This window comes from Microvirga sp. CF3062 (assembly GCF_036314045.1).
Classification (GTDB): Bacteria; Pseudomonadota; Alphaproteobacteria; order Rhizobiales; family Beijerinckiaceae; genus Microvirga.
The window spans coordinates 173,014-227,956 of the sequence record NZ_JAYGGN010000006.1 but is presented as its reverse complement, the minus strand read 5'-3'; the positions used below and the strand labels follow the sequence as shown (position 1 = coordinate 227,956).

The window sequence follows — 54,943 nt, the reverse complement described above, 5'->3', positions numbered from 1 at the left end:
GACGTTGATCGCAACGCGGGCGTTGTAGTACCCCGCTCCCCAGAGCGCATCGATCAGGCGCGGCAGATCGGCCTCCGCACGGGCGACCAAGGCTGCGGCATCCGGCGGGGGATCCGACTGGAGGCTCTGCAGCGTCGATGCATCCTTCAGCGTCTGCTCAAGATTTTTTGTGTCCCCTCCGATGGCATAATCGAGGGAATAAGGCAGGGCATCCGCGCTGGGAGCTGGCGGCTCATCGCTTCCGCCAAACCATCCGAAGAGATCGAATGCGACGGTATGAGTGGACGGCAGTCCACTGAACAGTACGCCTACCAAGAAGAGAAACGCTGTCCTTCGTATGGTGCTCAGCCGCAGCACTTGAGGCACTCTCTCCCTGATGCGGAACTAGTTCTTGATCTCACAACACAAGCCCAGTGACTTCAGGAGCCGTGCTCTGATCTGTCGAGGTTCATCAGGTACGTACCTAACCATAGTTTCCTTAGCGGCAAAACCCCAGCCAGACGATTTCAGGCTAATTGTTGATGAATGACATCGGCAAAGGGGAAGACTGAGGAAAACATCCATATTATTCATTGCGCTTTATGTCTGCACAATGAAGATGTTGTGCAATCGTTACTCTTAAATCTGGCGGAATGTTGCCACTATTCCGTCACTTTGTGTGGTTGCTTCTGCGCGAGCGATCATCGATGCTGTTCATGCGCCACTGTTTCACATGAAACAATAACACCCCCACTTCGCGTGCTCCATACCTCCGACGGCCAAGCCTGATTGACCGCCAACTCCAACGGGTGTAGTTTTCAAAGCAGCTGCAGGCAATTTTCAAGTTGCTGCGATGTATAAAGCAACTGCCTCACAGCCGATGCTGATTGTTGTATGCGTTTTGGTTGCGACTTCTTTGGTAGCGTCTCAATCAAAACATAGCTTCGACGCAAAATAGAGTTGCGCCTTCTGCTTCAGATCCACAGCCGACTTAAGGCAAGGATGGTGAGGAATGGCTGTAGCGCTCATACTCGTTCTTGTAGCTGTCGGCTCAGTGGTCTTCCACCTTGTCAGCCCCTGGTGGTGGACGCCTATTGCATCGAACTGGCACTATATCGACAACACGATCATCATCACGTTCTGGATCACCGGTGCAGTCTTCGTCGCGGTCATCCTCTTCATGGCCTACTGTGTCTATCGCTTTCGCCATCAGGAGGGCCGGCAGGCCCATTATGAACCCGAGAACAAACGTCTGGAATGGTGGCTGACCATCGTGACCGGGGTGGGTGTCGCCGCCATGCTGGCGCCGGGTCTTTTTGTCTGGCAGCAGTTCATCACCGTTCCCGATGACGCAACCGACATCGAAATCTTCGGCCAGCAATGGCAGTGGGGCTTCAGATTGCCTGGACCGGACGGCCAGCTCGCTACATCCGACACACGCCTGATCAGCCCTGACAACCCGCTCGGCCTGAACCGCGACGATCCGAAATCCCAGGACGATGTCGTCGTTGAGGGCGGAGAACTGCATCTGCCGGTCAACAAACCGGTCAAGGCACTGCTGCGCTCCCCCGATGTGCTGCATAACTTCTACGTGCCGGAGTTCCGGGCGAAAATGGATCTGGTACCCGGACAAATCTCGTACATCTGGTTCACGCCAACGAGAACCGGCACCTTCGAGATCCTCTGCGCGGAGCTTTGTGGCGTCGGACACCCGCAGATGCGCGGGAAGGTCATCGTCCAGGAAGAGAGCGAATACCAGGCATGGCTGCAGGATCAGGCGTCGACGAGCTTCGCGCGCCTGACGCCGGGCACCAAGAACGGGGCCGTCATGCCTGACTAATCGGAGAGAAGTGCGAAGAGCCGGGGAGAACGTCCTGATGGTTGATGTCCCACTTGGGTCGACAGGAGCGGTCGCAGCGCCTGATGTCGAGGACGTCGAGCTCTACCATCCGCACAGCTGGGTGACGAAATACGTCTTCAGCCAGGACGCGAAAATCATCGCCATCCAATACGCCTTCGTGGCCCTTTCCGTCGGCCTCGTCGCCCTCGTCCTGTCATGGCTGATGCGCCTGCAATTGGGGTTTCCCGGCGTCTTCTCCTTCATCGACGCCAATGCCTATTACCAGTTCATCACCATGCACGGCATGATGATGGTTGTTTATGTGCTCACCGCTCTCTTTCTCGGCGGCTTCGGCAACTACCTCATCCCGCTGATGATCGGCGCGCGCGACATGGTCTTTCCCTATGTCAACATGCTGAGCTTCTGGATCTATTTCCTGGCGGTGCTCATTCTCGTGGCAAGCTTCTTCGTGCCGGGCGGCCCCACGGGAGCCGGCTGGACTCTCTATCCGCCGCAAGCCATTACGACCGGCACGCCGGGAGGTCAGGAATGGGGCATCATCCTGATGCTCGTGTCGCTGATGGTCTTCATCATCGGCTTCACCATGGGTGGCCTGAACTACGTGGTGACAGTGCTGCAGTCACGCGCGCGTGGCATGACGCTGATGCGCATGCCGCTCACCGTCTGGGGCATTTTCACGGCCAGCTTCATGGCGCTGCTCGCCTTCCCGGCTCTGTTCGTCGGCGCCGTGATGATGCTGTTCGACCGGGTGCTCGGCACCAGTTTCTTCATGCCGGCCATGGTCGAGATGGGGCAGCCGCTGGACCGCAACGGCGGCAGTCCCCTCCTCTTCCAGCACCTCTTCTGGTTTTTCGGACACCCAGAGGTCTACATCGTCGCCCTGCCGGCCTTCGGCATCGTCTCGGACCTCATCAGCACCCATGCACGGCGCAACATCTTCGGCTACCGCATGATGGTCTGGGCGCTGCTGGCCATCGGCGCCCTCAGCTTTATCGTCTGGGCGCACCACATGTATGTGAGCGGCATGAATCCCTATTTCGGGTTCTTCTTCGCCACCACTACATTGATCATCGCCATCCCGACAGCGATCAAGGTCTATAACTGGATCCTCACGCTCTGGCGGGGAGATATCCACCTCACCGCCCCCATGCTGTTCGCGCTCGCCTTCATCGTCACCTTCGTGAACGGCGGTCTCACGGGGCTCTTCCTCGGCAACGTTGTCGTGGACGTTCCGCTCTCAGACACGATGTTCGTTGTCGCGCATTTCCACATGGTCATGGGCGTGGCGCCGATCCTGGTGATCTTCGGTGCTATCTATCACTGGTACCCGAAAGTGACCGGGCGGATGCTGAACGATGCGCTCGGCAAGCTCCATTTCTGGGTCACCTTCCTCGGCGCCTACGCGATCTTCTTCCCCATGCATTATCTGGGCCTGATGGGAATCCCGCGCCGGTACCACGACATCGCCGACATGGCCTTCGTGCCGCCATCGGCCCATACGTTGAATGCTTTCATCACCATCGTGGCGCTGATCGTCGGCGCAGCCCAGCTGGCCTTCGTGTTCAATCTCTTCTGGAGCCTGCGCTACGGCAAAGAGTCAGGCGGCAATCCCTGGCGCGCCACCACGCTGGAATGGCAGACGCCCGAGACCCCGCCGCCCCATGGCAACTGGGGCAAGCACGTGCCGGTCGTCTACCGATGGGCCTATGATTACAGCGTGCCGGGAGCCGACGAGGATTTCCTACCGCAGAACCAGTCCGGGCCTACACGCGCTGCACCGGGAGCAGGTCATGGGTAGCATCCTGTTTTTCCTGAGCGTGCTCGCGATCATCGCAACATGGTGGCTCTCGCGGCAGGGCTTGGCATCGAAGCCTTGGCTGGAGCAGGGAGACGCGGGCGTTCTGCCGGAACTGTCCCCTCAACCGGTTGACCCAGCCACCATTGGGCTGCGTGTCTTCCTGGCAGTCGTCGGGTCCTTCTTCGCACTGTTCATCAGCGCCTATACGATGCGCATGCAGCTTCCGGATTGGCGCACTCTGCCCCTCCCGCCGATCCTCTGGCTCAACACGACCATGCTCGTCTTGAGCAGCATCGCACTCCATGGCGCGAAGGTCGCTGTGCAGCGCGGCGAGAGAACCGAGCTCAAGGTGAGCCTGATTGCTGCGGGCATCTCGGCCCTGGCCTTCCTGTCGGGGCAGCTCGTTGCCTGGCAGCAGCTGACGAGCGAAGGTTATGGCCTCACGGCCAATCCGGCCAATGATTTCTTCTACGTCCTGACCGGAGCGCACGGCCTTCATCTCCTGGGTGGACTGGTGGCATTAGCCCGCACTACCGAGAAGGCATGGCGTGTGCCCACAACCGAGAGACTGCGCCTGCCGGTGGAGCTTTGCGCCACATACTGGCACTTCCTGCTCCTCCTCTGGCTCCTTCTTCTGAGCATCTGGGTGGGCTGGGCAGGCGAACTCATAGACCTCTGTCGGCAGTTGCTGGCTTGAGAGGAGCTCTGCTTATGGCGGAACAGGCTGTGACGGATACGACCCACACCTACCCAGAGGCTTCAGGCCTGCGCAGTATCGCGGCCGATTTCTCCTCGGATCGGCAGGCCTTCAGGGATGTCTCGTGGGGAAAGGCCATGATGTGGATCTTTCTCCTCAGCGACACCTTCGTGTTCAGCTGCTTCCTGATCTCCTACATGACGGCCCGCATGTCCACGACGGTGCCATGGCCGAACGCGAGCGAGGTCTTCGCGCTGACCATCGGAGGCGTCACCCTGCCCCTCATCCTGATCGCGATCATGACCTTCGTACTGATCAGCAGCAGCGGCACCATGGCCATGGCGGTGAATTTCGCCTATCGCCGGGATCGCAGGAAGACCGCGATCCTGATGCTGGTGACCGCCCTGCTCGGAGCTGCTTTCGTCGGCATGCAGGCCTTCGAATGGTCCAAGCTGATCCATGAGGGCGTGCGGCCTTGGTCAAACCCGTGGGGAGCGGCCCAGTTCGGCTCAAGCTTCTTCATGATAACGGGTTTTCACGGCACCCATGTGAGCTTCGGTGTGCTATTCCTCCTGATCGTCGCCAGAAAGGTCTGGCGAGGCGATTATGACCAGGAGAGAAAAGGCTTCTTCACCAGCCGCAGGGGGAAATACGAGGCAGTCGAGATCATGGGTCTCTACTGGCACTTCGTCGATCTGGTCTGGGTCTTCATCTTCGCCTTCTTCTATCTCTGGTGAGCACGATCATGGCACAGGCATCAGCCCACAATCAGGGACAGCAGCATCCGATCAGGCTCTACCTCGTGGTCTGGATCTGGCTGTTCGTCCTGAGCGCCTGCTCGTATTTCGTCGATTACTTTCAATTCGAGGGCCTCCCGCGATACTCGCTCATCCTGGTGTTCATGATGCTGAAGGCCGGCCTCATCATAGCCGTCTTCATGCACATGGCCTGGGAGCGCCTCTCGCTGGTCTATGCTATCCTGGTACCGATCAGCGCCGTGCTGGTCTTCGTTGCGATCATGGTGCTGGAATCGGATTACACGCTCCTCTCCCGGGTCTCGTTTTTCGGGCCGGGTACTTGATCAACAGAAAGGCGGCCCTTGGATCGGGCCGCCTTCAGCCTTCATGCACCCATGATCTATGCCGCAGGATGAGCCTCGTCAGGATGGGGAGGCTCCACTACACGCCGATACAGATGCCAAGTTGCGTGTCCGAGGACCGGCATGGCGATGGCGAGCCCCACGAAGAGCGGGATCGATCCGACGAGGAGCCCTGCCGCCACGATCAGGCCCCACAGGGCCATCGTGATCGGGTTCATCACCACGGCCTTGATCGACGTATAGATCGCCACAACCACCCCCACGTCCCGGTCAAGGAGAAGCGGGAACGAGATCACGCTGATGCTCAATACCGCGACGGCGAAGCAGAAGCCGAGGATGTTGCCGATGACGATCAGCCTCATGCCCTCGGAGGTTGCGAGCACCTGATTGACGAACTGGGAGTACGACGCGGGCACCTCGTAGCCGAAGATGGATTGGTACAGCATGCGCGCCGAAGTCAGCCACACCAGAAAGATCACGAGCAGCACCACACCGAGAGCAGCGATCGAAGGGATCGACGGCGATTTGAGGACATCGAACGCATCCTGCCAGGAGGTGGTCAGGCGGAGCTCCCGCCGTCTACTGATCTCGTAAAGGCCAATGGCCGCAAAGGGACCCACCAGCGCAAAGCCGGAAGCCAGCGGATAGAGCAGCGGCAGAGCGTTGTTGCTGAATGTCAGTGCTGCGAGGCATACGCCGAGGATAGGGTAGATCAGCCCAAGAAACACGAGGTGGGACGGCATTGCCCAGAAATCATCAAATCCCTTCGCCAGGGCCTCTTTCAGATCGGCCGGTGTGATCTTCCTGACAACTGGATGCGCCGGGGTCTCAGTTGCACCAGCAACAACATGAAAATGGGCCATAACCGCTCCTCCAGGGTTGAACCTTGGCAGCTGAGATCTGGGCCATGCGTGGCGATGCGGCGGTCACGCGTAGCCGTAACCTATGCAATGAGTATACGCGCGAACAAGGAGGATGTCGCCCTTGAATGGATTCTTAGGCGGCAGGGCTGGCGGCAACGTCCTCTTGGATGAATTTGCGCAGTGCTACATTTGCTGCAGGCAGCGGCTTTCAAATCTTCCTCTTGCAGTGTCAAATGACCTCATGCTTGGCTTTGCGGATCGAAAACCCTTTGAACGATGAGGCCTCTCTTGGCAGACTGGGATGCTGGACAATACCTGAAATTCGAGGACGAGCGGACACGGCCTGCAGCCGACCTGATCAGACGTATTCCTCTGGCGGAGATCCGCAGCGCCGTCGATATCGGATGCGGTCCCGGAAACAGCACGGAGTTGATCACCAATCGCTATCCGGGTGCACGCATGCTCGGGCTAGACAGTTCACCCGACATGCTCGCCAAGGCGCGGGTGCGTTTGCCGGGGGTGAGCTTCCAGGAAGCGGACATTGCGGCGTGGAATCCGGACGAGCGTTACGATCTGATCTTCGCCAATGCCGTTCTGCAATGGCTGCCAGACCATCCGCGCCTGTTCGCACGGCTCGCCTCTTGTCTGGAAACAGGAGGATGTCTCGCGGTCCAGATGCCCAACAACCTGCATGAGCCCTCTCACAGGCTCATGCGGAAGGTCGCGCAGGAGGGACCCTGGGCGGAAAAACTGGCGGCAGTCTCCCAGTCTCGTGAGAGGATCGGATCGTTCGAGGACTACTATTCCTGGCTGCTTCAGGCCGGATGCTCGGCGGATCTCTGGCAGACAACCTATGTTCATCCCCTTGCAGATGCGGAGGCCATCATCGAGTGGCTCAAGGGCACAGGATTGAGGCCCTATCTCGATCCTCTTTCTCCGGAGGAGCAATCCGAGTTTCTGGATCGCTATCGCATAGAGATCGAGAAAGCCTATCCGGCCCAGCAGGACGGCAAGGTTCTTTTGCGCTTTCCGCGCCTGTTCTTCGTCGCTCAACGACAGTGAGGGCCAGCACGAACTCCAAAGAGTGATATCCGGCACATCGCTGGCTCTCTTACTTCCTCCATATTACAACTCATAGGCATCTTTAAGCCGTCTGGGACAACAGCCATCCCATTGGCAGCGGAGAAACATCATGACATGGAGATGGACAAGTCACCGGGCAGTTTCCCCTGCTGCGATGCGGCTCGTCCTTCTTTGCACTCTGGCGCATCTGTCCTTGAGCGAGATTGCTCTGGCTCAGGGGATCGGCTGCGTGCTTCAGACAGCAGCAGATTCACAACGGCAGATCCTGCGCTGCCGGGACGGCCTCACCATCGAGGCTGAAGCGGGATCGGCCTACAACCTCGTAGACCGTAACCGCGACAACCAACCCGATGCAGTAAACCTGCAGGGCCGCGCCATCTTCATCGATGCCCCGGCGCAATCCGCGCGGCAGGGTTTCCAGATCATGACACCGCAGGCCATCGCTGCCGTGCGCGGCACGCAATGGGCCGTCGACGTGAGCGGCACTAGGACGTCCGTTTTCGTGGTGACCGGACGGGTCGCGGTACGGCGGGTCGCAGGCAATACCCGGGGCGTCAGCCTTGGGCCTGGAGAGGGTGTCGATGTGGAGGCCGGCACGTCGCCCCTCGTGGTTCGGCGTTGGCCCGCCGCCCGCGCAGCCGCCCTCCTCGACCGTCTCGGGCGCTAGAAGCCGCATGGGCACGCGATTTGCCATTCCGCTGATCGCCGCTGCCCTGGCAGGTCTCTGGGGCGCGGGGCTGGCCTTGCTGCACTGGCAGGGCAGTTCCTCCCTCCTCGATCGGCTGGAGGCTCCCCTCGCGGACCTGCGGTTTCTGATCGAAGGTCCGCGCCTGGCACCGGACGGCGTCACGATCCTGGCCATCGATGATAAGACCGTGCAACAGGTCGGTGCCTACCCCCTGCCCCGCGCGACGATGGCACAGCTCGTCTCGAAGGTAGGACGCATGCAGCCGAAGGCGGTCGCGCTCGACATCCTTTTCATCGATCCAGGCCCGGCGGAGGGTGATCTTGCGCTGACGAAAGCACTCGGCGAGACGCGGAGCGTCCTGGCGGTCGCAGGCCTATTCGAGCGCAATCCACAGCACGATCCTGCCTCTACCAAATCCGCGCCCAATGATCTCCCGACAGTCCAGAAACTTCTCCTGCCCATCGAGACTCTTGCGAGTGCCTCGGCGCTCGGTGTCGTGAACATCGCCACGGATCCGTCCGGTGTACCGCGACACATTCCCCTTCTGGTCCGCTCAGGCTCTCAGATTATTCCGTCGTTCCCGTTGCGCACCGTCTCAGTCGCGATAGGACGCGATCCGGTTCTCCAGGATAACGAGGTCACCATCGGCGATGTGGTGACGAGCACGGACGGCGGATATACGCTTCCTCTGCGCTTCTATGGCCCAGCCGGCACCATTCGTACGATCAGCGCGAGCGATGTCTTGAACGGTCAGGCCAATGAAGATGCGTTTCGAGAGCGGATCGTGGTGATCGGCGCAACCGTGACAGGCGGCGGCGACGCCTTTCCGACGCCCTTCGATCCGGTGTTGCCGGGCGTCGAGGTTCTGGCAACCGCCATGGCCCATCTCATTGAGGGCGACGGATTGGTGCGTGATGGGCGCGTGCGGCTCATCGACGGCTCCGCCGCGATTTTGCTACCGATCCTGTTTGTTTTGCTCCTCGCCTGGCATCGCGGCATCTGGGGCTTTGCGATCATCACCATCGTCACTGTCACATGGATCGGGCTGACCTTCGCGGCCTTCACGCGAGGCGTCTGGCTCAGCGCCACCCTTCCGCTTCTGGCGTCCCTGCCTCCAGCCATGATCTTTGGAGCGGCGGAGCTCTGGCTCGATCGGCTTCGCGCCGACAGGCTCAGTCTGCAGAGCAGGACCTTGCGCCGCTTCCAGCCTCCGAGCCTCGCCAAGCGGCTCGCCGAGGATCCATCTTTCCTTATGAAGCCGGTGCGCCAGAAGGCGGCCGTGATCTTCATCGATCTGTCGGGCTTCACGGGCCTGAGCGAGCTTCTGCCTCTCGATGAAACTCGAGAGATGCTGCGCGGATTTCATGCTCTCGTGGATCAGGAAGCGGTGCGCCATCAAGGTATCGCTGCGAGCTTCATGGGCGATGGCGCAATGATCCTGTTCGGATTGCCGGATTCCTCGCCTGATGACGCCTGTCACGCGGTAGAAGCCTGTGTCGGCCTCTGCCTGCGGACGGAAGAGTGGATGGCGGAGTTGCCCGATGCGATTGCGTCTCAGATCGGATTCAAGATCGGCGCCCACTTCGGCGAGATCATTGCATCCCGGCTCGGCGGCGACAGCCACCAGCACATCACGGCAATCGGCGACACGGTCAATGTGGCGAGCCGGTTGATGGAGGTCGCCGCCTCGCACGATGCCGATGTGGCCTTGAGCGACGATCTTCACCGCGCGGCAGGAGATGCTTGTTCGATTTTCGAGTCAGGTCTCCTGGAAGGAACATTTCCGACTGCAATTCGCGGGCGGTCCGGTTCCATCCCGATCTGGCTCTGGCGAAGGGAGAGCGGCCTCAGCCACATGCGGTCGGGCTCCGGTGAACGACACCGGAGCCCATTCTGATCACCTTTACGCAGCTGGTTCAGAGCTGCTCGGGCGCAGGCATGCTCACGCCAAACCAATTCTTCTGCATCAGAGACTTGGCTTCCTCGACCGCTGCCTGATCGCCCTGCGCCTCGGCAGCACGGAGCAGTCCCGCGGCGGCCCAGCCGTTGTTCGGCGAGCGCTGCAGCGCCTCACGGAATGCCATTGCCGCTTCAGCGGGCTTACCCTGTGCCATCAAGGCCGCTCCGAGGGATTGATGCACCGGGTAGTACCAGTAAGGCGGCTCCATGTAGGGCAGTCCATCCTGAATCGTCGCTGCCTCCGCGAACAGCGCGGCAGCCTGGGCCTGATCGCCGGCATGCTGAGCAATCCTCGCCTCGATCTCATGCACTGCGATAGACAGCACATCAGGCCCCGGCACACCGGCATCGGGCAGAGCCATGATCTCAGGCCGCTTTGCCAGCGCATCGATAGCACCGGCCTCCGAGCGAGCTTCATCAACTCGCCCGAGACGTGCCAGGGCAACACCGCGTGCGTAGTGCCATGCAGCTTTCACATAAGGAAAATCACCATCCGGTGCAGGTAGGGCGAGAACGTCCTCAGGCTTAGAGAACACTGCATGGACATTGTAGGGCGCAGCCGTGATCGGTTGAGTCCAAGGCACCTCACGCTGTGCGCGCTCAGACACAATGCCCGAAAGCTTTTTCGCCCCTTCCACGGCTGTTGCACCATCGCCGCCGGTCAGGGCCGAGACCATCAGGAAATGAACATTGTGCGCATAGTAAGCCTCCGAATAGAGAAGACTTGCGCCTCCCTCGTTGACGAGTGCCTCATCGGCCGCTGCCGCACGCACATTGGCATCGAGGCTCTCGCGCCAGCGTCCGAGCCGGTACCAGATATGGCTCGGCATATGCACCAGATGCCCTGCGCCCGGCATCAGGCTTTCCAGGCGCATCGCATGAGGGGCGGCTCGCTCCGGACGGTCCGATGCCTCGACGGTGTGGATGTAGAGATGGACGGCGCCGGGATGATCCGGCTTGGCTTCGATCGGGCTGGATTGCGCCGTTCCGAGCACGCCCTCCAGCAGAGTGACGATCTTTTCCGTTTTGCTCTTGGGCGTCTTGCCGCCATCAGCCCAATAATCCCACGGGGTGAGATTCATGAGGGCATCCGCCGTAAGAACCGCCACATGCGGATCGCTCGGGAAGCGGGACTGCACCGCCTCCATGGCATCGGCGTAAGCCTGGTCCAACGCCTTGCGATCGGCATTGGAAGCAGGCGAATGACGCTTCGAGAGCGCCTCCACCAGGGCGGTCTGCAGATCTCCACTGGCAGGGGCAAGGCTCCGCGCCTTCTCGAGCACGATCAGAGCGCGCGCGTTCGCATCCGCATCCATCGGGTAGTTGATATGCGGGCCGAGCACCCAGGCCTCACCCCACAGGCACATGGCGCAATTCGGATCGATCTCTTGCGCCGCGCGGAAGGCGCGTGCCGCTTCTGCATGATTGAATCCCAAGCCCAACCGATAGCCCTGATTGAAGTAGGCCTGAGCCTCCCCTTTCGGGTCCTTCATTATCGGCCAGGAGAGAGTGCCGAGATTGTCGCGGAGCGGGGGCTTGGCGTCGGATGTAGGGGCTGCAGCACCACGCGGCAGGTCGCGGCTGTAGGTGCCGAGCTCCGTGCGCTTCGGTTGAACATTGTTGGCTTGTGGCTGCAACTGCGCAACCGACATGTGATGCCCGGAGCCGTGATGGTTCGGCTTCTGCAGGGCATGCAGCATACGGACCCGTGGAGTGTCATGTCCACCGAGAGGACATGCATAGGCCGCACCTCCTGCCAGAAGAGCCAGAGAAGCCGTTGCTGCAAGCAGGGCGGAACGCAAGGAGCGGACACGATGGTGAGCGTTGAAGGTTGTCATGAACAGATCCTCCTCCCTTGGAGCGGGCAGGAGAATAGCGACGAACGCTTGTGGCGTCGGTGCTCAGCGGCACATGAGGGTCATTCACATTCCACGTTGGATTTTGTTCTTTCCGGAAGATCGACTGTTACAACGTGTACAAACAGAAGCGTCAGAGAGAAAGACAGTATCTCTATCTCCGCGCGATCGGATCGCTTGGCATGGGTGAATTGTCGGTCCGGGCAGGGGGCACATGCCCCCTGCCCGCAGGACAGTAATAGAATGGCTTTGCTCAGGCGCTGTGCTGATCAGCCGAATGCACCATGCGATCAGAACGCCTTCTCTTACGCCTCAGGCGCTTCATCAACGCAATGGACGCAACCATCGTGCGTTCGAGTTCAGCCAAAATGATGTTCATATCCGGCATGAGTGAGTGGTTCTTTCGTTCCATTTTCATCAGCAGCTTGTTCCGCATTTCCCTTGCTCTGCAGGCACGCGGCGACGGCGCCTGTGGGAGAAGCAAAGCGTTGCAGTGCGGCTGCAATATGGCAGACACTCAAGAGCAAAATCAGCGCAACGATATACCTGCCTTGCGAAGCGAAACGATGGCCATGCTGCTGTTCGCATAATGTAGCCGCCAGGATCCAAGACCCTGGTATCTATCGCAGAATACCGCTTGTCTCAGCGCTGGTTCGGATTGAAGTGCTTCTTCATCTTGTGACCGTAGGAACCATAATCCTTCTGCAGAGACTCCGTGTTGGCAGCGAAGGCCGTCACCTTCTGCGGGAAGCGCGTCTCGAACATGAACGCCATCGTGCCCTCTAACTTATGCGGCTTGAGTTCGACATTGCTTGCTTTCTCGAACGCATCCATATCAGGCCCGTGCGGCAGCATGGTGTTGTGCAGAGAGATGCCGCCCGGCACGAATCCTCCGCCCGTCTTGGCATCGTAGACGCCATAGATCAGGCCCATGAACTCGCTCATCACGTTCATGTGGTACCAGGGCGGCCGGAACGTGTTCTCCGCCACCAGCCAGCGCTCGGGGAAGATCACGAAGTCGATGTTGGCCGTGCCAGGCGTCTCGGAAGGCGAGGTCAGCACCGTGAAGATCGACGGATCGGCGTGATCGTAGAGGGTCGGCCCTACCGGCGAGTAGCGGCGCAGATCGTACTTGTAGGGCGCATAATTGCCGTGCCAGGCCACCACATCAAGCGGCGAGTGATCCATGTCGGCCACCCAGAGCGTGCCGCCCCACTTCACGTACATCTTCGAGGGTACATCCTTGTCCTCGTAGGCCGCCACAGGCGTGATAAAGTCGCGCGGATTGGCCAGGCAGTTGGCGCCGATCGGCCCGCGCTCCGGCAGGGTAAATGCGCCGCCGTAGTTCTCGCACAAATAACCGCGCGCCGGACCGCCGGTGAGCTCCACGCGGATCTTCACCCCGCGCGGGATCACTGCGATTTCGCCCGGTTCGATGTCGATGATGCCGAACTCGGTCCAGAGGCGAAGGGAGCCTTGCTGCGGCACGAACAGCAGCTCGCCATCCGCATTGTAGAAATACTCATCCGCCATCGAGCGGGTGATGAGATAGACATGCGCGCCCATGCCGGCCTGGGAGCCGGCATCGCCCGCCGTGGTAATCGTGCGAATGCCCTCCAGGAACGAGACGGACTCATCCGGAATCGGGATCGGATCCCAGCGCATGGGCGCGATCGGCACCTCCACCTCGGCAGCAGGAGCCGTGCGCCACAGGGCAATATCGGCCTTCCGGAACTGGCCCCAGTGCGACACTGTCGGGCGGATGCGATAGAGCCAAGAGCGCTCGTTGGTGGTGCGCGGCGCCGTGAAGGGCGAACCGGAGAGCTGCTCGGCATAAAGCCCGTAGGCGCATTTCTGGGGCGAGTTGCGCCCGATGGGCAGGGCACCCGGCAGCGCTTCGGTCTCGAAGCCATTGCCAAAACCGGACATGTAGCCGGGCTGGATGGCGCTCTCGATCCGCTCGGAAGCCTGAGGCAGGGGCGGGTTCTGGACATTCATGGGCATGACCTCCACATTTGGTCACAAATGTAACTATCCATTTTGTAACCAACAACCCGATGGCCAAACTCCAGCTCGAAGCTTTCCTGCCCTATCGGCTGAATCGGGTCGCGGCCGCGGTCTCGCAGGAGTTCCGCTCCGTCTATGGCCCGCACCATGACCTGACGATCCCGGAATGGCGGGTTCTGGCAACTTTGGGGCAGTTCGAGGCCATGAGCGCCAAGGCGATCGGCCGGCACTCGGCCATGCACAAGACCAAGGTCAGCCGGGCAGTGCGGGCGCTGGAGGAGCGGCGCTGGCTCCGGCGCCGCCCGAGCGAGGAGGACCGGCGCGAGGAGGTCCTGACCCTCACGGTCCTGGGCGTGAGCGCCTACCGGCAGATCATCCCCAAGGCGCTCGCCTTCGAGCGCCGCCTGCTGGACCTACTCGGGCCAGAGGCCGAGTTCCTCCTGGAGGCGCTAACACGCCTCGAGATGATGGTTAAGGTGGCGGCAAAAGCCAGCGACGATAAGTCTTGATGTCGCGCCGTGCTGTCAGACCGCACGGCTATGGGTGCGCCCGGAGGCGCCGAGATATGCATCAAAGGCCGGGGCCACGCTCCTGACCAGGAAGCGGGCGTGCCTTTAGCCGATCGAGGAAAGTGACCCGGGCGCTCCCAGGGCTTGCCAGCTTGAAAGCCTACCCTTCTCTACCTCAATGGCGAGCACCTAGCCCCTCGCGCAAGGATCGGTCGCGGCGCAGCTCCACCACTTTAGCGGTACAGAAAGCCCATTCGGGCTGTGCCTGGTTGATTTGACCGCTTTGAACCACATGACCCCAATGAGGATGGAGGCGTGTGTCATGGCCGAAGTGCGGGTTGGCGTGAAGGTCTCCGACGATCGGCAGACGGTAGCGATCGAGATCGGTTCGACGGCAGGCCCGTCTCACCCGGTCGGGCTTGACCTCAACCAGCTGACGAAGCTGATCCAGTTGCTGGGCCAGGCGAGGTCCCGCATGGTCGAGGGCTCACAGAAACTTCCGCTCGATGGAAAGGCCGTGGAAACCGTAATCGAGCCACCCTGGTATGTGCAGGTCGCAAGCATTGACGGCTCGCTGCTCGCATTCGACCACCCATCTTACGGCCCCCTCGCTTTCGCGATTCCCAGGGAGGATGTTGTCGGGATCGTGCGGATCCTGAACGAACATCTTACGCTTCCAGCTGGGCATCCGGATAAGCCAAGCTAGGTTTTTCGAAGACTTCTATCGGCAAGTGCATTCCATTCTGCTTTCGGCGGACTCCAGTCTCAGAGTCCCGATGGTGCTGCTTCCGAAGCTAAATGCGTCTGGGATGCGAGCCGTATGGGAGCATTTACAGCACCATAACCTCTATAGTTGCGCCTCTCCACGATCTCGAAGAAGAAACCGCCAGCCAGTGTTTTGGTGTAGGCCTGGAAGTACTCGTCCTGCCCTTCACGGTCATAAAGGATGTTGGCTTCACGCAGTCGCCCCACATCGTCTGCGGAGAGATCGGTCCGCACCTCGAGATCGTCGTAATAGTTCTCCGGAATCGGCAGGAGATCGACGCCGTTTGCCTTGAGGTGTTCGACGGTCGCAAAGATGTTGCTGGTTGAAAGCGCGATGTGTTGAACTCCCGACCCGAAGAGCTCATTCAGAAACCGTGACGACAGGGTACGCTGGCTTTGGGAGGCATTGAGAATCAGGCGCAGCGAGCCATCGCGGGTCTCGATAGCCTGGCTTTGCACGACGCCACCTGGGTCAATCACCGCTTGAACCGGCGTTTTCCTGACATCAAGGAGCGATGTGTAGAACAGAAGCCAGGTCAGCATCTCCTCATAGTGCATCGATTGCGAGATATGATCGACGAAGTTCAAACCGCTTCCGGTAAAGTCGTCAGTATCGACTGGTTCGAAGTCTATGTCCCAGTGTCGGTGAAGCCCAGCCTTCTCATCCACGAAGTAGAGAAGGCTCCCGCCAAGCCCTCGAACGGCAGGAATATTCATCTCGCCGGGCCCGACCGGCTGCTGGAAGGGCTGATCCAGGAGCGTCACGGCACGGTCCACAGTTCCCAGAGCGTCATCGACGCGCAGAGCAAGAGCGCAGACGGCGGTGCCATGTGTGATGTTGAAGGAATGGGCGAAGCCCTCCTTGTCCGCATTCACGACGATGTTGATGTCCCCCTGACGCCAGCGGGTTACAGCTTTCGAGCGGTGAAGGCCGGCTCTTCGGAAGCCAAGTCCACTCAAGGTCCGCTCCAGTCCATCGATGCTCCGCTCGTCCGCGGCGAACTCGACGAAATCCACACCGGAGCACATGGCCTTGGGTGGGAGAGCCTGACTTCCAGGAAAAGCCACCCCTGTTCGCGTATAAAGCTCATCAAGCATGACAATGAGCGAACGCTGCCCATCGATAGCGACGCTGCGCGCAGATCCTGCGCGAAAGCGGTCGTTGAAGATCTCCAGGGACAGCAGTCCGTCGAATCCTGTTGCCTGCAGCGCGTCCATGAAGTCGTCGATCGCCAGATCGCCCTGTCCTGGGAAGCAACGGTAGTGTCGGCTCCAGGACAGGTAATCCATATCGAGCCTCGGTGCGTCGGCCATTTGCACGAGGAAGATCTTGTCTGGTGGGATGGCGCGGATCGCCGATAGATCTGTTCCCCGCGCCAGCACATGGAAGGAGTCGAGCACGAGCCCGACCGCAGGGTGGTTCGCGCGCCGCACGACTTCCCAAGAATCGCGATAATCGTGAATGTGGCGCCCCCAGGAGAGGGCCTCGAAGGCGACGCTTATGCCGCGTTTGGCGGCACGTTCGCCGAGCTCATGAAAATCCGCAGCGGCCCGTTCGATCCCGCCAAGCGAGTCCGGTGAGACGTTGCTGCACACCATCAGGAGATCGCAGCCCAGTTCTTCCATCACGTCGAACTTGCGCTCGGCTCGGGCGAACACCTTGGATCGCTGCGGCTCGGGCATGCCCTCGAAATCACGGAAGGGCTGAAAGGTAACGGTTTCGAGCCCGAGGCCTTCGATCATGCGTCGCGCTTCGGCAGGCGCGCCGTTGAATGAGAGGAGATCGTTCTCGAAGATCTCCACGCCCTTAAATTGCGCAGCCGCTATGGCTTCGACCTTCTCAGTCAGGGTTCCACTCAGGCAGACGGTGGCGATGGCTTTTCGCATGCTCGTCGATCCATTTCCTCTTGCATGTAAGGGAGCGTGTTTCCGATCCGGCCCGCTCCTTCTGTCGTCAGCTGATAGTTCCCGTAGCAAGCGCGTGCTCGACCCCACCGGCAACGTGGCGCGTCAGCACTTCGCAGGCGCGCGTTGCGTTCCGCTCCAGGGCACATTCCAGAAGTTCGGCATGTTCGTTGGCGGCGATGTCGCCGCGATAGCTTAGGGCGATCATCTGATAGCGCAGATACTTGTCGAAGACCGCGGCGTGGTTGTCGATCAGCATCTTCGACCCGCAGGCGGAGATGAGCGCCTGGTGGAACTGCCAGTCGTAACGCTTCCATTCTTCGGTATGGGATCTATCCCCTTGAGCCATCCGCTCTTCCATCCGGGCGAGACGATGGTGGGCGGCCACGATGCGGCCCTCCCATTCCATATCACCGACCCGGAACGACTGCTCCAGCGCCCGACCCTCGAGAAGCTGCCGAAGCGCGGCGATCTCCCGCAAATTCGCGATCGAGACAGGCGCCACCTCAAACCCCTTCTGACCCTCGGCAACCACGAGTCGCTCGGAATGGAGACGGTTGAGGATCTCTCGGAGCGTGCTGACACTAGCGCCGTAATCCTCCTTCAGGCGCTCGAGCTTCAACTTCTTGCCAGGGAGAAGCCGGCCGAACACGATGTCGGACCGAATCTTCTGATAGGCATTTTCCCCAACCGTCGAAGGCTGAGGCAACACGTGCACGTCGTCGCTCATTTCAGCACTCCCCTTTTCAGCGTATAAGCCACGCATCCGTTCACATGCTGGGTGAGCACCGCGCACGCCTTGTCAGCATTGCGCGTCATGGCGCAATCCAGGAGAATTCTATGCTCTTCGGCGGCGATCTCTCCGCGAAACACTACTGCCACCATTTGATATCGCAGATACTGATCGAACACGCCGGCGTAGAGATCGAGCAAGGTTTGGGAGCCGCAGGCCTCGATTAAGGACTGGTGGAACTCGCGGTCATAGCGTTTCCAGAGTTCGGGTCCCTCCTGATCTCCGGTCATCATCCGCCGCTCCATGAACGCCAGCTTGTGATGGGCGGCCACGACGCGGCTCTCCCACTCAAGGTCGCCAGTTGCAAAGGAGAGAGGAAGCGCATGGGTCTCAAGGAGCAGCCGCATCGCCGCCACATCCTCAAATCCCGCAGGCGATACGGAAGCGACCCGGAAGCCTCGCTGGCCCTCGGCGATGACGAGACCCTCTGACGAGAGCCGGCTGAGGATCTCCCTCAGGGTGCTGACGCTCGCACCATAATCGCTCGCCAACCGATCCAACCGGAGGCGCGCTCCAGGGGCCAGACGACCGAATACAATATCGGCCCGAATTCGGTCGTGGGCGCGATCTGCAATGGACGTTGCCAGAAGCTCGATGCTCATCGGGCTACCCTTGGTTCATGGCTTGACATCAATGGACTCTCACAGAGCTGCTCCAACTTAAAGGATGGCCCTAATTCGTATGTTGAAAGATAAAATATCAGATGATTTTGATAATGCCTATTGATTTAATAATTATCCGAGCTGATAGTGCCACCAAGACGCAGACCAATGCGCAGTAACTTGAAGGAGAGGAAACAATGGGATTTGATATCAATCGGCGCGTCCTGATGGCTGCAGGTGCTGCCCTTCTGGCATGGGGCGCGGCTGGGCCAGCCGCCGCACAAGCACCAACGAACCTGAGATTCTCGGCTGTCTTCTCGGAGCAGGACATCCGAGCGAACATGATGAAGCAGCTCGGCGAGGCGGTGAAGGCGCAGGGCTTCAACCTCCAGCCTTATTACGGCGGCACTCTGTTCAAGCAGGGCACCGAGCTCGTCGCCATGCAGCGCGGCAACCTCGAGATGGGCAACATCGCCCCGCAGGACATCTCGAACCAGATTCCGGAATGGTCCATCGTCACCTCGGCCTATTTGTTCCGCGATGCCGACCACCTGAAGAAGGTGTTTGCCAGCGATGTGGGCCAGCAGCTTAAGAAGATGGCCTCGGAAAAGCTCGGCATCCACATCCTCGGCCCTACCTATTTCGGTGCCCGGCATGTGGGCCTCAAGCCCAACAAGAAGATTACCAAGCCTGAGGATCTTGCCGGCATCAAGCTGCGCATGCCCGGCGGCGACGCCTGGCAGTTCCTCGGTCAGTCCCTAGGCGCGAACCCGACACCGATGGCCTATGCTGAGGTCTATACGGGGCTGCAGACGGGCGCCATCGACGGCCAGGACAACCCGCTGCCGAACGTGCAGAACATGAAGTTCTACGAGGTGATGTCGCAGATCGCGCTGACCTCCCACCTCGTCGGCTTTGACGTTCTGGCCGTGTCCAACAAGGTCTGGGACTCCCTGTCGCCAGAGAAGAAGGCTGCCTTCCAGGCGGCCGCCGACAAGGCGATCGAGTGGAGCACGCAGGAGCACTTGAAGCAGGAGACGCAGCTCGCGACCTTCTTTAAGGAGAAAGGCCTCGAGGTCTATACGCCCGACCTGAAGGCCTTCCGCGAATTCGCGCAGAAGAAGTACCTGGCATCCGATCTGGCGAAGAGCTGGCCGGCCGGCATGGTCGACAAGATCAACGCAATGTAAAGCCTGAACTCGGCCGCTAGGATATCCCATTCTGGCGGCCGAGCTTTGACGATTGTTCAGCGCCTTCTCGCGAAGGGAACGCCTCTCATGACCTCATCATCGCGAGCGACCGGCTCGTGGCTCGCCCGGCGCGCGGAGAACATCGCAGCCGCCATGCTGGCCGCAATGTTCGCTGCCTTCCTCCTGCAGATCGCCTTCCGGTATCTCCTGGGCCTTCCAATCGGATGGACGCACGAGATCAGTGTCGTCCTCTGGCTCTGGCTCGTCCTGTGGGGCGCGGCCTTCGTCGTCAGCGAACGTGAGGAAATCCGCTTCGACATCATCTATGGGGCTGTCGGTCCTGGACCTCGGCGAGTGATGGCGCTCATCAGCGCATTCGCCGTGATCGCACTCTACGCCATCTCGCTCCCGGCCATCGTTGACTACGTCACCTTCATGAAGGTGGAGAGGACAAGTTACCTCAAGATCAGGTTCGACTGGCTGTTCTCGATCTACATCGTCTTCGCCATCGCCACCATTATTCGCTACATCTGGATCGCTTGGCAGGCCATGCGGGGCGTGGCGCCGGATGAATTCGATCCCACCAAAGCGAGCTCCGGCGTATGAACCTGACCAGCCCCTTTTCGATCTCGCTCGTCGCGATCACCGCCCTCGCCTTTCTCGGCCTGCCGATCGGTCATGCAATGATCGCCGGCTCGATCCTTTACCTGCTCCTGGCGGGGCTGGACATGGGAACGGCCGCAGAGCAGCTGCTCAACGGCATGTACTCCAACTACGTCATTCTGTCGGTTCCGCTGTTCATTCTCGCCGCCGAGTTCATGAACATCGGCAGCATGACGGACCGCCTCATGGCGTTCTGCAATGCCCTGGTGGGCCGCTTCCGCGGCGGCCTCGCCCAGGTCAACATCCTGCAGAGCATCATCTTCGCCGGGATGTCCGGCTCAGCCATTGCCGATGCCGCCGGTACGGGACGCATGATGCAGGCCATGATGACCCGCGACGGTCGGTATCCGGGAAGTTACGCCGCTGCGCTGACAGCTGTCTCATCGGTGATCGGACCGATCATCCCGCCATCCATTCCGATGGTGCTCTACGCTCTCGTCTCTGACGCCTCGATCGGCTTTCTCTTCCTGGGTGGCGTCGTCCCGGGCCTGCTGATGGCCCTGAGCCAGATGATCATCGTTGCGATGAATGCGCGGCAGAGGAACTTCCCCGTCGAGAAGCCGGTCCCCTTGCGCAAGATTCCGCGGATCACCTGGGAGGCCTTCCCGTCCCTCATGATGCCTGTCGTCCTTCTTGGCGGCATCTACAGCGGCGTAATGACTCCGACAGAGGCCGCAGCTGTCGCGGCCGGTTACGCGCTTCTCATATCGGCGGGGCTTTATCGCAGCGTGAGCTGGCGCGACTTCTACAATGCGCTTGCCGTCAGCGCCAGGACGACGGCCTCCATCGGCATGTTGATCGCCGGCGCGCTCGTGTTCAACTATGTCATCACGGTCGAGAACATTCCGGAAGGCGTGAAGGCGCTGCTGGCAGGGTGGGACTTATCTCCCGTTGGCTTCTTGATCTTCGTGAATGTCCTGCTGCTGCTTTTGGGCTGTGTGCTGGAGGGAACGGCGATCCTGCTGATCGTGGTGCCGGTCTTCATCCCGACAGCCCAGGCGCTGGGCATTGACCTCGTGCATTTCGGCGTGGTGGTGGTCGTCAACATCATGATCGGCCTCATCACGCCGCCCTATGGGCTGCTCCTGTTCATCATGGCGAACATCTCCGGAGAGCCGTTGCGCGACATCGTCCGCGACTCGCTTCCCTTCCTGTTCGCCATGATCGTCGCATTGGGGATCATGACCTTCGTTCCCGAAACCGTGCTCTGGCTGCCGCGCCTCTTTGGCTACCAGGGATGAGCCTGCTCCCTTTCGGAGACGGATACCAATGAGCAAGCCGATTTATATTCTCAACGGCCCGAACCTCAATCGATTGGGGACCCGGGAGCCGCAGATCTACGGTCGCACAACCTTGGCCGAAGTCGAGGCCATGTGCCGGGAGGCGGCATCAGGGTACTCGATCGTCTTCAGACAGTCGAACCGCGAGTACGAAATCATCGACTGGGTGCATGAGGCGATCGACGAGGGTGGCGGCATCATTATCAATCCGGCGGCCTTCACCTTCACCTCCATGGCGATCATGGATGCCCTGAAGATGTTTCCAGGCCCGATGATCGAGCTGCACATCTCGAACATCCACAAGCGCGAACCGATCTATCACAAATCCTATATTTCCCCGATTGCGACAGCCGTCATTGCAGGCCTTGGCACCGATGGATATCCGGTAGCCGTGCGCGCCATGATCGGCATGCTACGGGCAAAGACCTGACATTTATGGCAAGCTCCACTTCATACGAGCCATGTTCCCGAACCGGTGAAGCCGCAAGTTCGCGGCGCCATCAGTCCGTCCTCGTCGGATTGGTCGGCACCGGCATTCAGGCTTCCCGAACGCCTGCCCTCCACGAGCAGGAGGGAGCCGAGCAGGGCTTGCTCTATGTCTACAAGCTGATCGACCTAGAGGCGCTCGGCCTCAATGCAGGCGCACTACCGGAGATCCTCACGGCCGCCCAACGCTTTGGCTTTGCCGGGCTCAACATCACACATCCATGCAAGCAGGCCGTGATCCCCCTTCTCGACGAGTTGTCGCCGGAAGCGGCGGCTCTCGGGGCCGTGAACACGGTCGTGCTGAAAGACGGCCGTCGCGTTGGACACAATACCGATTGGTGGGGCTTTGCCGAGAGCTTCCGGCGTGAATTGTCCGACGTGCGCTGCGATCGGGTCGTTCAATTCGGCGCCGGGGGCGCTGGCGCTGCAGTTGCACATGCCCTTCTCACGCTTGGGGCAGGTGAAGTTATCATCATCGACACGAATGAAACCCGTGCCGCAGATCTGGTTGCCGCCCTACGGGAACGGTTCGGTGAAGGCCGCGCGTCTGTCAGTTCTTCGGTCGCTGATGCAATGGCTGGAGCTGACGGCATGGTCAACACCACACCGCTCGGCATGGAGAAATATCCCGGTATGGCGGTACCCGCTAACCTACTGCGCCCCGAACTGTGGGTTGCCGATATCGTCTACTTCCCTCTGGAGACGGAGCTGCTGCGCCAAGCCCGCGCCTGTGGCTGCCGTACCATGTCGGGTGGCGGCATGGCCGTCTTTCAAGCCGTCGGCGCTTTCCAGCTCTTCACAGGTTTAGACCCAGATGCAGGACGGATGCTCCGGCACTTCACCGAGATGTAACCTGTAGGGGCAATGGCACATACCGGTCTATCACTGGGTCAACGTCAGGAACAAGCTTCAGCAGACTGAAGATCCTGGACCGAGCAGTTGTGAATGTTAGGTTTCTCGGTATCCGGATCAGCCTTTGCAGGCAACGAGCGTCGCTCCGGAACCATAAGACCGGCTCCACGGCAATTAGATAGATTAGCTGCCTTTCGCTTGCATGCGCTGACCTGCAACCAGTGCGAACGAGACAATTGCCAGTAATGAGCAGATCGTCATGATCACGATCAGCGGCCAGACTGTCGAAGTGAGTGCGGCGCCAACGATGGGAGCGACAAGCGCGCCAAAACCAATCTGGAAGCTTCCCGACAAGCCTGAAGCGGCGCCCGCGAGATCCGGTCTTACGCTTACAGCACCCGCAATGCCGCTCGGCAGCACTAGCCCGTTCGCCACGCCGATGAAAAGCATTGGCCCGAACAGAGCGACCGGGTACAGGAAGCCTGAAGCGATCAAGAAAGCCATGCCCGCGATACTGATGAGCGACAGGAGCGTGCCTGCCAGGATCATCCGGTTCGGCCCCATCGTGCCTGCTATGCGGCCCGTGGCAAAGTTGCCGAGGATGTAGCCGCACGGCACCATGGCAAAATAGAACCCGTACTCCGCTGGGCTGCGCCCCAGTAGCTCGATCATCACATACGGAGCGCCCGCCAAGAAAGCGAAGAACATGGCCGATACGAAGCTGGTCACCAGTGTGTAGCCCCAGAACTGGCGGGACCGAAAGAGGCTCGAGTAGCCCTGCAGGAGTTCGTGGGCAGTCTCCCCTGAGGCACGATTGTGGTTTGTTTCGCTGAGCCCCGAATAGGCAAAAAAGAGCGCGAGCCCACCGAATCCCATCAGAAAAGCGAACGAGGCGCGCCATCCGAAAAACGTTTCGAGCAAACCACCTATGGTTGGTGCGATCATGGGAGCGACTGCCATTCCCATGGTGACATAGGCAATCATGCTGGCCACCTGATTGCGCCCGAAGAGATCACGCACGATGGCGCGGCTCAGGGTAATGCCTGCGCAGCCTCCAATTGCCTGCACGATGCGACCGAAGATCAGGACGCCGATGCTCTGAGACAACAGGCAGATGGCAGAGCCCACCACAAAAGTGAGAAGCCCGATCAGAAGCACGGGGCGACGACCAAATCTGTCGGATAGGGGCCCGATGATCAGCTGTCCCAAGGCCATCGCGCCGAGATAGAGCGACAGGGTAAGCTGAATGGTGGTGAAATCGACGCCAAGCGCCCGCGCCATTCCGGGCATTGAGGGCAGGTACATATTGATGCCCAATGGGCTCACAGCAGACACAGCGATGAGAAGCGCAATAAAGCCAGGCTTCACAGCGGGCTGAGCCACTGCGGCAGTGGTATCGTTCATAACTTGTAGATCGCTTTCGACATTGCCCATAGCCAGCTTGGCAGATGGGGCATTCATATTGCACAAGCTAGATCGGATGTAAGGTCATGACAGTGCTTGGTCTCTTCAGTAGGCACAAGACAGTTATGCGCTCACCTCAACGGTCAACGGGTGAGGTGCAAAGGGCTATAGTCGCCATGCAAGCCCGGCGCCGCTTAGGGACTATGTAACGGGTATATACCGGTAATCCCGCATCAAATCCTATGGTCTGGCGAGACGGATGGGATCACGGGGCTCTGGTCGACGGTCCTGCCACTCGACAAAGATTGGGGTGGAAGGCTTGTTGGACCGCTCGCGAGACGTTTCTCCAGCGCAGCAACCTGCCGCGCCAAGTTATCGATGGCGGCTTTGAGAGCAAGGACGTCGGCTGCATCCGGAATGGTCGACATCGTGGCTGCCGCCCGAGAGCTAGTCGGCTCGACCCGGCCATCACCGGGTTCGTCTGCAAGAGAAGGCTCCAGCCTTTCCTTCCGAGGCGACAAAAGACGGCGGAACGCCTGCCAGATCAGCCAGAGGACGCACGCAGCCAAAAAGAGTGTTAGCAACACCGCAGGCAGATTGTCGAACATGGCTGCTGTCATCCCTGTGTGTGTTGATGAAGGTACGAGGCAATGCCACAGCAACGCTCATCGTTCCGGAACCTGGGCCATCAGACTTGCGCTGCCTTCACGAAGGCGATCTCCTGCGCCTCCTGTGATCTGCCTATGACGAAGGCAACCAAGCTGAAGCGTTTAAGTATGGCTATTATGTCTGCATGCCGGCCGATCCTACTCTGCGGGATCATCTCAGCCAGGCGTCGTGCTGCGCCGTCACGTTCCTACCGATACTGAAGGGAACAATCGACTGTCACGTGCCTTGCGATAGCGGGCTTCACAGGGCCGGAAGTCGCATTCATTGCCAGCCACTCATTGAAGGATGTCAAGGCTATCCTGGCTTCCCACTATTTAGCGGCATGATAAACTTGCGGGAACTGCAATGCGCAACCGCGAAAGGGAAAAGAGAACCAAGTCTGTAAAGCGGCCCGCACCGCTCCAAATTCGAACCAGCGTATTTTAGAATAATTCTTGATTTTCTTGCGGAATTTGGTGGGTGATGTAGGGCTCGAACCTACGACCCGCTGATTAAGAGTCAGCTGCTCTACCAACTGAGCTAATCACCCGTCGCCGAAGCGAATTCAGCGGCGCGATGTCCGCTGAAGAGGCCGTGCGTTTAACAAACGGCTTGCTCCCTGTCTAGCCCTTCAAGCAAGGTTTTCTGCCTAGAGGCGGATTTTCTATGAGCGAGGCGAGACTGAGCTTTACTCCATTGTGCAGCGTCGAGCCAATCTCGCCAAGCCTATGAAAGGCGCGTCTACCAGAGCGATTGCCTCGAACCCTCAAGCTTGAGGGTTCGAGGCTCGGGTAAGACCCGAGCAAAAAGGCTCGCCGGGCGGGCCTTTCCGTCTGATTATTCAGCTGCGTGCTGGGCGTGCAGGCGGGCGCCCCGGCTCATGAGCTTGTTGAGGGCTCCGAGATAGGCTTGGGCGGAGGCGACCAGGGTGTCGGGGTCGGCGGCGCGGGAGGTCACGCTGCGGTCGTCGGCCGAGAGGCGCACAGAGACCTCGGCCTGGGCGTCCGTGCCCTCGGTGACTGCATGCACCTGGTAGAGCTCCAGCACCGCTTCGTGAGGCACCAGGGCCTTGATGACGTTGAAGGTGGCATCCACCGGGCCATTGCCCTCCTGCTCCTCCACGACGATCCGGTCATCGACCTGGAGCCGCATGGTGGCTCGCTGCGGCCCCCGAGTTCCGGCCACGATATGGAGCGAGACCAGCTTGATGCGGTCATGCGCCATGGCGATGTTCTGATCGACCAGGGCCTCGATGTCCTCGTCATAGACGTGCTTCTTGCGGTCGGCGAGTTCCTTGAACCGCTCGAAGGCATCCTGGAACTGGTTGTCGGAGAGACTGTAGCCCAACTCCTCCAGCTTGTTGCGGAAGGCCGCGCGGCCGGAATGCTTGCCCATGACCAGGGAGGTCTTGGACACACCGACGCTCTCGGGCGTCATGATCTCGTAGGTCTGGGCGTTCTTGAGCATGCCGTCCTGATGGATACCGCTCTCATGCGCAAAAGCGTTCCGGCCGACGATGGCCTTGTTGTACTGCACCGGGAACGAGGTGGCGGCGGATGCGAGCTTCGAGGCGCGGGTCAGCATGGTGGCTTCGATGCCGGTGTCGTAGGGCAGCACGTCGCCGCGGGTCTTGATCGCCATGACGATCTCTTCCAGGGCCGCATTGCCGGCGCGCTCGCCAATGCCATTGAGGGTGCACTCGATCTGCCGTGCGCCTCCCTCCAGCGCCGCCAGGGAATTGGCGACCGCGAGGCCCAGATCGTTGTGGCAATGGGCGGAGAAGATCGCCTTGTCGGCGTTCGGCACGCGCTCGCGCACCGCACGGAACATGGCGCGGTATTCGTCGGGCGTGGCATAGCCCACCGTGTCCGGCAGGTTGATGGTAGTGGCGCCGGCCTTGATAGCGGCTTCCACACAGCGGCACAGATACTCGATCGGGGTGCGGGTGGCGTCCATGGCGGACCACTCGATGTCCTCGATCAGGTTGCGCGCCTGGGTCACCGTCGTGGTGATGATCTCCAGCACCTCCTCCTCCGACTTGCGCATCTGATGCGCCAGGTGGATCGGCGAGGTGGACACGAAGGTGTGGATGCGCGGCCGCGCCGCATGGCGCACGGCCTCGCCGGCGCGGGCGATATCGGCCGAGATGGCGCGGGCGAGGCCGGCGACGGTCGCCCGCTTCACCCGCTTGGCGATCAAGGCGACGGCCTCGAAGTCGCCGTTCGATGCGATGGGGAAGCCTGCCTCGATGATGTCGACGCCCATGGTGTCGAGCAGTTCCGCAACCTCGAGCTTCTCCTCCAGGGTCATGGTGGCGCCGGGGCATTGTTCGCCATCGCGCAGGGTGGTGTCGAAGATCAGAACGCGGTCCTTGGAAGAGCCGGATACGGAAGCGGTCATCAGTCTAGTCCTTCTCGGAGGGAAGAGCCTTAGGGCTCAAGGTTGTTCCTGCTGTTTCAGAACCCCTGAGAGCCCAGGCGGCAACGCCCAGACGACCCTCAGGGGCAGCTAAGGAGAAGGAGGCCAAGAAGACGCGCACGACCGGCCGCGGAAGCGGTGCCGTTCATCCTTGCGCTGGGGGAGCCGATGATCATCGCTGCCCAAATCCTCCTCGGCCGCGGGCTTTAAGCCGCGAACAACGGGCTCGTTTGTAACGGCGCTCCACTCGAATGGCAAGCTGTTGAAACAAATGAAAAGAGAAGCCTCGACTATTGGATGGGTTATGACACGAAGCGCGACAGGGCTGGTCTCCCGGGAAAGCGCCCTAGAACAGACGAAGCTTGGCCTTTATTCCTCGCTCGCGAGTTCCATCGAGGAGATACACTCATGAAGATCGTCACCCCCGCCGTATTCCGGATCGGCGCTCTCGCGCTGGCCGCCTGCAATCAGACCGCCTCGGCGCCTGCCAGCACTGGCATCATGACCAGCAGCTCCGGCACCGGCTGCAATGGCGAAGTCAGCCGTTACCGCGCCGTCATGAGCAATGACCTGGCCATGGGGCATGTGAACCAATCCGTCTACAACCGAGTGGATCGGGAAATCGCACAGGCCGAGACAGCCTGTGCTGCTGGGCGCGATGCAGAAGCTGTGCGGATGGTCAACGCCACGAAGGCGCGCCACGGCTATCTCTGATCGAAAACCCAGCCGAAGAAGGATTGCAGGAAGAGCGGCATCCGCTCGGGGTCGATGTCCTCTGGCCCGCGGATGATGCGCACGTCCTGCAGTTCGGGCTCGTGCTGCCGGGCGATATTGGCGCGGATCTTAGCCGCGCCCTCCTCCGCCGTCACGGGCAGGGTCACCATGCGTAGGAGGGCGATGGTCGGCCAGCGCTGGACGATGATCCATTCGTCATCCACATGGTAGTCGCCCTCCTGCAAGCCCGTCTCCTCCGCAAGCTCTCGGGTGAGGCTGGTGGCAAGGTCGACAGTGCCGTCTGGCCTCAGGTCGGAAGGATCCGGCGTACCAGCCGCGAAGTAGACGCGGCCCGCATTTGTCGTCCCGTTCCCCATCAAGCCGCAGATGAAAGCGCCATCAGACCCGCGCAGCGCCCCCATGGCAAAGCCGTTGGCGATGGCTGGATCGGGATAGCCCTTGTCGATCCAGGCGACGAAGTCGGCGTAGTCGACCTCGAAATAGGTGTTGCGACACAGGTCCCGCTCGACGACCACGTCCTGCAACAGCAGCACGCGCCCGTTGAACATCTGCGGCTTGCCCGCCGTGCGTCGCTTCCAGTTCTCCTCGATGAAAGCTCTGTTCTGGTTGGGCCAAGCCCAATCCAACGGACGGCAGCACGCTTCGACGCGGGAGACACGCCTGATCTCGATCTCGCGGCTCACGCCAAAATCTCGCCGCGGCTTACCATCACGGCGCCACCACCGATCTCGGCGGATGCGAGCGCGCCATCCTTGATCACCATCTGCAGACGAATCTCGCTTGGGCGGCCCATCTCCACGCCCTGCTCGATGACGATGTTGTGCTCGCCATCACCCAGCGGCTCGCATTGCATGAGGGCGCCCGCAAACGCGGCTGCAGCCGAACCGGTCGCAGGGTCCTCGGCGATGCCCATGCCGGGCCCGAACATGCGGGCGCGAAACCGCAAGCCCTCTTCATCGGGAATGCGGGCATAGACGTAGGCCGAAGGATGATCGCTGTCGCCGAACACCTTGTCGAAAGCCTCACCTTGCGGCTTGGAGCGTGCCAGCGCCTCAAGAGAGGAGACGGGTACGAGATCATAAGCCACCCCTGCCGAATGGCGGCTCGGCATGTGCTGATCGAAGCCGATCTCCGTCGGGTCGAGCCCGAGGGACCAGGCGCAATCCTTGCTCTCCTTGCCCTCGCCCCACACAAATGGCAGACGCGGCAGACGGAAACGCGCCGTACCGCTTACCTCATCCTTCACCTCGACGGCGCAGGGCACAATGCCGACCTGCTCCTTGAGCCCGAAGGCCACCGCACCGGGCAGGCCATCCTGGTCGAGCAGCGCCAGGAGCACGGCGGTTCCCACTGTCGGGTGGCCGGCAAAAGGCAATTCGCGAGCCGGCGTGAAGATTCGGATGTCGGCGCGCTGGCGCGGCTCGGAAGCCGGAAAGACGAAGACCGTCTCGGAGAGGTTGAATTCCTTTGTGATCCGCTGCATCGCCGCGGTGTCGAGTCCCTCGGCGTCAAGCACGACGGCAAGAGGATTTCCGGCGAAGCGCTCGCCCGTGAAGACATCGAGAGTGACAAAGCGGCGGGGCATGCGGATCAAACCTCTTCAACGTCGAAGCGACGGGTGGGCGAGACGAATTCATCCTGCGCCGCAATGGTCAGGATCTCGCGGGAGCCTGCCTCTTCCGTGCGCTTGAGCAAGCCGTAGACAGAGGCAGAGGCTTCGGCAAGGGCCGTCGGAGCGGAGCGTGAGCGTGCATAATGAACGAAAAAGAGCGCCGCGATGGCGTCCCCTGCCCCGTTGACGGACAGCGACAGCTTCGGCGTCCGCACGCGCCAGAAGCGCCCGTTCTCGCCGGCGATGAGATCCGCGCTGTCCGAGGGCGTTTCTTTCGTCTCGACGGATGTGACGAGAATGACCTTGGGGCCCATTCTGTGCACGATCGCGACGGCTTTCTTTACATCGTCGAGCGTCTGCGCCGCGACGCCAGACAGGTAATCCAGCTCGAACTGGTTCGGCGTGATGATGTCGGCGGCGGGCACCGCCTGCTCGCGCATGAATTCCGGAATGCCGGGACGCACGAACACGCCGCGACCCACATCGCCGATCACCGGGTCGCAGCAATAGAGGGCATCCGGGTTGAGGGACCGCACCCGCGCGACGGCGGACAGGATGGCGTTGCCGATATCGGCCGACCCCATATAGCCGGAGAGAACTCCGTCGCAGCGGTCGAGAACGCCGCGTTCGGCAATGCCCTCCACCAGATCCTCGATGGCGGGGCCATCGAACACGCGCCCCTTCCAGGAGCCGTAGCCGGTGTGGTTCGAGAACTGGACCGTATGGATGGGCCACACCTCGACGCCGAGGCGCTGCATCGGAAAGACCGCCGAGGCGTTGCCCACGTGACCGTAGGCGACATGGGATTGGATCGAGAGAACGTTCATGGCTCTTGCCCCCTTGAGTACGGGTTAGCGCAACGCGGGCCCTGCTTCAAATCGTGTGATGTGATCGTATTCATCACGGATGCGATTGGATCTATCTGACCCAACGAAAGTGCTTATATGCCCCCAACGACGAAGGAGCCGGATCGGATTCATGGATATCGAGTTTTGGAAGAACAGCGTTCTGGGGTTCGTGCAGACCCACCAAGCCTATACTCCCTTCGTACTCGGGCTGATGACCTTTGCCGAGTCGCTTGCCTTCGTGTCCCTGCTCCTGCCGACCATGACGATCCTGATCGCCGTGGGCTTCGTGCTTGCCGCAGCGGACATCCCTTTCTGGCAGGCCTGGGCCGGAGCCGTCTGCGGGGCCTTTTTGGGCAACTGGGTCTCCTATGCCATCGGCCAACGCTACAAGAAGGCGGCTTATGGGGTCTGGCCCTTGTCCCGCAATCCCAGGCTCATCGAACGAGGCGAGGACTTCTTCCAGCGCTTTGGCCCCTGGGCCGTATTCCTGGGACGCTTCTTCGGCCCTATTCGGGCGGTCATTGCCCTGATCGCCGGCATCTTCCTCATGCCGGGCGTGCTGTTCCAGGCCGCCAACCTGGCCTCGGCCTCCGTCTGGGCTTTCGTGATCCTCGCGCCCGGCGCGGGACTGGCGCAATACCTGCTGTGGTAGGGCGGCGCACCAGGGAACCTGCGGTCCGAGGGCTCATTAACCTCCATCGCCAAAGGAGGTCCTTATGGGCAAAGGCAAGATGAACGGCAACAACTCCGGTGAGAGCAAGAAGCACCTCGACGACCATACCCGCGGCTCGGGCGGCACGATGAAGAACCGCAAGGACCCTGGAAAGCAGGATAACAACAAGGCTCAGAACACGAAGAGCAACCAGCAGTAAGAGCTGACAGTTTTTCGTTTCGCCTATCCGCGATCCTCTCCATTTCCATAGGTCACAGCAGCATTTCGCGGTGTTATTGGCTTAGCTATAACATTGCGAAAAGCTGCTGTGACATTATCTTCACCTGACTCTTACACGGACCTTGCACCGACACCCCTGGCCTCGGAGGGTGCAAACCCGCTCGCGACAGGCTTGCCGGTTATCTGGTGGCCCTGTGTCTTGAGCTTTGCATCTCTGGTCTATTCCGTATTCTGGATGGCCGAGAGCTGGAGGGCGGCGCAGTCCCTGATCGGCCCCACGAAGGTCAATCATCTGGCGCAGGATCTCTGGTGCCTGATCCTGGTCCTTGGAAGCAGTTATGCCGTTTACCAGTTCTGCCGGCACCGCTCAGAAAGGCTGAGCCTCGTCCTCTGCCTTCTGGTGGCTGCGGCTGCCATGACATGGCACCGCGCGTAAGTCCTCAGACGGTCCTGAACCCATCGAGAGCGCCCGCCTCGATGCGCTCCCGGGTGTGTTCGTAGCCGATCTCGACCACTCTCTCGAAATGCTCCCAGCCTCTCAGCGGCACGTCGGCCAGCGGAGGATGGATGACGAGGGCTGCATGGGCGCGGGCCTTGAGCGTCTGGGCATCGCTGGAGATCGTGGCCGCCCGGTACAGCAGGCTGACGATATCCGGCGCCTGAGCCGAAAGACCGAGGAGCCGGCGCAGGAAGGGCGCCTTCTTCTCCTCCTCGCCCGCAGTGGTGAAAGCTACGTCCCGCGCCACATCGATGCCAAGGACCGGGCCTCTCTGCAGGTCGGCCATGATGTCTGCCGGCATGTTGTTCATCATGGCTCCGTCCACGAGCACGCCCTCCGGCTCGATGACCGGCGGCAGCAGACCGGGAATGGCAAGGCTCGCCCGCAAGGCGCGCCAGAGCGGGCCCTGACGATGCACATGGGCTGTGCCGGTTGTGAGATTCGACGACACGCAGAAGAACGGCAGCCAGAGATCTTCGATGTTCAGGTCGCCGAAATGCTCGAACAGTCGCGCATCGACCTTCTTGCCTCTCACCAACGCGATCAGCGGGAGCGTGTAGTCGTTCAGCGGCGGGTTCGTGACGAAGGCTTCCCGCATAAGGTCCTTGGCCTCGCCCAGCCCAATCTGGATGGCGGCCGTTGCCGCCATGACGGCGCCGATGCTGGTCCCTCCGACAAGGTCGACGGGAAAGCCGTATTCGCGCAGGGCCTGGATGGCCCCGAGATGAGCAAAGCCCCTGGCTCCTCCCCCGGCCAGCACCAGCCCGACGGCGCGCCCGCTCGAAGTACGGATGAGGCGCTGCAGATCGGCTGGGCTTTTCGCCCGCACATGAATCCGCTGGTCCACCGGAAGGCGGGCGAGCGACGGGTGGGCCGGCGTCGGGCGGGCGGCATCGGCCTTCTGCAGCAGCACGAGGTCATGACGTCGCCAGGACGACACGGCGCAAGTCAGCGCCTCCGCCTCGGGGACCAGGGGCTCGCCTGGGCAGGCCAGAAACATGACGTGGTCGGCGTGGCGGATGCAGCGCCCCGTCCAAGGCCCCGATGGCTTGGAGGCAACATAGATGACGCGCTCCCGACTGGCCTCGAAGCGGTAGAGCCAGTTCTCGTCCTCCTCGGACGGCATCGCATCGAGAAGATCGACCCTCGTCCCCTGGCTGCGCCGCATCTCCTCCAGGAAGGCGTGGGCGAAGTCGGCCACCGCCAAGCCCTGAGTGACTGGCACAATAGCGAAGGTGGTCGGCTTGAAGGTGACGGGACTGCTGCGGGTCGTTGCGCGAAGCCGGTCGGCGAGCAGCCGCGACAGGTAAACCATTACCGAGGGGCAGCGCTCCACGAGGCGCTCGAAGGCCTCCCGGGTCAGCTTGAGCAGCACCGAGTCCCGCAGGGCCGTCACGCTGGCCGAGCGGGGTGCGTTGGAGATCAGGGCCATTTCCCCGATCGTCTCCGGGGGGAAGATGCGGGCAACGCGCCTCTGCTCGCCGTGGCTGCCCTGGATGGACACCCCGAGCGCTCCTGACACGAGCATGTAGAGCGCGTCCGCTGGGTCGCCTTCCTGGAACAGGACCGCGCCACCCGGCAGAACAACCTGCTGGAGTTCCGCCTGGAGCTCAAGGCGCGTCACGGGATCGAGGCCCGCCCAAAGGGGCGCCTCGAATTCCGGGAGGTCTTCAGTCAGGATCGATGCACTCATGGGCTGGCGGATACTTGCTCTTCAGAGCCCACTAGCGGGAAACCAACAGGCTCGCAAATCCACATCCGGAGTAATGAAATATAGTAACAGACAGGCGAGGCAGGACCCTGCTCCTTACGGAACAAGGGTTTCTGCCGCCTCGCCCCGCCTGTCGGACTTAGTTCCGGCTCTTGTCGACCAGAGCCTTTTCCTTGATCCAGGGCATCATGTCACGCAGGCGGGAGCCGACATCCTCGATCGGATGGGCGGCATTGCGGGCGCGGGTGGCCTTGAACGAGGTCTGGTTGACCTTGTTCTCGAGCATCCAGTCGCGGGTGAACTTGCCGGACTGAATGTCTTCCAGAACGCGCTTCATCTCGGCCTTGGTCTCAGCCGTGATGATGCGCGGGCCTGTCACATACTCGCCGAACTCGGCGGTGTTGGAGATCGAGTAGTTCATGTTGGCGATGCCGCCCTCGTAGATGAGGTCGACGATGAGCTTTACCTCGTGGAGGCACTCGAAATAAGCCATCTCCGGGGCATAGCCCGCCTCGGTCAGGGTTTCGAAGCCGGCCTTGATCAGCTCGACGAGGCCGCCGCAGAGCACCACCTGCTCGCCGAAGAGGTCGGTCTCGCACTCTTCCTTGAATGAGGTCTCGATGATGCCGGCGCGGCCGCCGCCATTGGCGGAGGCATAGGAGAGCGCGATATCATGGGCATTGCCCGTGGCGTCCTGGTGGATCGCGATCAGCGTCGGCACGCCGCCGCCGCGCTGGTACTCGGAGCGCACCGTGTGGCCGGGCCCCTTAGGGGCGACCATGAGCACGTCGAGGTCCTTGCGGGGCTCGATGAGGTTGAAGTGGACGTTGAGGCCGTGGGCGAAGAGGAGCGCGGCTCCTTCCTTCATATTATCCTGAAGGTCGTTGCGGTAGATGTCGGCCTGCAGTTCGTCGGGGGTCAGCATCATGACCACGTCGGCCCACTTGGCGGCCTCGGCCACTTCCATGACCTTGATGCCGGCCTTCTCGGCCTTGGCAGCGGAAGGCGAGCCCTTGCGGAGCGCCACCACGATGTCCTTCACGCCGGAATCGCGCAGGTTCAGCGTATGGGCATGGCCCTGGCTGCCATAGCCGACGATGGCGACCTTCTTGCCCTTGATCAGGTTGATATCTGCGTCGCGATCGTAATAGACACGCATGGTCCTCAAGTCCCTTGTCTCAAAGGGGGCATCCCCCCAGGTTTACTGACGCTGCACCGCCGGATGGACTTGGCGCAACATTGAATTATCAGGCGCCGCTTTTAGCGAATAAAACTGCGCTGACAAGCTGTTGTTTGTAGCAAAACTACGATCCCTCCCTGCATCCTGTGCAGGGCAAACCCACTCTGCCCAAACGATCCAAGCCCGGAGAGTTCAAACCGCTCCCCCATGCTCTAGATTGGAATTTCATCTCTCGACCGATAAGGACGAAGCCGCATGCAGCGCCTTGCCACTCCCGACGAAGTCATATCGTTCTGGCGCGAAGCCGGCCCGGAGAAGTGGTTTTCGAAGGACAGCGCCTTCGATCAAGCCTGCCGTGACCGTTTCCTGCCCACCTATGAGGCCGCCGCTCGAGGCGATCTCAATGAATGGGAGCTCACCCCGGATGGGGCTCTCGCCGTCATTCTCCTCCTCGACCAGTTCCCCCGGAACATGTTCCGGGGAAAGCGCGAAACCTATAGGACCGACCCGGTTGCCCTCATGGCAGCAGACCGTGCCATCGAGCGGGGATACGACCACAAGGTGGAACCGCAGTTCCGCCGTTTCTTCTACTTGCCCTTCATGCACTCCGAATCCCTGGCAGATCAGGAACGCTCGGTGACCCTGAACGAAGCCCTCGGCGAAGAGGATTCGGTCAAGTATGCCCGCCACCACCACGACATCGTCGCCCGCTTCGGCCGTTTCCCCCACCGCAACGCCATCTTGGGTCGCGAGACGACACCAGAGGAGGATGCGTTCCTGAAGGAAAGCGACTTCAGGGGCTAAAACCTCACATCCCTTCCGCGCCCCGCGCCATGGCGGCGACGCCGGTGCGGGACACTTCCACGAGACCCACAGCCGTCATCAGCTTGATGAAACGCTCGACCTCGTCCGTCGTGCCGGTCAGTTCATAGACGAAGGACGTGAGCGTGGCATCGAGGGTGCGGGCGCCAAAAGCGGAGGCCAGCCGCATGGCCTCCACGCGATGATCGCCTTTGCCCACCACCTTCACGAGGCAGAGCTCGCGCTCCACAGCCTCGCCGGTGAGAGTAAGGTCGACCACACGATGCACCGGCACGAGGCGCTCGAGCTGGCTCTTGATCTGCTGGATGATGCTGTCGGTGCCCGTGGTCACGATGGTGATGCGCGAGATATGCGCCTCGTGCTCGGTTTCGGTGACGGTCAGGCTCTCGATGTTGTAGCCGCGACCCGAGAACAGGCCGGCGATGCGGGCGAGCACGCCGGGCTCGTTGTCGACAATGATGGCAAGCGTACGCCGGTGGGAGGGCTCGACGCGGGTCGCATCGGGATAGTGGGTCTTCATCTGGAGCATTGTCTGATTTCCCGAATGTCTTTCAAGCCTCAAGCCGCTTTGCGGTAGTTCTCAATGGCGTCCTCGTCCACCTCGTCGGCCGGGACGATCCACTCCTCCTTGAGCGCCGCCGAACGCCACTCCTGAAAGGCTGGCAGCGACAGGATCGCGTCCACATAGGCGCGCGTCGTAGCATCGAGGGCGATGGAATAGGTATCGAGGCGCGTCGCAAGCGGCGCATACATGGCGTCCGCCGCCGAGAAGGCGCCGAACAGGAATGGACCGCCCGCGCCAAACCGCTCACACGCCTCGCGCACGATCGCGCTGAAGCGATCGACATCCCGAGCCACCGCCTCGCCGCGATCTCTCGAGGCATATTTTTTGCCGAGATTCATGGGGCATGCGGAACGCAGCGCCGAGAACCCGGCATGCATCTCGGCTGCCACCGAGCGCGCCATCGCGCGCGCCTTGCTGTCCGCGGGCCATACGGGAACACTATAGGCTTCGCCGACATGCTCCATGATAGAGATGCTCTCCCACACGGTCACATCGCCATCGATCAGGATCGGCACCTTGCCGGCAGGCGAGTGCTTAAGCACCATCTCCTTGGTGTCCGGAAGATCGAGCGGAATCGTGATCTCGTCGAAGGCCACCCCAAGCTGCTTCATCAGCAACCAGGGCCGCAGCGACCAGGACGAGTAGCACTTGTTGGCGATGACGAGGGTGGGCATCTTCATGCTCCTTTCCCCTCTCCCGAGTGGGAGAGGGGCCAGGGGTGAGGGAGAGAGGCTGCAGGAGGCACCGCAGCCTCTGCGATCCTCAACAGAACAGATTCAAGATCGTTCATCACATCATAATTTGTGAAGCGAATGACCTTGAATCCGTGGTGCTCGATCTCTTTCGTGCGGCGACTATCATACTCTGCGTACCACTCATGCTGCTTTCCATCGATCTCGACAATCAGCTTTCGCTCCACGCATAGAAAATCAACGGTGTAGTTGAGGAAGGGAACCTGCCGCCTGAACTTGAGGCGATGGAAGCGACGCCCACGGAGAGCCTGCCACAGCACATCTTCCGCAGACGTGAGGGTCTTGCGGAGGTTGCGCGCAAATTGGCGTGGTTCTCTAGTCATAAAACGGCATTCCCTCACCCCTGCCCCTCTCCCACCCGGGAGAGGGGTTCTTAATCAGACAAGCATCTTGCCCTTCTCGTCGATCACGGAGCCGATATCGGCTCCCGTCTCGCCGAGATAGTCGTTGAGCAGCATTTCGTTATGCGCCTTGCCCGACGGGATCATCGGGAAGCAGTTCTCGGTCTTGTCGACAAGGCAGTCGAAGATGACCGGGCGGTTCACGTTGATCATCTCCAGGATCTTCGCATCGAGATCGCCCGGCTTGTCGCAGCGGATGCCGACGCCGCCATAGGCTTCAGCGAGCTTCACGAAGTCGGGCAGCGACTCGGAATAGCTGTGCGAGTAGCGGCCGCCATGCAGCAGCTCCTGCCACTGGCGCACCATGCCCATATACTCGTTATTGAGGATGAACACCTTGACCGGCAGGTTGTACTGGAGCGCCGTTGACATCTCCTGCAGCATCATCTGGATCGAGGCTTCACCTGCGATGTCGATCACCAGCGCATCGGGATGCGCCAGCTGCGCACCGACAGCGGCCGGCAGGCCGTAGCCCATGGTGCCGTGACCACCCGATGTCATCCAGCGGTTCGGCTCCTCGAACCTGAAATACTGGGCCGCCCACATCTGGTGCTGCCCCACTTCGGTCGAGATATAGGTCTTGCGGTCTTTGGTGAGTTCGTAGAGACGTTGGATCGCATATTGCGGCTTGATGGTCTCGGCGGAGTTCCGGAAGCCGAGGCAGTTGCGCGCGCGCCAACCTTCGATCTTGCCCCACCAATCCTTCAGCGCCACCTTGTCTGCCTGATGGGCATCCTGGCGCCAGAGGCGCACCATGTCTTCCAGCACATGGGCGCAATCGCCGACGATCGGAATATCCACCTTTACGGTCTTGTTGATGGATGACGGATCGATGTCCACATGGATGCGCTTGGAGAAAGGCGAGAAGGCGTCGAGGCGCCCCGTGATGCGGTCGTCGAAGCGCGCCCCGATATTGATCATCACGTCGCATTCATGCATCGCGAGATTGGCCTCGTAGGTGCCGTGCATGCCCAGCATGCCGAGCCACTGCCTGTCGGAGGCCGGATAGGCGCCGAGCCCCATCAGGGTCGAGGTGATGGGAAAGCCCGTGAGCCTGACGAGCTCGCGCAGCAGCGTCGCGGCATGCGGCCCTGAATTGACCACGCCGCCGCCCGTGTAGAAGACCGGACGCTTGGCATTGGCCATCAGCTCGATGGCCGCGCGAATGTGCTCCATGTCGCCCTTCACCTTGGGGCGGTAGGTCTTGTGCTGGTTGCTCAGAGGCCGCACGTAGGAACCCGTCTTGAACTGGATGTCCTTCGGCAGATCGACCACGACTGGGCCCGGGCGGCCGTTCTGGGCCACATAGAAAGCCTCGTGCAGAACGCGCGGCAGATCCTCAATGGATTTGACGAGATAATTGTGCTTCGTGCAGTGGCGCGTGATGCCGACCGTGTCGCATTCCTGGAATGCGTCAGAGCCGATGAGGTGGGTCGGCACCTGGCCTGTGATGCAGACCAGCGGGATCGAATCCATCATCGCATCGGCAAGACCCGTGATCGCGTTCGTCGCGCCCGGACCGGAGGTCACAAGCACCACGCCGGGTTTGCCGGAGGAGCGGGCATAGCCTTCGGCCGCGTGGACCGCGCCCTGCTCATGACGGACGAGAATGTGCCGCACCTTCTCCTGATGAAAAAGCGCATCGTAGATGGGGAGTACGGCGCCGCCCGGATAACCGAAGATATGCTCGACTCCCTGATCCTGCAGGGCTCGGATCACCATTTCGGCTCCGGTCATCGTCTCGCTCATGGGTCTCGCTCCGTCGGTCTCGTCTGCGTTTGTCTCAAGGAATCTAGGCAATAAAAAAGGCCCCTGAGGGGGCCTGTGCGCCATCGCCGGAGATGCGGGTCAATCCCGCTCCGTCGATGGCGCTCGTACTACGAGAATAAGCTTGCGCATTTGCGCGACTCTTAAGTTCGAAAGTTGCGCAGACGCTAGACGATCCATTTCATTCGGTCAAGCGGGGACAACTTGGCACGAAGCGGCTTAGCTTTTAGCTTAAGCCCCCCTATTTAGTCGTATGACCATGACCGATACCATCTCTTCCACCGTGGCACCGACGCAGAACCTGCGCCTCACGGCCCGCGCCCTCCTCCTGGGCGACCGCCTCGATGTCGCGGGGCTGGAGCGTAGCGACGTTCTGTCCACGACGCCCCTCGCCTTCCGGGCCGGGCAGGAAGGGTTCGTGGCCCTGTTCCGCTACGGCGTGGCCGTTCTGGTCGGCCTCACGCCTCTCGAGGAGGACGAGGTCATCCGAAGCCTGCGCCAGCGGATCTCCGGCGAGTTCGCCCGCCATGAGGAAGAAACCGCCATCATCGAGATCTCGCCCGACCGGGACGACCAGATCCCTCCAGGTGGCCCGATCTACATCAAGCAGATGTCTACCGAGCGGCTTCTCGTCATCGCAGACGCCTTATCCAAGAGCGCCACCCTCGCCCGTGACGAGCGGGAGGCCACCGCGGCCTTCGAGCTGGTGGAGCCCTCGGTTCAGCACCTCGCCGAACAAGGACGCCGCCCGCGCGACCGACGCAGGATCCTCAAGCAGGTGGGCCATGCCCTCTTGGTTCGTCAGCGCATGTCCGGAGGCGTGGCAGTGGAGGAGAAGCCGGACGTCCTGTGGGACCGCCCGGACCTGGAGCGTCTCTATGCCCGCCTTGAGGACGAATACGAGTTGAAGGAACGCGCGGCCGCACTCCACCGCAAGCTCGACGTGCTCGGCGACACCGCACAGGCCTTAACCGATATCATCGACACCGAGCGGTCCTTGCGTCTCGAACTGATCATCGTCCTCCTGATCGTGTTCGAGATCTTCATCACCTTCTATCAAATGGCTGTAGGCTATCTGACGGGACATTGATGCGAGCCATCACCGCCTCGAAACCCCTCTCGGGCTCGACCCACTGCCAGTCCGGCAGCTGGTGGCGAAACCAGGTGAACTGGCGCTTGGCATAGCGCCGCGTATCCCCTTGCCCTTTGGCAATGGCCTCATCGAGGGAGATCTCGCCACGCAGGTATGCCAGGAGACCCGGCACGCCGTGAGCCCGCATGGCCGGCAGCATGGGGTCAAGGTTTCGTTCTCCCAAGGCCTTCACCTCTTCAAGTGCGCCCTGCTCCATCATGGCTTGGAAACGCCGGTCGATCCGCCGGCGCAGCTCATCCCGGTCAGGGGCCAGGAAGAGTTTGACGAGAGGGCGATCCGCCAGGAGGCCCGGCTCGCGGGCGCCATGGAACGACACAAGCGGGCGACCGGTCGCCGCAAAGATTTCGAGAGCCCGCTGCACCCGCAGCCGGTCGGAGGGACGCAAGGTCCGGGCCGTTTCGGGATCGCGCTCGGAGAGAAGGCTGTGAAGCTCGGGCGTCTCCAGTCCCTCACTCTCCCGGCGCACCTGCTCGCGCACCTCCTCCGGAACAGGCGGCATGTCGGAGAGCCCCTCCGTCAGGGCCTTGAAGTAGAGGCCTGTGCCGCCCACGAAGATCGGCAGCTTCGTGCCCTCGATATCCCGAAGGACCTGGACGGCATCCGCCACATAGCGCCCAACGGAAAAATTCACTCCGGCATCCACATGACCGTAGAGCCGGTGGGGAGCCTGGGCTTCCTCATCCAGCGTGGGACGGGCCGTGATCACGCGCAAGTCGCGGTAAACCTGCATGGAATCGGCGTTGAGCACGACGCCATCCAGAGCCTGCGCCAGCCTGATGCCCAGAGCGGACTTGCCTGATGCGGTCGGCCCTGCGATGAGAACCGCGCCGACCCGAACGTCACTCACAGCCAGGTCTCCCCAATGGCGTCACCTTCGAATTCCCTCGTCGCAACTCTGATCGCCAACCCGTCCGAGCCAGCTCTCACCGACGAGATCGTGGCCTTGGCTGCCGTGGCGCTCGGACAAGAGACGGAACAGCTCATTCTGGCAAGAGGGATCGCGGCGGATCTGGTGATATCCGGCTCGCACGACGTCAAAGCTGTCGAGGCCGCACTGCGCCAAGCCCTGGACGGCCAGCCCATCGACATCGTCGTTCAGCCATTGCAGACGCGGCGCAAGCGCCTGTTCCTGGCCGACATGGATTCCACCATGATCGGCCAGGAATGCATCGACGAACTGGCCGATTACGTGGGGCTTAAAAGCGAGGTCTCCGAGATCACCGAGCGCGCCATGCGCGGCGAGATCGCCTTCGAGCCGGCTTTACGCGAACGCGTAGCCCTGCTGAAAAATCTGCCGGTCAATGTGGTCGACGAGATCATCGCGAAGCGCATCACCCTCACCCCCGGCGGGACGGCTCTCGTCCGGACGATGCGCGCCAATGGCGCCTATACCTGCCTCGTCTCAGGCGGCTTTACGCTGTTCACCGGTCCCATCGGGACAAAGATCGGGTTTCATGAGGACCGTTCCAACCGCTTGATCCTCAATGGCGAGAAGCTCGCCGGCCTCGTTGAGGAGCCGATCCTCGGCCGCGAGGCGAAGCTCGCGACCTTGATCGAATTGCGCACCCGATTTGGCTTGGCTCCACATGAAACAATGGCCGTAGGCGATGGCGCCAACGATCTTGCCATGCTGGGCGAAGCGGGTCTCGGCGTGGCCTTCCGGGCAAAGCCCGCAGTGGCGGCAGCGGCTCATGCGCGGCTCGACCATGCCGACCTGACGGCGCTGCTCTATGTGCAGGGTTATAAGGCCAGCGAGATCGTGCAGGAATAAGCCAAGGCTGTTCTGAGACATCACTGGAAATGAGAAAGGCGGCCATGGAGGCCGCCTTTCTGATTGGTGATCGCAGTGATCAGCTTACTCGATGGACAAGGCCACGAAACGAACTTCGCCCTGCGCGTTGGCAACGAGGAGCAGTGCCGACTTGCGGTTCTGAGCCTTGAGATCGTCGATCCTCTTGGTCACATCGGCCGGGTTGGAGACCGGCTCCTGGTTGACCTCGACGATCACTTCACCGGCTTGGATCCGCTTGTCGGAAGCAGCCGAGTTCGGGTCAACGCGGGTGATCACCACGCCCTTCAGGTCGTCCTTCAGGCTGAAGCGGCGGCGCAGCTCGTCCGTCATGCCGGACATGTTGAGACCGAGAGCCTGCCGGGTTGCCGTGGGAGGCTCGGTCGAGGGCTGCTGCAGGCTCGCCTGCTTCTCGGTATCCTCAAGACGGCCCAGGGTGACCTGCCGGGTCATTTCCTGGCCCTTGCGGATGATCGTCACGTCGACCGCCTTGCCCACGGGTGAGGAGGCCACGATCCGCGGCAGGTCACGGGAATCCTTCACTTCCTTGCCGTCGAAGCGAACGATCACGTCACCGACCTCGAGACCGGCCGGTCTGGCGGGACCTTTATCGTCGATGCCGGCGATCAGCGCGCCGCGCGCCGTACCGAGACTCAGGGCTTCGGCCGTTGCGTCGTCCACGTTCTGAATGCGCACCCCGAGCCAGCCACGGCGGGTTTCGCCGAACTGGCGCAGTTGATCGATGATCGGCACCGCCGTGGAGGCGGGAACCGCGAAGCCGATGCCGACCGAGCCGCCGGTGGGCGAGAGGATCGCCGTGTTGATGCCGATGACCTCGCCGTTCATGTTGAACAGCGGACCACCGGAATTGCCCTTGTTGATGGAGGCATCGGTCTGAATGTAGTTGTCATAGGGACCGGACTCGATGTTACGGCCTCGGGCTGAAATAATGCCAGCCGTCACGGAGCCGCCGAGGCCGAAGGGATTGCCGATCGCCATCACCCAGTCGCCTGCGCGGATGGTTTCGGAGTCACCGAACTTCACCGCCTTGAGGGGTTTGTCGGATTTCACCTTCAGGACGGCGAGATCGACCTTGGAATCCTTGCCGATGATCTCCGCCTTCAGGCGCGTCCCGTCGGGGAAGATCACGCTGATGTCATTGGCATCGCCGATCACGTGATTGTTCGTCACCACGATACCGGACGGGTCGATCACAAAGCCGGAACCGAGCGAATTCGAGCTGCGGGGACGCGAAGGAGAATTCTCACCACCGGGACCGCCACCAGGGCCTCCAGGGCCACCATTCTGGCCGCGACGGTTGAAGAACTCCTCAAAGAGATCCTCAAAGGGCGTACCCGGTGGCAGTTGCGGCAGGGTGCGGTTGCGGGCCTCGACAGTGGTCGAGGCCGAGATGTTGACCACGGCGCCCGTGACCTCCTCGGCCAGGTCGGCAAAGGATTCAGGAGCCGAGCGGGCATAGGCCGGCAGCGGCATCGCTGTCGCGACCAGGGTCAGGACCGCGAAGCAGGACGCGGCAAGCCGGCGCAGGGGACGCTGGGGCAGCACCGTCTTGGAAGGCGCCAGCGCGTTCGTGGCTGTGTTCATCGACAATCCTCTTTCGGAGTTTGTGCATATAGATTGGTGCTTGGCCCCGGCATTCAAGCGGGCAATGCAGCGGAAGCTCGGCCGCCGCCTATCCGAACTGACGCACAAGCCAGATGACCCCGAGGCCGAGCACGGCCGAAATGATGCCCACGATCCGCATCTGGTCGCTCGGGCTGTGAGCCGCCTCGTACATGGCCCGGCGCATCCCTTCCGGGAAGGCCGCAAATAGAATGCCCTCGACCGCGAGAGCGAGGCCGAGGGCTGCAATCAAGTCTAACATCAGGCAGACTTATTGAGCTGGAGCCGGTTGGGCCGGCGCCGGCGCTGGGGCCGGTCGAGCTGGAGAGGCTGCGCGACCGCGTTGACCTGTCGGATCATTGAAATAGCGGAAGAAATCGGAATCCGGGCTCAACACGAGGCGGGTCTCACTCCCCTTCAGTCCTGCCTCATAGGCCTGCATGGACCGGTAGAAGGCGAAGAATTCCGGATCCTGCCCAAATGCCTCGGCCAGAATGCGGTTTCGATCCGCATCGCCCTGGCCGCGCAATTCCTCGGCGGTCCGGTTCGCTTCGGCGCGAATTACGGTCGCCTCGCGCTCCGCCCGGGCGCGGATGGTCTGCGCCTGCTGCTGGCCGTTAGCCCGAAGATCCGCCGCCTCTCGCTCACGTTCGGTGCGCATGCGCTGATAGACCGCTTGGCTGTTCGCGGCCGGCAGATCGACGCGGGTCAGGCGCACGTCGATCATCTCGATACCCAGACTTGCCGCCTGCCGGTTCACATCCTCTTGGATACGCTCCATCAGATTTGAACGCTCTGTACGAACGATGGCATCGCGGGATGCGCCTGCCAGCACGTTGCGCATGGCCGAGTTCGTAAAGCTCTGCAGGCGCTGGTTGGCCAGAGCGATGTTGCCGACAGCCTGATAGAAGCGCAGCGGATCGATGATCCGGTAGCGGGTGAAGGCGTCGACCTCCAGGTTCTGACGGTCGGCCGACAGAAGGGTCTGGACCGGCAGGTCGAGATCGAGCACCCGTTTCTCGAAGTAGGTGACGTTGTCGATTAACGGCAGCTTGAACTTCAGTCCGGGCTCCGAAATCGCGGATTGCACGGCGCCGAAGCGCAGCACCAGCGCGTACTGGGTCTGCTGTACGATGAAGATCGAGCTGTAGAGAACGATGGCGATCAAGCCTACCAGGATCAGGAGGCCCGTGCGAAGAGTCGAGCCGTTCATCGGGTAGCTCCCTGCGGGTTGGCTGCGTTGCCCTGAGGCTGCAGGCGTTGCTGCATCTGGTTGAGCGGCAGGAAGGGCACTACACCCTGCCCGTTCTGGTCGACGATGATCTTGTCGACGCCGCCGTACACGCGCTCCATGGTCTCGAGGAAGATGCGCTCGCGGCTGACTTCCGGAGCTTTCCGGTACTCCTCATAGACCTGACGGAAGCGGGCGGCCTGACCGGACGCATCGGCAACCGACTGCTCGCGATAGCCTTCGGCCTGCTGGACGGTGCGGGCGGCCTCGCCTCGGGCCTCGGGGACAACGCGGCTGGCGAAAGCGCCGGCCTCGTTCTGGACGCGCACCGCATCCTGCTGAGCGGCGTTGACGTCGAAGAAGGCCTGCTGGACTTCCGACGGCGGCCTGACCGCCTGGAGCTGAACCACGTTGATCAGCACACCGGCCCCGTAGGCATCCAGGGCTTCCTGCATGATATCGCGCACTTCCTGGGCGACGCTGGCCTGCTCGGTGGTCAGGATGGCCTGGATGTTGCGGCGGCCGATGACCTCGCGCATGGCGCTTTCGGCCACCGACTTGATGGTGCCGTCGGGGTTCTGCAGGTTGAAGACATAATCCTGCGGACGCGCCGGGTTGATCTGCCAGACGGCATCGAAATCGATGTCGACGATGTTCTCGTCGGCGGTGAGCATCAGGCTCTCTTCGATCACGTCACGAGCCCGTCCCTGCCCCGTCGGGGTGGAACGGTAGCCGACCTCGACCCGCTGCTGGGCCGTAACGTTCGGCTTCATCACGCGGCCGATCGGGTAAGGCAGGTTGTAGCGCAGGCCCTCGCCGGACGACCGGGTATATTCCCCGAAGATCATGTTGATGCCGACCTCGTTCGGACGCACCGTGTAGAACCCGGTGAGCAACCAGACGGCAATGACACCCAAGACAAGAATGATTAGGCCCCGGCCTCCCATGGAGCCGCCGGGGATGAAGTCCTTCAGCCGGTCCTGGCTGCGGCGCAGGATATCTTCGAGATCCGGAGGATTGCCGTTCCCCTGCGGCCCGCCTGAGCCCCAAGGGCTCTTGCCGCCTCCCGATCCGCCACGCTGCCCCCAGGGGCCACCGCCGCCGCTTTGGTTACTCCAAGGCATAGGACGCCTTTCCTTACTTATAGAAGAGACCGGCCGAGACGGCCGATAAGAACTCGAGACGGTTGTGGGTGTTGCCTCTTCCGCCTGTCAAGCCTGCGAATTGGGGATTCCGAACCGCTTCGTCAACCTTGAGACGGCTCAACGGCGCCTTTCGAGATCAATAAAGGTAAACGGATGCTCGTCATCCGGGCCTTTCGGATGGTCCTCGCGCTTGATCTCGCGAAACTGTGACCGGTCGAAGGACGGAAAAACGGCATCGCCCTCGGGCGCCGTATGAACCTGGGTCAGGAAGAGAGTCTGCACATGCGGCAGGGCGAGGGCATAGATCTCCGCCCCACCGGCCACGGCGACCGCATCGGATCCTGTCTTGGCGGCGAGTTCCTCCCCCTTCGCAACGGCTTCCTCCCAGGTATGGGCCACGTGCACGCCCTCGGCGGAAAATCTCCCATCACGGGTCAGCACGATGGTCTCCCGACCCGGCAGGGGCTTGCCGATCGACTGGAACGTCTTGCGTCCCATGATCATCGGCTTGCCCAAAGTAAGGCGGCGGAAGCGCCCCATGTCGGTCTTGATCCGCCAGAGCAGGCGGTTGTCCTGCCCGATGACGCCGTTCTCGGCCATCGCGACCACGAGGATGAGGGGAATGGTCATGGCTCCTCCGCCAGTCGTTGCAAAGCCTCGCCCGTCATGCGCTGCACCGTCCACTCATCCATCGGCATGGCCCCGATGGAACGGTAAACCTTGAGCGCCGGCTCGTTCCAGTCGAGCACCCACCATTCGAGGCGCGGCAGACCCTCCGCCATGCACCTGCGCGCCAGGTGCCGCAGCAGGGCGCGGCCGATCCCTTTGGAGCGCAGCTCGGGCCTCACGAAGAGATCCTCCAGATAGATCCCGTGGCGCCCGCGGAAGGTGGAGAAATTGTAGAACCACAGGGCAAACCCGGCAGGCTCACCCTCCCACTCGGCAATGTCCGCGAAGACGCGCGGGTTAGGGCCGAAGAGCGCTTTAGCGATATCGGCTTCGGTCGCATCGACCTCATGCGCCAGCCGCTCATATTCGGCGAGCTCGCGGATGAAGCGAAAGATCAAAGCGGCATCGGACGCTGTGGCAGGTCGGATCGAGAGGGTCATGATGCCTTGTGGCGATTTCTGTCAGAACTGTCGAGGCTATTCCGGTTCATCCTGCATCACCCGCCGAGGCGAACCCCACTCCTCCAGGATGGCGTTCATGTCGTCCAGCACGAAGAACCGGGCGCTCTCGACGTCGTAGCCGTCATCCAGAAGGCTGTCGTAATCGGTCAGCCTGTGGCGGATATAGGCGGTGAGGGACAGCCAAGCCGCCATCTCGGGCGAGGCGCTGTGCAGGCCGCGGCTCCCCAGCGCATGATCGATTACTGCCTCGAACTCGTGCCGTGGAATGCGTGGTGCGAGGATGCGGACGGCGCTCTCGATAATCTCGCGCCTGTTCATGACAGTCAGACCGCGATGGGAGCCTTGATGGCCGGGTGCGGGTCGTAATCCTCGATGGCGATGTCGTCGTAGGTGAAATCGAACAGCGACCGCACGGACGGGTTGAGGCGCAGCTTCGGCAACGACCTCGTTTCCCGGGAGAGCTGGAGGCAGGCCTGCTCCAGGTGGTTGAGGTAGAGGTGCGCGTCGCCGAAGGAGTGGACGAAATCGCCCGGTTGCAGGCCGGTCGCCTGCGCCATCATGTGCGTGAGCAACGCGTAGGATGCGATGTTGAAGGGGACCCCTAAGAACACGTCTGCCGAGCGCTGGTAAAGCTGGCACGAGAGCCGCCCCTCCGCGACGTAGAACTGAAACAGGCAGTGGCAGGGCGCAAGCGCCATCTTGTCGAGGTCGGCCGGGTTCCAGGCGGACACGATCAGGCGGCGGCTGTCCGGATTGCGGCGGATCTCGTCGAGAACCCATCGGATCTGATCGACGGTGCCGCCGTCGGGCTTGGCCCAAGATCGCCACTGCTTGCCGTAGACGGGGCCAAGATCTCCGTTCTCGTCCGCCCACTCGTCCCAGATCGAAACACCGTTCTCCTTCAGGTAGCGGATATTGGTGTCGCCCTTCAGGAACCAGAGCAGCTCATGAATGATGGAGCGCAGGTGCAGCTTCTTCGTGGTGACGAGGGGGAATCCCTCGCTGAGATCGAAGCGCATCTGGTGGCCGAACACTGAAATGGTGCCCGTTCCGGTCCGGTCGTCCTTGCGGACGCCCTCGTCCATGATGCGGCGGATGAGATCGTGATAGGCCTGCATGCGGTACTCCTCGCCCCATTATAGGTCAGCCGGTTTGGCTCTCCGAGTCGCAATTCATCCTGATCCCCACTCTTTCAAAATCCGTCTGCCCCGCCTATATTGGAGGTGCCGGTCGCGAGATCGGCTATGGCGATAAACGGCTATCGAAATAAACCCATCGGACCCGGGGGCGGTACCCGGCGCCTCCACCAAAATCCAGGCCGGATCTGGCTTTCGGCGGGGGCGAAATAGGATCGACGAGGGCGTAAAGGGTAGACTTTCGCTCGGCATGGTTCCGCCGTTATCGGACCGAATCTATAGTTGCCAACGACAACTATGCTCCGGTTGCAGTGGCTGCGTAAGCGGTCCCTAAAGCCGACTCAAAGCCCTTGCGGTTAGCACCGTAAGGCGGGGCCCGGAGGCGCCTGGCAACAGAAGCTTCCACTGTCGTTTCTGTAAGGGCTCGCGCATGGCCGGTGGTAAAGACCTGATCCGCTACGATCTTCTGGTGCAGGACGCCCTCAAGGGTGTCGTGCGCAAGGTGCTGATCGATGCGAAGGACGGGCTTCCGGGCGAGCACCATTTCTACATCTCCTTCCAGACGGATTTTCAGGGCGTTCGACTCTCGAACCGCCTGCGCGAGAAATATCCTCAGGAGATGACGATCGTCCTCCAGCATCAGTACTGGGACCTGAACGTCACCGAGCACACCTTCGAGGTGGGCCTCTCCTTTTCCGGCATCCCGGAGCGGCTGCTCATCCCGTTCGATGCGCTCACCGGCTTCTTCGATCCGTCCGTGCAGTTCGGCCTGAAGTTCGACAGCCAGGATGATGAAGCGGAGGAAGCGCCCGAAGCCGCGCCCGCGCCTCAGCCGGCGCGCGGCACGTCCGAGCCGGTGGAACTGAAGCAGCCCCGCAAGGTGCTGCCCGCAGCGGAGAAGCCGGCGGTTGCCGCCAAGGCCGAGCAGGCCGAAGCGCCCACGGAAGAGGCGCCCGAGGGCGAAGCCGCGTCAGGCAGCGCCGAGGTCGTCAGCCTCGACGCCTTCCGCAAGAAGAGCTAAGCACCCTCCTCCTAAGCTTCGACCAAAGCCTCCTTCGTCACACGCTGCGTCAGACGCATGGGCAGGCCGCCCCGCGGCCGCAACGTGATACGCTGCACGGGCTCGACTGCGTGCCCTTCCACGAGGTCGAGCCGCATGGAACGGGCGATGGTCGCCAGCACGATCACGGCTTCCTGCAGCGAGAAGCTCGCGCCGATGCAGACCCGCGGCCCCGCACCGAAAGGCAGATAAGCGAATCGATCGATCTGCTTGCGGTTTTCCGGCAGGAAACGCTCGGGCCGAAAGGCATCGGGCTCGTCCCACAACTTCCGGTGCCGGTGAAGCACATAGGGCGCAATCGCCACCATCGATCCGGCCGGTATGTCCACATCCCCAATCCGATCATCCGCGATGGCCGTCCGGCTCATGTAGGGTGCGGGCGGATAGAGCCGGACCGCCTCGTCGATCACCGCACGGGTATAGACGAGCCGCTCCAGGTGATGGGGCTCGATCGGCCCCTCTCCCAGCACCTCGTCCACCTCCTGCTCGACCCGGGCGCGGGCACGTTCGTCCTGGGAGAGGAGATAAAGCGACCAGGACAGGGCATTGGCCGTCGTCTCGTGCCCGGCGCCGATGAAGGTCACGATGTTCGTCCGCACTTCGATATCGCTCAGGCCCTTGCCGGTCTCAGGATCGGCCGCCTCCAATAGGAGAGTAAGAAGGTCGCGGGGAGCAGGCTCGCCGCTGGCGAGCCTCGCCTTACGGGCGTCGATCAACTCGTTGACGGTCTCCTCGAAGAACTGGATCGACGGCCTTGCCCGCAGTCGTCCGATCCTGGGCACCCAGTCCGGGAAGCCGAAGATGTCGAGTGGATCGACCCGGCCGATGGAGTTGAAGTAGCGGGTGATCGCCCGGCCCAAGGCGTCCGGGTCCTTTGGCACCCCTTGGGTGAAAATGGTCCGCTCCAGCACATCGAGGGTGACCCGGGTCATGTCGAGAGCCGCATCGACCACGCGCCCGTCGGGCCGTCTCTGCCATCGCCTCATCAGGCGATCAGCCGCCTCGACCATGGCCGGAAAGAAGCTGGTGACTGTACGCGGGGTGAAGAGCGGCGCGAGGGTACGCCGCTGCAGGCGCCACTCGTCGCCCTCCGCCGTCACGAGGCCCCGGCCCAGCCCCGGCGCCAGGATCCGGATCTGCAGGTCGTCCTTGCGGTAGTTGGCGACATTGTCCACCAGGATGTGGCGGATGCCGGCAGGATCGCTCACAACCGTCATGCGGCCCAAGGCTCCCTCGCCCGTGACGACCGGCTCCTCGAAATGCGTCTCCATCCACATGTTCAGGGGGTTTTCGCGAACGGCGCGCAGGAAGGCCATCATGCCGAGCAGCTCGGTGCGGGGTTTTGGGTGAGGCGGGCGGAAAAGGGGCGTTTCCAGGGTGTCGCTCATGCGAATTTCCAAGGCCTCCGATGCGCGTTCGCGGTTGCGAGCGCCATCATTTGAGATAAGAACACGCAACTCCATCGAAAGAGGTCAGGATGTCGCCCTCCACCCGCATCGAAACAGATACCTTTGGCCCCATCGACGTTCCCGCCGACAAGTTCTGGGGTGCTCAGACGCAGCGCTCCCTGCAAAACTTCCGCATCGGGACGGACCGGATGCCGCTTCCCCTGGTCCATGCGCTGGCCATCGTGAAGCAGGCGGCGGCGCTTGTGAACAAGGATCTGGGCAAGCTGGAGCCGCGCCTGGCCGATGCCATTGCGGCGGCGGCTGCCGATGTGGTGCAGGGCAAGTATGACGACGAGTTCCCGCTCGTGGTGTATCAGACCGGCTCGGGCACCCAGTCCAACATGAACATGAACGAGGTTCTGTCGAACCTCGCCATCGAGCGTCTCGGCGGCGAGCGCGGCAGCAAGAAGCCGGTTCACCCGAACGACCACGTGAACATGGGCCAATCGTCCAACGACTCGTTTCCGACTGCCATGCACATCGCGGTCGCCCGCGAGGTCCATGATCGGCTGATCCCTGCCCTCAAGCACCTGCTGAAGGCGCTGGAGGACAAGCAGGAAGCCTTCAAGGATATCGTCAAGATCGGCCGCACCCATTTGCAGGATGCCACTCCGGTCACTCTTGGCCAGGAATTCTCCGGCTACGCCGCGCAGGTCCGCCTCGGCATTGCCCGCATCGAGACGACCCTTCCCGGCATCAATGCCCTGGCCCAGGGCGGCACCGCCGTCGGCACCGGCCTCAATGCGCATCCGGAATTCGCGGACCGCTTCGCCGCGAAGGCCATGGAACTCACGGCGCTTCCCTTCACCTCAGCCACCAACAAGTTCGAGGCGCTGGCCTCGAAGGATGCCCTCGTCTTCACCCACGGCGCGCTGGCGAGCCTCGCGGCCGGCCTGTTCAAGATCGCCAACGATATCCGCCTGATGGGCTCCGGCCCTCGCTCCGGCATCGGCGAGATCTCCCTGCCTGAGAACGAGCCCGGCTCGTCGATCATGCCCGGCAAGGTGAACCCCACCCAGGCCGAGGCCATGACGATGCTGTGCTGTCAGGTTGCCGGCAATCAGACGACGGTCACATTCGCCGGCAGCCAGGGCCATTTCGAGCTCAACGTGTTCAAGCCGGTGATCGTGAATGCAGTGTTGCAGTCGATCCGCCTGCTGGCTGACGGCGCCGTCAGCTTCACCGACAATTGCGTCGTCGGCATCGAGCCGAACAGGGAACGGCTCAAGGAGCTGATGGAGCGTTCGCTCATGCTCGTGACGGCGCTTGCCCCAACCATCGGCTACGACAAGGCGGCCGCTATCGCCAAGTCGGCGCACAAGAACGGCACGACGCTCAAGGAAGAGGCCCTCAAGGCTGGAGTGTCATCTGAGGACTTCGACGCCGTCGTTCGTCCCGAGACGATGCTTCAGCCGGGCGAATAAGGTAAGACAAGCGCCATGGTCGAGATCATCAATCTGCGCCAGGCGCGCAAGCAGAAGGCGCGGGCCGAGAAAGAGGCCCGCGCCGCCGAGAACCGTGTCAGCTTCGGCCGCACCAAGGCCGAGAAGACGCTGACGAAGGCCGAGCAGGATCTGGCGAAGAGCCGTCTTGAGGCCCACCAGCGCGATTCCGACGAGACGCGGTGAATGGGCTTTGCCGTCATCAAGCGTTCCGTCTCCATCGCCGGCCACCGGACGAGCATCTCTCTTGAGGAGCCCTTCTGGGAGGGTTTGCGAGAGATTGCGGAGCGGGAAAAGCGTTCCGTTCAGTCTCTGATCGGCCGCATCGATGCGGAACGTGGCGAGCAGAACCTGTCCTCAGCCATCCGTGTCTTCGTGCTCGACGATTTGCGAAGCCAATTGGAAGCCACCGATCAGCGTGTCGGTGGAGCCCCATAGACGGAAGGCGGGGGAGCCACTTCGACCGGCGGGTTCAAGGGCGGCAGGGAGGTCTGCGACGGGGCCGGCTCAGGCTCTTCCGGTTGTCTCCGCTGCTCCGACTGCAGCCGTTCCGCGTCCCGGCGCACTCGCTCGGCCTCGGCCCGGGCCCTGGCCTGCCGGAGCGCCTCCTCTTCCGCCGCCCTCGCCCTCTGACGCTCGGCCTCGCGCTGCACATCGATCTGGCGCTGGCGCTCCGCCGCAGCCCGTTCGAACGCCTCGATCTTCTCCAATTCCCGCTTCAACACGATGGCGGCCAACCCGTTGCGGAACGGCCCCGCGTCGATCCGTCGAACGGGAGCCGTCAAGGAACCCTGCCAGTTCAAGCCGATCGACGGTGGGGCGCCGACCCATTCAGGCGGAGCAGCTTTCGCCGTGAGCGCGCCGCGGGCATCGAGCTGGAGGGTTTTCAGGTCGTAGGTGATGCCGCCCTGCCAGACGGCCGGCCCGCTCTCGGCCACGAAGGGCGAAAGCCGCAGCACACCGCTCACGAGGGCCGCCGAGGTTCGGACCAGACCTGTGTTGAGAGGCCCCCGTCCAAGCTCCATGCCGAAGATGGCTTCCGCCTTGCCCTCCACCAGCGGATCTGTCTCCGCAAGTGCACGTTTGAGCGCCCGGTCGAACACGTTCGGATCTGCGGCGGGAATGCGCAGATTGGCGACCTGCCAGTCGCCGGCGCCACCGAGATTGGCGACAAGTTCGGAGAGGCTTGCACCCGCTGCTCCGAACCGGAGCGGACCGGACAGAACAGCCTCGAAAGGCGTGGAGCCTGTCAGGGCCCAGAGCGGGACCCGGTCCAACGCCCCCTCGCCCACGATGGTTGCAAGCGCTCCCTGCCGGGTGATTGTCGCTGTGCTTGTAATCCTGCCCGAACCGATCGTCGCCTCAAGGTTTCGGATGGAGATTCCGTCCGGCTGCGCTCCGACGACGAACGCAGCCCGCGTGGCCTGGAGGCCGCGGGCCAGCTCGAGCGTGCCGACCCGGAAGGTGACCTGACCGCCGGAGACAAGACGGCCGCTCTGGCCGAACTGGGCCGTGGACCAGATCGCGTTTGTGGTTTGATCGCCCGGCACGTTGAGCGCCAGCGCCGCCGCGAGCCACGGCATGGAGAGGCGGCCTAAGGAGACCTCGCCGCCGATCTCAGACCGCGAAGCGGCCACGAGGCGCGCCTGCACGGGTTCGTTGGAAACCTTGGCGTTGATGTCGAGAAGGGTCGCGCCGCGCTCCCGGCCGAGAGTCACGCGCCCGCTCACCGGCACCGGCGGGGCGACGCCGGCCCCATCGCCGAGCAGGCGCAGGAAGGGAGTGATGTCGGGCGTTGCGATCTCGGCCTCGCCGCTGTCCACCACATCGTCGCCCTCGCTCAGGGCAAACGGCTTCGTCGTCGCCACCTTCAATCCGGCGACATCCCCGGTGAGAGCCACGCTGAACCGGCCGGATCCGACGCGGGAGCCGCGCAGATCCATTCTGGAAGACTGGTTAAGGCCAGCCATATTTGCCCGGTTGACCCAGCGCCCGGTATTGTCGGTGGAAAGGGCGAGGGTCAGGCTCTCGGTGCGTCCGTCGATGGACTCGACCTGCCCCTCGAATGGCCCGCCGGCCATGCGGCCCGTGGCCGTCGTGCGCAGCCGCAGCTCGGTCGAGCCGGTAGGCGGCGCCACCCGCTCGGAGGCGACATCGAGATCGAGCGCGCCCTCGCGGACGAAGTGCGGCACGAGCTTCGAGATCCCGCCGATCCAGACGCTGCCCAGGAGATCCACCAGGGGATCGGCACGCTGGGCCGTAACCTTGCCTGAAATCCGACCTGAGCCGTCGGGCGCGATCCGCCCGCGTACCCGGGCGTTGGCGCCGGCGACATCCACGATGTCGAGGGTCTCGACGAGCAACGCCGGGCCGTCGGAGAGGATGCGGGCCGTGATGCGCCCCGTCGCCGGGCTCCTGCCGGCGCTGACCCCGCGGGCATCCAGGATGAAGCCGATATCAAGGTTCTCGGTCGCCTGGAACACGCTCGAGACCTCAGGCAGATCGTTGAGGTTCAGGCCCTGAAGAGCGACCTGCGCCTCAAGCCTGCCGCGGTCGTTCGCCTCCGGGGCCGTGTAGCGAACGTTGCCGGTCAGCGT

The 54,943-nt window shown here is 61.9% G+C and carries 56 protein-coding genes, 1 tRNA gene and 1 other RNA gene (2 of these 58 running past the window's edge); 28 read left to right on the top strand and 30 right to left on the bottom strand.

What is annotated here, in order from left to right:
• A protein-coding gene (locus VB618_RS12980; protein ID WP_329797084.1) for an autotransporter assembly complex protein TamA crosses the window boundary here: on the bottom strand, window positions 1-315 show its 5' portion. It extends 1,611 nt beyond the left edge of the window; the window shows 315 of its 1,926 coding nt (coding positions 1-315); its start codon is at window positions 313-315; its stop codon lies off the left edge, out of view.
• 676 nt (window positions 316-991) lie between these two features.
• Between VB618_RS12980 and VB618_RS12975 the strand changes: the two genes are divergently transcribed.
• Genes VB618_RS12975 through VB618_RS12955 form a run of 5 tightly spaced genes read left to right on the top strand, consistent with a single transcriptional unit; the run spans window position 992 to window position 5,416 of the window.
• A complete protein-coding gene (locus tag VB618_RS12975; protein ID WP_329797083.1) occupies window positions 992-1,819 on the top strand; it encodes a cytochrome c oxidase subunit II in 828 nt (275 codons plus the stop codon).
• 37 nt (window positions 1,820-1,856) lie between these two features.
• The gene (gene ctaD / locus VB618_RS12970; RefSeq protein ID WP_329797082.1) at window positions 1,857-3,638 is read left to right on the top strand and encodes a cytochrome c oxidase subunit I; all 1,782 of its coding nucleotides are present in this window, start codon (window positions 1,857-1,859) and stop codon (window positions 3,636-3,638) included.
• Complete coding sequence (locus VB618_RS12965) at window positions 3,631-4,335, top strand: cytochrome c oxidase subunit 3 (RefSeq protein ID WP_329797081.1); 705 nt, start codon at window positions 3,631-3,633, stop codon at window positions 4,333-4,335. The genes ctaD and VB618_RS12965 overlap by 8 nt, the downstream gene beginning before the upstream one ends.
• A gap of 14 nt (window positions 4,336-4,349) precedes the next feature.
• The gene (locus VB618_RS12960) at window positions 4,350-5,072 is read left to right on the top strand and encodes a heme-copper oxidase subunit III family protein (protein ID WP_329797080.1); all 723 of its coding nucleotides are present in this window, start codon (window positions 4,350-4,352) and stop codon (window positions 5,070-5,072) included.
• An 8-nt stretch (window positions 5,073-5,080) separates the two neighbouring features.
• Entirely contained in the window at window positions 5,081-5,416 is a 336-nt protein-coding gene (locus tag VB618_RS12955; protein ID WP_329797079.1) for a cytochrome C oxidase subunit IV family protein, read from the top strand.
• 56 nt (window positions 5,417-5,472) lie between these two features.
• On the opposite strand, the gene VB618_RS12950 is transcribed toward VB618_RS12955, so the two are convergent.
• Entirely contained in the window at window positions 5,473-6,297 is an 825-nt protein-coding gene (locus VB618_RS12950) for a DUF2189 domain-containing protein (RefSeq protein WP_329797077.1), read from the bottom strand.
• Window positions 6,298-6,585: 288 nt separating this feature from the next.
• Between VB618_RS12950 and tam the strand changes: the two genes are divergently transcribed.
• The 3 genes from tam (at window position 6,586) to VB618_RS12935 (ending at window position 9,965) form a co-directional block, all read left to right on the top strand.
• Window positions 6,586-7,359: a trans-aconitate 2-methyltransferase gene (tam, locus tag VB618_RS12945; RefSeq protein WP_329797076.1), complete on the top strand. Its 774-nt coding sequence runs from the start codon at window positions 6,586-6,588 to the stop codon at window positions 7,357-7,359.
• Between the two features lie 175 nt (window positions 7,360-7,534).
• Window positions 7,535-8,047 (top strand): FecR domain-containing protein, encoded by a 513-nt coding sequence (locus VB618_RS12940; protein ID WP_442931781.1) that lies wholly within the window; start codon window positions 7,535-7,537, stop codon window positions 8,045-8,047.
• Between the two features lie 7 nt (window positions 8,048-8,054).
• A complete protein-coding gene (locus tag VB618_RS12935) occupies window positions 8,055-9,965 on the top strand; it encodes a CHASE2 domain-containing protein (RefSeq protein ID WP_329797073.1) in 1,911 nt (636 codons plus the stop codon).
• Between the two features lie 19 nt (window positions 9,966-9,984).
• Here the strand turns inward: VB618_RS12935 and VB618_RS12930 are convergent, their stop codons facing one another.
• A complete protein-coding gene (locus tag VB618_RS12930; RefSeq protein ID WP_329797072.1) occupies window positions 9,985-11,865 on the bottom strand; it encodes a tetratricopeptide repeat protein in 1,881 nt (626 codons plus the stop codon).
• 350 nt (window positions 11,866-12,215) lie between these two features.
• Here VB618_RS12930 and VB618_RS12925 point away from each other — a divergent pair, with 350 nt between their 5' ends.
• The gene (locus tag VB618_RS12925; protein ID WP_329797071.1) at window positions 12,216-12,473 is read left to right on the top strand and encodes a hypothetical protein; all 258 of its coding nucleotides are present in this window, start codon (window positions 12,216-12,218) and stop codon (window positions 12,471-12,473) included.
• A gap of 52 nt (window positions 12,474-12,525) precedes the next feature.
• Here VB618_RS12925 and hmgA read toward each other — a convergent pair whose 3' ends face one another.
• Window positions 12,526-13,881, bottom strand: a complete 1,356-nt coding sequence (gene hmgA, locus VB618_RS12920; protein ID WP_329797070.1) for a homogentisate 1,2-dioxygenase — start codon at window positions 13,879-13,881, stop codon at window positions 12,526-12,528.
• Window positions 13,882-13,940: 59 nt separating this feature from the next.
• On the opposite strand from hmgA, the gene VB618_RS12915 reads away from it, so the two are divergent.
• Both VB618_RS12915 and VB618_RS12910 read left to right on the top strand, forming a co-directional pair.
• Window positions 13,941-14,399 (top strand): MarR family winged helix-turn-helix transcriptional regulator, encoded by a 459-nt coding sequence (locus VB618_RS12915; RefSeq protein WP_329797069.1) that lies wholly within the window; start codon window positions 13,941-13,943, stop codon window positions 14,397-14,399.
• A 322-nt stretch (window positions 14,400-14,721) separates the two neighbouring features.
• Window positions 14,722-15,105 (top strand): hypothetical protein, encoded by a 384-nt coding sequence (locus VB618_RS12910; RefSeq protein ID WP_329797068.1) that lies wholly within the window; start codon window positions 14,722-14,724, stop codon window positions 15,103-15,105.
• 59 nt (window positions 15,106-15,164) lie between these two features.
• Here VB618_RS12910 and VB618_RS12905 read toward each other — a convergent pair whose 3' ends face one another.
• The 3 genes from VB618_RS12905 to VB618_RS12895 all read right to left on the bottom strand — a co-directional run bounded on the left by VB618_RS12905 (window position 15,165) and on the right by VB618_RS12895 (window position 18,464).
• Window positions 15,165-17,051: a bifunctional sugar phosphate isomerase/epimerase/4-hydroxyphenylpyruvate dioxygenase family protein gene (locus tag VB618_RS12905; protein ID WP_329797067.1), complete on the bottom strand. Its 1,887-nt coding sequence runs from the start codon at window positions 17,049-17,051 to the stop codon at window positions 15,165-15,167.
• Window positions 17,052-17,118: 67 nt separating this feature from the next.
• Window positions 17,119-17,799: a GntR family transcriptional regulator gene (locus VB618_RS12900; RefSeq protein ID WP_329797066.1), complete on the bottom strand. Its 681-nt coding sequence runs from the start codon at window positions 17,797-17,799 to the stop codon at window positions 17,119-17,121.
• Window positions 17,796-18,464 carry a GntR family transcriptional regulator gene (locus tag VB618_RS12895; RefSeq protein WP_329797065.1) on the bottom strand — a complete coding sequence of 223 codons (669 nt, stop codon included), beginning with the start codon at window positions 18,462-18,464 and terminating at the stop codon, window positions 17,796-17,798. The genes VB618_RS12900 and VB618_RS12895 overlap by 4 nt, the downstream gene beginning before the upstream one ends.
• Before the next feature lie 197 nt (window positions 18,465-18,661).
• Here VB618_RS12895 and dctP point away from each other — a divergent pair, with 197 nt between their 5' ends.
• From dctP to VB618_RS12870, 5 genes are all read left to right on the top strand, one after another.
• Window positions 18,662-19,654 carry a TRAP transporter substrate-binding protein DctP gene (gene dctP, locus VB618_RS12890; protein ID WP_329797064.1) on the top strand — a complete coding sequence of 331 codons (993 nt, stop codon included), beginning with the start codon at window positions 18,662-18,664 and terminating at the stop codon, window positions 19,652-19,654.
• An 87-nt stretch (window positions 19,655-19,741) separates the two neighbouring features.
• On the top strand, window positions 19,742-20,260 hold the full coding sequence (locus VB618_RS12885) for a TRAP transporter small permease (protein ID WP_329797063.1): 519 nt from the start codon (window positions 19,742-19,744) through the stop codon (window positions 20,258-20,260).
• Window positions 20,257-21,558: a TRAP transporter large permease gene (locus VB618_RS12880; protein ID WP_329797062.1), complete on the top strand. Its 1,302-nt coding sequence runs from the start codon at window positions 20,257-20,259 to the stop codon at window positions 21,556-21,558. Before VB618_RS12885 ends, VB618_RS12880 begins: the two co-directional genes overlap by 4 nt.
• Before the next feature lie 28 nt (window positions 21,559-21,586).
• A complete protein-coding gene (locus tag VB618_RS12875) occupies window positions 21,587-22,027 on the top strand; it encodes a type II 3-dehydroquinate dehydratase (RefSeq protein ID WP_329797061.1) in 441 nt (146 codons plus the stop codon).
• Window positions 22,028-22,032: 5 nt separating this feature from the next.
• Complete coding sequence (locus VB618_RS12870; RefSeq protein ID WP_329797060.1) at window positions 22,033-22,935, top strand: shikimate dehydrogenase; 903 nt, start codon at window positions 22,033-22,035, stop codon at window positions 22,933-22,935.
• A 183-nt stretch (window positions 22,936-23,118) separates the two neighbouring features.
• Here VB618_RS12870 and VB618_RS12865 read toward each other — a convergent pair whose 3' ends face one another.
• The 3 genes from VB618_RS12865 to VB618_RS12855 form a co-directional block, all read right to left on the bottom strand.
• Window positions 23,119-24,339, bottom strand: coding sequence for a multidrug effflux MFS transporter (locus VB618_RS12865; protein ID WP_329797059.1), 1,221 nt, complete (start codon window positions 24,337-24,339; stop codon window positions 23,119-23,121).
• 1,122 nt (window positions 24,340-25,461) lie between these two features.
• Window positions 25,462-25,537 (bottom strand) — tRNA-Lys (locus VB618_RS12860).
• Between the two features lie 287 nt (window positions 25,538-25,824).
• Entirely contained in the window at window positions 25,825-27,387 is a 1,563-nt protein-coding gene (locus VB618_RS12855; protein WP_329797058.1) for a 2-isopropylmalate synthase, read from the bottom strand.
• A 426-nt stretch (window positions 27,388-27,813) separates the two neighbouring features.
• Here VB618_RS12855 and VB618_RS12850 point away from each other — a divergent pair, with 426 nt between their 5' ends.
• A complete protein-coding gene (locus tag VB618_RS12850) occupies window positions 27,814-28,119 on the top strand; it encodes a hypothetical protein (protein ID WP_329797057.1) in 306 nt (101 codons plus the stop codon).
• On the opposite strand, the gene VB618_RS12845 is transcribed toward VB618_RS12850, so the two are convergent.
• Genes VB618_RS12845 through pdxY form a run of 3 tightly spaced genes read right to left on the bottom strand, consistent with a single transcriptional unit; the run spans window position 28,110 to window position 30,579 of the window.
• The gene (locus VB618_RS12845; RefSeq protein ID WP_329797056.1) at window positions 28,110-28,823 is read right to left on the bottom strand and encodes an NUDIX hydrolase; all 714 of its coding nucleotides are present in this window, start codon (window positions 28,821-28,823) and stop codon (window positions 28,110-28,112) included. The two genes, VB618_RS12850 and VB618_RS12845, sit on opposite strands and share 10 nt — an antisense overlap.
• Window positions 28,820-29,725, bottom strand: a complete 906-nt coding sequence (locus tag VB618_RS12840; RefSeq protein ID WP_329797055.1) for a PhzF family phenazine biosynthesis protein — start codon at window positions 29,723-29,725, stop codon at window positions 28,820-28,822. Before VB618_RS12840 ends, VB618_RS12845 begins: the two co-directional genes overlap by 4 nt.
• Window positions 29,726-29,730: 5 nt before the next feature.
• Entirely contained in the window at window positions 29,731-30,579 is an 849-nt protein-coding gene (pdxY, locus tag VB618_RS12835; RefSeq protein WP_329797054.1) for a pyridoxal kinase PdxY, read from the bottom strand.
• A 151-nt stretch (window positions 30,580-30,730) separates the two neighbouring features.
• On the opposite strand from pdxY, the gene VB618_RS12830 reads away from it, so the two are divergent.
• The 3 genes from VB618_RS12830 (at window position 30,731) to VB618_RS12820 (ending at window position 31,928) form a co-directional block, all read left to right on the top strand.
• Window positions 30,731-31,252 carry a DedA family protein gene (locus tag VB618_RS12830; RefSeq protein ID WP_329797053.1) on the top strand — a complete coding sequence of 174 codons (522 nt, stop codon included), beginning with the start codon at window positions 30,731-30,733 and terminating at the stop codon, window positions 31,250-31,252.
• A 64-nt stretch (window positions 31,253-31,316) separates the two neighbouring features.
• Window positions 31,317-31,472 carry a hypothetical protein gene (locus VB618_RS12825; RefSeq protein ID WP_160195434.1) on the top strand — a complete coding sequence of 52 codons (156 nt, stop codon included), beginning with the start codon at window positions 31,317-31,319 and terminating at the stop codon, window positions 31,470-31,472.
• A 219-nt stretch (window positions 31,473-31,691) separates the two neighbouring features.
• Window positions 31,692-31,928: a hypothetical protein gene (locus VB618_RS12820; RefSeq protein WP_329797052.1), complete on the top strand. Its 237-nt coding sequence runs from the start codon at window positions 31,692-31,694 to the stop codon at window positions 31,926-31,928.
• Window positions 31,929-31,932: 4 nt separating this feature from the next.
• Here VB618_RS12820 and VB618_RS12815 read toward each other — a convergent pair whose 3' ends face one another.
• Together VB618_RS12815 and ilvC are read right to left on the bottom strand one after the other, a co-directional pair.
• Complete coding sequence (locus VB618_RS12815; RefSeq protein WP_329797051.1) at window positions 31,933-33,684, bottom strand: patatin-like phospholipase family protein; 1,752 nt, start codon at window positions 33,682-33,684, stop codon at window positions 31,933-31,935.
• 157 nt (window positions 33,685-33,841) lie between these two features.
• Entirely contained in the window at window positions 33,842-34,861 is a 1,020-nt protein-coding gene (gene ilvC / locus VB618_RS12810; protein ID WP_329797050.1) for a ketol-acid reductoisomerase, read from the bottom strand.
• A gap of 276 nt (window positions 34,862-35,137) precedes the next feature.
• Between ilvC and VB618_RS12805 the strand changes: the two genes are divergently transcribed.
• Window positions 35,138-35,686 carry a DUF924 family protein gene (locus VB618_RS12805; protein WP_329797049.1) on the top strand — a complete coding sequence of 183 codons (549 nt, stop codon included), beginning with the start codon at window positions 35,138-35,140 and terminating at the stop codon, window positions 35,684-35,686.
• Window positions 35,687-35,690: 4 nt separating this feature from the next.
• Here the strand turns inward: VB618_RS12805 and ilvN are convergent, their stop codons facing one another.
• The 4 genes from ilvN to VB618_RS12785 are packed head-to-tail and all read right to left on the bottom strand — an operon-like array spanning window position 35,691 to window position 39,171.
• Window positions 35,691-36,233, bottom strand: a complete 543-nt coding sequence (gene ilvN, locus VB618_RS12800) for an acetolactate synthase small subunit (RefSeq protein ID WP_036350902.1) — start codon at window positions 36,231-36,233, stop codon at window positions 35,691-35,693.
• Window positions 36,234-36,262: 29 nt separating this feature from the next.
• Complete coding sequence (locus VB618_RS12795; RefSeq protein ID WP_329797210.1) at window positions 36,263-36,943, bottom strand: glutathione S-transferase family protein; 681 nt, start codon at window positions 36,941-36,943, stop codon at window positions 36,263-36,265.
• Between the two features lie 2 nt (window positions 36,944-36,945).
• Window positions 36,946-37,344 (bottom strand): endonuclease domain-containing protein, encoded by a 399-nt coding sequence (locus tag VB618_RS12790; RefSeq protein ID WP_329797209.1) that lies wholly within the window; start codon window positions 37,342-37,344, stop codon window positions 36,946-36,948.
• Window positions 37,345-37,398: 54 nt separating this feature from the next.
• A complete protein-coding gene (locus VB618_RS12785; RefSeq protein WP_329797048.1) occupies window positions 37,399-39,171 on the bottom strand; it encodes an acetolactate synthase 3 large subunit in 1,773 nt (590 codons plus the stop codon).
• 277 nt (window positions 39,172-39,448) lie between these two features.
• Between VB618_RS12785 and VB618_RS12780 the strand changes: the two genes are divergently transcribed.
• On the top strand, window positions 39,449-40,279 hold the full coding sequence (locus tag VB618_RS12780) for an RMD1 family protein (protein WP_329797047.1): 831 nt from the start codon (window positions 39,449-39,451) through the stop codon (window positions 40,277-40,279).
• Here VB618_RS12780 and miaA read toward each other — a convergent pair.
• On the bottom strand, window positions 40,236-41,189 hold the full coding sequence (miaA, locus tag VB618_RS12775) for a tRNA (adenosine(37)-N6)-dimethylallyltransferase MiaA (protein WP_329797046.1): 954 nt from the start codon (window positions 41,187-41,189) through the stop codon (window positions 40,236-40,238). The two genes, VB618_RS12780 and miaA, sit on opposite strands and share 44 nt — an antisense overlap.
• A gap of 15 nt (window positions 41,190-41,204) precedes the next feature.
• On the opposite strand from miaA, the gene serB reads away from it, so the two are divergent.
• Window positions 41,205-42,113 carry a phosphoserine phosphatase SerB gene (serB, locus tag VB618_RS12770; protein ID WP_329797045.1) on the top strand — a complete coding sequence of 303 codons (909 nt, stop codon included), beginning with the start codon at window positions 41,205-41,207 and terminating at the stop codon, window positions 42,111-42,113.
• A gap of 84 nt (window positions 42,114-42,197) precedes the next feature.
• Here serB and VB618_RS12765 read toward each other — a convergent pair whose 3' ends face one another.
• The 8 genes from VB618_RS12765 to VB618_RS12730 form a co-directional block, all read right to left on the bottom strand.
• Window positions 42,198-43,736, bottom strand: a complete 1,539-nt coding sequence (locus VB618_RS12765) for a DegQ family serine endoprotease (protein ID WP_329797044.1) — start codon at window positions 43,734-43,736, stop codon at window positions 42,198-42,200.
• Between the two features lie 88 nt (window positions 43,737-43,824).
• Window positions 43,825-44,016, bottom strand: coding sequence for a DUF2065 domain-containing protein (locus VB618_RS12760; protein ID WP_329797043.1), 192 nt, complete (start codon window positions 44,014-44,016; stop codon window positions 43,825-43,827).
• 9 nt (window positions 44,017-44,025) lie between these two features.
• The gene (gene hflC, locus VB618_RS12755) at window positions 44,026-44,967 is read right to left on the bottom strand and encodes a protease modulator HflC (RefSeq protein ID WP_329797042.1); all 942 of its coding nucleotides are present in this window, start codon (window positions 44,965-44,967) and stop codon (window positions 44,026-44,028) included.
• Window positions 44,964-46,109 (bottom strand): FtsH protease activity modulator HflK, encoded by a 1,146-nt coding sequence (gene hflK, locus VB618_RS12750; protein ID WP_329797041.1) that lies wholly within the window; start codon window positions 46,107-46,109, stop codon window positions 44,964-44,966. Before hflK ends, hflC begins: the two co-directional genes overlap by 4 nt.
• Window positions 46,110-46,247: 138 nt before the next feature.
• On the bottom strand, window positions 46,248-46,760 hold the full coding sequence (locus tag VB618_RS12745; protein WP_329797040.1) for a dihydrofolate reductase: 513 nt from the start codon (window positions 46,758-46,760) through the stop codon (window positions 46,248-46,250).
• Window positions 46,757-47,239 (bottom strand): GNAT family N-acetyltransferase, encoded by a 483-nt coding sequence (locus VB618_RS12740; RefSeq protein ID WP_329797039.1) that lies wholly within the window; start codon window positions 47,237-47,239, stop codon window positions 46,757-46,759. Before VB618_RS12740 ends, VB618_RS12745 begins: the two co-directional genes overlap by 4 nt.
• Before the next feature lie 36 nt (window positions 47,240-47,275).
• Window positions 47,276-47,578 (bottom strand): DUF2293 domain-containing protein, encoded by a 303-nt coding sequence (locus VB618_RS12735; protein WP_329797038.1) that lies wholly within the window; start codon window positions 47,576-47,578, stop codon window positions 47,276-47,278.
• Between the two features lie 5 nt (window positions 47,579-47,583).
• On the bottom strand, window positions 47,584-48,378 hold the full coding sequence (locus tag VB618_RS12730) for a thymidylate synthase (protein WP_329797036.1): 795 nt from the start codon (window positions 48,376-48,378) through the stop codon (window positions 47,584-47,586).
• A 68-nt stretch (window positions 48,379-48,446) separates the two neighbouring features.
• Here VB618_RS12730 and ssrA point away from each other — a divergent pair.
• Window positions 48,447-48,803: a transfer-messenger RNA gene (gene ssrA, locus VB618_RS12725) on the top strand.
• A gap of 23 nt (window positions 48,804-48,826) precedes the next feature.
• On the top strand, window positions 48,827-49,417 hold the full coding sequence (locus VB618_RS12720) for an SspB family protein (RefSeq protein WP_329797035.1): 591 nt from the start codon (window positions 48,827-48,829) through the stop codon (window positions 49,415-49,417).
• Window positions 49,418-49,428: 11 nt separating this feature from the next.
• Here the strand turns inward: VB618_RS12720 and VB618_RS12715 are convergent, their stop codons facing one another.
• Window positions 49,429-50,844 carry a cytochrome P450 gene (locus VB618_RS12715; RefSeq protein WP_329797034.1) on the bottom strand — a complete coding sequence of 472 codons (1,416 nt, stop codon included), beginning with the start codon at window positions 50,842-50,844 and terminating at the stop codon, window positions 49,429-49,431.
• A gap of 89 nt (window positions 50,845-50,933) precedes the next feature.
• Here VB618_RS12715 and fumC point away from each other — a divergent pair, with 89 nt between their 5' ends.
• Genes fumC through VB618_RS12700 form a run of 3 tightly spaced genes read left to right on the top strand, consistent with a single transcriptional unit; the run spans window position 50,934 to window position 52,784 of the window.
• Entirely contained in the window at window positions 50,934-52,328 is a 1,395-nt protein-coding gene (gene fumC / locus VB618_RS12710) for a class II fumarate hydratase (RefSeq protein WP_329797033.1), read from the top strand.
• 15 nt (window positions 52,329-52,343) lie between these two features.
• On the top strand, window positions 52,344-52,532 hold the full coding sequence (locus tag VB618_RS12705; protein ID WP_329797032.1) for a DUF4169 family protein: 189 nt from the start codon (window positions 52,344-52,346) through the stop codon (window positions 52,530-52,532).
• Entirely contained in the window at window positions 52,533-52,784 is a 252-nt protein-coding gene (locus VB618_RS12700) for a ribbon-helix-helix domain-containing protein (RefSeq protein ID WP_329797031.1), read from the top strand.
• Here the strand turns inward: VB618_RS12700 and VB618_RS12695 are convergent.
• Window positions 52,760-54,943, bottom strand: partial view of an AsmA family protein gene (locus VB618_RS12695; RefSeq protein WP_329797030.1) — the 3' portion only. The gene runs 1,386 nt beyond the window's last position; only the last 2,184 of its 3,570 coding nucleotides appear in the window; its start codon lies beyond the right edge, outside the window — the gene reads right to left on this strand; it ends in the stop codon at window positions 52,760-52,762. The genes VB618_RS12700 and VB618_RS12695 overlap by 25 nt on opposite strands.

What these genes read in the sequence shown, in the direction of transcription:
- VB618_RS12975 (WP_329797083.1), top strand. Translation starts at nt 992, where the DNA reads ATGGCTGTAGCGCTCATACTCGTTCTTGTAGCTGTCGGCTCAGTGGTC.
- ctaD (WP_329797082.1), top strand. Translation starts at nt 1,857, where the DNA reads ATGGTTGATGTCCCACTTGGGTCGACAGGAGCGGTCGCAGCGCCTGAT.
- VB618_RS12965 (WP_329797081.1), top strand. Translation starts at nt 3,631, where the DNA reads ATGGGTAGCATCCTGTTTTTCCTGAGCGTGCTCGCGATCATCGCAACA.
- VB618_RS12960 (WP_329797080.1), top strand. Translation starts at nt 4,350, where the DNA reads ATGGCGGAACAGGCTGTGACGGATACGACCCACACCTACCCAGAGGCT.
- VB618_RS12955 (WP_329797079.1), top strand. Translation starts at nt 5,081, where the DNA reads ATGGCACAGGCATCAGCCCACAATCAGGGACAGCAGCATCCGATCAGG.
- VB618_RS12950 (WP_329797077.1), bottom strand. Translation starts at nt 6,297, where the DNA reads ATGGCCCATTTTCATGTTGTTGCTGGTGCAACTGAGACCCCGGCGCAT.
- VB618_RS12940 (WP_442931781.1), top strand. Translation starts at nt 7,535, where the DNA reads ATGCGGCTCGTCCTTCTTTGCACTCTGGCGCATCTGTCCTTGAGCGAG.
- VB618_RS12935 (WP_329797073.1), top strand. Translation starts at nt 8,055, where the DNA reads ATGGGCACGCGATTTGCCATTCCGCTGATCGCCGCTGCCCTGGCAGGT.
- VB618_RS12930 (WP_329797072.1), bottom strand. Translation starts at nt 11,865, where the DNA reads ATGACAACCTTCAACGCTCACCATCGTGTCCGCTCCTTGCGTTCCGCC.
- VB618_RS12925 (WP_329797071.1), top strand. Translation starts at nt 12,216, where the DNA reads ATGGACGCAACCATCGTGCGTTCGAGTTCAGCCAAAATGATGTTCATA.
- hmgA (WP_329797070.1), bottom strand. Translation starts at nt 13,881, where the DNA reads ATGAATGTCCAGAACCCGCCCCTGCCTCAGGCTTCCGAGCGGATCGAG.
- VB618_RS12915 (WP_329797069.1), top strand. Translation starts at nt 13,941, where the DNA reads ATGGCCAAACTCCAGCTCGAAGCTTTCCTGCCCTATCGGCTGAATCGG.
- VB618_RS12910 (WP_329797068.1), top strand. Translation starts at nt 14,722, where the DNA reads ATGGCCGAAGTGCGGGTTGGCGTGAAGGTCTCCGACGATCGGCAGACG.
- VB618_RS12905 (WP_329797067.1), bottom strand. Translation starts at nt 17,051, where the DNA reads ATGCGAAAAGCCATCGCCACCGTCTGCCTGAGTGGAACCCTGACTGAG.
- VB618_RS12900 (WP_329797066.1), bottom strand. Translation starts at nt 17,799, where the DNA reads ATGAGCGACGACGTGCACGTGTTGCCTCAGCCTTCGACGGTTGGGGAA.
- VB618_RS12895 (WP_329797065.1), bottom strand. Translation starts at nt 18,464, where the DNA reads ATGAGCATCGAGCTTCTGGCAACGTCCATTGCAGATCGCGCCCACGAC.
- dctP (WP_329797064.1), top strand. Translation starts at nt 18,662, where the DNA reads ATGGGATTTGATATCAATCGGCGCGTCCTGATGGCTGCAGGTGCTGCC.
- VB618_RS12885 (WP_329797063.1), top strand. Translation starts at nt 19,742, where the DNA reads ATGACCTCATCATCGCGAGCGACCGGCTCGTGGCTCGCCCGGCGCGCG.
- VB618_RS12880 (WP_329797062.1), top strand. Translation starts at nt 20,257, where the DNA reads ATGAACCTGACCAGCCCCTTTTCGATCTCGCTCGTCGCGATCACCGCC.
- VB618_RS12875 (WP_329797061.1), top strand. Translation starts at nt 21,587, where the DNA reads ATGAGCAAGCCGATTTATATTCTCAACGGCCCGAACCTCAATCGATTG.
- VB618_RS12870 (WP_329797060.1), top strand. Translation starts at nt 22,033, where the DNA reads ATGGCAAGCTCCACTTCATACGAGCCATGTTCCCGAACCGGTGAAGCC.
- VB618_RS12865 (WP_329797059.1), bottom strand. Translation starts at nt 24,339, where the DNA reads ATGAACGATACCACTGCCGCAGTGGCTCAGCCCGCTGTGAAGCCTGGC.
- VB618_RS12855 (WP_329797058.1), bottom strand. Translation starts at nt 27,387, where the DNA reads ATGACCGCTTCCGTATCCGGCTCTTCCAAGGACCGCGTTCTGATCTTC.
- VB618_RS12850 (WP_329797057.1), top strand. Translation starts at nt 27,814, where the DNA reads ATGAAGATCGTCACCCCCGCCGTATTCCGGATCGGCGCTCTCGCGCTG.
- VB618_RS12840 (WP_329797055.1), bottom strand. Translation starts at nt 29,725, where the DNA reads ATGCCCCGCCGCTTTGTCACTCTCGATGTCTTCACGGGCGAGCGCTTC.
- pdxY (WP_329797054.1), bottom strand. Translation starts at nt 30,579, where the DNA reads ATGAACGTTCTCTCGATCCAATCCCATGTCGCCTACGGTCACGTGGGC.
- VB618_RS12830 (WP_329797053.1), top strand. Translation starts at nt 30,731, where the DNA reads ATGGATATCGAGTTTTGGAAGAACAGCGTTCTGGGGTTCGTGCAGACC.
- VB618_RS12825 (WP_160195434.1), top strand. Translation starts at nt 31,317, where the DNA reads ATGGGCAAAGGCAAGATGAACGGCAACAACTCCGGTGAGAGCAAGAAG.
- VB618_RS12815 (WP_329797051.1), bottom strand. Translation starts at nt 33,684, where the DNA reads ATGAGTGCATCGATCCTGACTGAAGACCTCCCGGAATTCGAGGCGCCC.
- ilvC (WP_329797050.1), bottom strand. Translation starts at nt 34,861, where the DNA reads ATGCGTGTCTATTACGATCGCGACGCAGATATCAACCTGATCAAGGGC.
- VB618_RS12805 (WP_329797049.1), top strand. Translation starts at nt 35,138, where the DNA reads ATGCAGCGCCTTGCCACTCCCGACGAAGTCATATCGTTCTGGCGCGAA.
- ilvN (WP_036350902.1), bottom strand. Translation starts at nt 36,233, where the DNA reads ATGCTCCAGATGAAGACCCACTATCCCGATGCGACCCGCGTCGAGCCC.
- VB618_RS12795 (WP_329797210.1), bottom strand. Translation starts at nt 36,943, where the DNA reads ATGCCCACCCTCGTCATCGCCAACAAGTGCTACTCGTCCTGGTCGCTG.
- VB618_RS12790 (WP_329797209.1), bottom strand. Translation starts at nt 37,344, where the DNA reads ATGACTAGAGAACCACGCCAATTTGCGCGCAACCTCCGCAAGACCCTC.
- VB618_RS12785 (WP_329797048.1), bottom strand. Translation starts at nt 39,171, where the DNA reads ATGAGCGAGACGATGACCGGAGCCGAAATGGTGATCCGAGCCCTGCAG.
- VB618_RS12780 (WP_329797047.1), top strand. Translation starts at nt 39,449, where the DNA reads ATGACCGATACCATCTCTTCCACCGTGGCACCGACGCAGAACCTGCGC.
- serB (WP_329797045.1), top strand. Translation starts at nt 41,205, where the DNA reads ATGGCGTCACCTTCGAATTCCCTCGTCGCAACTCTGATCGCCAACCCG.
- VB618_RS12765 (WP_329797044.1), bottom strand. Translation starts at nt 43,736, where the DNA reads ATGAACACAGCCACGAACGCGCTGGCGCCTTCCAAGACGGTGCTGCCC.
- VB618_RS12760 (WP_329797043.1), bottom strand. Translation starts at nt 44,016, where the DNA reads ATGTTAGACTTGATTGCAGCCCTCGGCCTCGCTCTCGCGGTCGAGGGC.
- hflC (WP_329797042.1), bottom strand. Translation starts at nt 44,967, where the DNA reads ATGAACGGCTCGACTCTTCGCACGGGCCTCCTGATCCTGGTAGGCTTG.
- hflK (WP_329797041.1), bottom strand. Translation starts at nt 46,109, where the DNA reads ATGCCTTGGAGTAACCAAAGCGGCGGCGGTGGCCCCTGGGGGCAGCGT.
- VB618_RS12745 (WP_329797040.1), bottom strand. Translation starts at nt 46,760, where the DNA reads ATGACCATTCCCCTCATCCTCGTGGTCGCGATGGCCGAGAACGGCGTC.
- VB618_RS12740 (WP_329797039.1), bottom strand. Translation starts at nt 47,239, where the DNA reads ATGACCCTCTCGATCCGACCTGCCACAGCGTCCGATGCCGCTTTGATC.
- VB618_RS12735 (WP_329797038.1), bottom strand. Translation starts at nt 47,578, where the DNA reads ATGAACAGGCGCGAGATTATCGAGAGCGCCGTCCGCATCCTCGCACCA.
- VB618_RS12730 (WP_329797036.1), bottom strand. Translation starts at nt 48,378, where the DNA reads ATGCAGGCCTATCACGATCTCATCCGCCGCATCATGGACGAGGGCGTC.
- VB618_RS12720 (WP_329797035.1), top strand. Translation starts at nt 48,827, where the DNA reads ATGGCCGGTGGTAAAGACCTGATCCGCTACGATCTTCTGGTGCAGGAC.
- VB618_RS12715 (WP_329797034.1), bottom strand. Translation starts at nt 50,844, where the DNA reads ATGAGCGACACCCTGGAAACGCCCCTTTTCCGCCCGCCTCACCCAAAA.
- fumC (WP_329797033.1), top strand. Translation starts at nt 50,934, where the DNA reads ATGTCGCCCTCCACCCGCATCGAAACAGATACCTTTGGCCCCATCGAC.
- VB618_RS12705 (WP_329797032.1), top strand. Translation starts at nt 52,344, where the DNA reads ATGGTCGAGATCATCAATCTGCGCCAGGCGCGCAAGCAGAAGGCGCGG.
- VB618_RS12700 (WP_329797031.1), top strand. Translation starts at nt 52,533, where the DNA reads ATGGGCTTTGCCGTCATCAAGCGTTCCGTCTCCATCGCCGGCCACCGG.